At 59.4% G+C, this 57096-nt stretch carries 51 protein-coding genes and 1 pseudogene (2 of these 52 running past the window's edge); 29 read left to right on the forward strand and 23 right to left on the reverse strand.

Translation table 11 applies throughout. From position 1 onward, the window contains the following. The 5 genes from ACI3K0_RS22455 to ACI3K0_RS22475 form a co-directional block, all read right to left on the reverse strand. A protein-coding gene (locus tag ACI3K0_RS22455) for an ABC transporter ATP-binding protein (protein ID WP_286195031.1) crosses the window boundary here: on the reverse strand, positions 1 to 698 show its 5' end (the start). It extends 985 nt beyond the left edge of the window; the window shows 698 of its 1683 coding nt (coding positions 1-698); the start codon lies at positions 696 to 698; its stop codon lies beyond the left edge, outside the window. Beyond that, complete coding sequence (locus ACI3K0_RS22460; protein WP_148146711.1) at positions 695 to 1516, reverse strand: ABC transporter permease; 822 nt, start codon at positions 1514 to 1516, stop codon at positions 695 to 697. The genes ACI3K0_RS22455 and ACI3K0_RS22460 overlap by 4 nt, the downstream gene beginning before the upstream one ends. Beyond that, the gene (locus ACI3K0_RS22465; RefSeq protein WP_148146713.1) at positions 1509 to 2459 is read right to left on the reverse strand and encodes an ABC transporter permease; all 951 of its coding nucleotides are present in this window, start codon (positions 2457 to 2459) and stop codon (positions 1509 to 1511) included. Before ACI3K0_RS22465 ends, ACI3K0_RS22460 begins: the two co-directional genes overlap by 8 nt. A gap of 5 nt (positions 2460 to 2464) precedes the next feature. After that, the gene (locus ACI3K0_RS22470) at positions 2465 to 4015 is read right to left on the reverse strand and encodes an ABC transporter substrate-binding protein (protein WP_206828569.1); all 1551 of its coding nucleotides are present in this window, start codon (positions 4013 to 4015) and stop codon (positions 2465 to 2467) included. 81 nt (positions 4016 to 4096) lie between these two features. Next, positions 4097 to 5266 (reverse strand): Xaa-Pro peptidase family protein, encoded by a 1170-nt coding sequence (locus ACI3K0_RS22475; protein ID WP_286195033.1) that lies wholly within the window; start codon positions 5264 to 5266, stop codon positions 4097 to 4099. A 242-nt stretch (positions 5267 to 5508) separates the two neighbouring features. Between ACI3K0_RS22475 and ACI3K0_RS22480 the strand changes: the two genes are divergently transcribed. Genes ACI3K0_RS22480 through ACI3K0_RS22500 form a run of 5 tightly spaced genes read left to right on the forward strand, consistent with a single transcriptional unit; the run spans position 5509 to position 10158 of the window. Beyond that, the gene (locus tag ACI3K0_RS22480) at positions 5509 to 6168 is read left to right on the forward strand and encodes a GntR family transcriptional regulator (protein ID WP_206828571.1); all 660 of its coding nucleotides are present in this window, start codon (positions 5509 to 5511) and stop codon (positions 6166 to 6168) included. After that, positions 6165 to 7478, forward strand: a complete 1314-nt coding sequence (locus tag ACI3K0_RS22485; protein ID WP_404946284.1) for a hydantoinase/carbamoylase family amidase — start codon at positions 6165 to 6167, stop codon at positions 7476 to 7478. The genes ACI3K0_RS22480 and ACI3K0_RS22485 overlap by 4 nt, the downstream gene beginning before the upstream one ends. Positions 7479 to 7480: 2 nt before the next feature. Then, positions 7481 to 8434 carry an NAD(P)-dependent oxidoreductase gene (locus ACI3K0_RS22490; RefSeq protein WP_404946285.1) on the forward strand — a complete coding sequence of 318 codons (954 nt, stop codon included), beginning with the start codon at positions 7481 to 7483 and terminating at the stop codon, positions 8432 to 8434. 21 nt (positions 8435 to 8455) lie between these two features. Continuing rightward, complete coding sequence (pxpB, locus tag ACI3K0_RS22495) at positions 8456 to 9217, forward strand: 5-oxoprolinase subunit PxpB (protein ID WP_206828574.1); 762 nt, start codon at positions 8456 to 8458, stop codon at positions 9215 to 9217. Continuing rightward, on the forward strand, positions 9214 to 10158 hold the full coding sequence (locus tag ACI3K0_RS22500; protein ID WP_404946286.1) for a biotin-dependent carboxyltransferase family protein: 945 nt from the start codon (positions 9214 to 9216) through the stop codon (positions 10156 to 10158). The genes pxpB and ACI3K0_RS22500 overlap by 4 nt, the downstream gene beginning before the upstream one ends. A 144-nt stretch (positions 10159 to 10302) precedes the next feature. Here the strand turns inward: ACI3K0_RS22500 and ACI3K0_RS22505 are convergent, their stop codons facing one another. Further along, positions 10303 to 11061, reverse strand: coding sequence for a LamB/YcsF family protein (locus tag ACI3K0_RS22505; RefSeq protein WP_206828579.1), 759 nt, complete (start codon positions 11059 to 11061; stop codon positions 10303 to 10305). Between the two features lie 146 nt (positions 11062 to 11207). On the opposite strand from ACI3K0_RS22505, the gene ACI3K0_RS22510 reads away from it, so the two are divergent. Beyond that, on the forward strand, positions 11208 to 11909 hold the full coding sequence (locus ACI3K0_RS22510) for a type 1 glutamine amidotransferase (protein ID WP_148146729.1): 702 nt from the start codon (positions 11208 to 11210) through the stop codon (positions 11907 to 11909). Between the two features lie 32 nt (positions 11910 to 11941). Further along, on the forward strand, positions 11942 to 13072 hold the full coding sequence (locus ACI3K0_RS22515; protein ID WP_404946287.1) for a M24 family metallopeptidase: 1131 nt from the start codon (positions 11942 to 11944) through the stop codon (positions 13070 to 13072). A 108-nt stretch (positions 13073 to 13180) separates the two neighbouring features. Here ACI3K0_RS22515 and ACI3K0_RS22520 read toward each other — a convergent pair whose 3' ends face one another. The 3 genes from ACI3K0_RS22520 to ACI3K0_RS22530 all read right to left on the reverse strand — a co-directional run bounded on the left by ACI3K0_RS22520 (position 13181) and on the right by ACI3K0_RS22530 (position 14227). After that, positions 13181 to 13351, reverse strand: coding sequence for a hypothetical protein (locus tag ACI3K0_RS22520; protein WP_183826587.1), 171 nt, complete (start codon positions 13349 to 13351; stop codon positions 13181 to 13183). 65 nt (positions 13352 to 13416) lie between these two features. Beyond that, positions 13417 to 13581 carry a hypothetical protein gene (locus tag ACI3K0_RS22525; RefSeq protein ID WP_183685548.1) on the reverse strand — a complete coding sequence of 55 codons (165 nt, stop codon included), beginning with the start codon at positions 13579 to 13581 and terminating at the stop codon, positions 13417 to 13419. Between the two features lie 445 nt (positions 13582 to 14026). Continuing rightward, entirely contained in the window at positions 14027 to 14227 is a 201-nt protein-coding gene (locus tag ACI3K0_RS22530) for a hypothetical protein (protein ID WP_148146733.1), read from the reverse strand. A gap of 538 nt (positions 14228 to 14765) precedes the next feature. Between ACI3K0_RS22530 and repA the strand changes: the two genes are divergently transcribed. From repA to repC, 3 genes are all read left to right on the forward strand, one after another. Then, complete coding sequence (gene repA / locus ACI3K0_RS22535; protein WP_148146734.1) at positions 14766 to 15962, forward strand: plasmid partitioning protein RepA; 1197 nt, start codon at positions 14766 to 14768, stop codon at positions 15960 to 15962. After that, entirely contained in the window at positions 15962 to 16942 is a 981-nt protein-coding gene (repB, locus tag ACI3K0_RS22540) for a plasmid partitioning protein RepB (protein WP_148146736.1), read from the forward strand. Before repA ends, repB begins: the two co-directional genes overlap by 1 nt. A gap of 159 nt (positions 16943 to 17101) precedes the next feature. After that, positions 17102 to 18319 carry a plasmid replication protein RepC gene (gene repC, locus ACI3K0_RS22545; RefSeq protein WP_404946288.1) on the forward strand — a complete coding sequence of 406 codons (1218 nt, stop codon included), beginning with the start codon at positions 17102 to 17104 and terminating at the stop codon, positions 18317 to 18319. A 205-nt stretch (positions 18320 to 18524) separates the two neighbouring features. Here the strand turns inward: repC and rhaI are convergent, their stop codons facing one another. Next, entirely contained in the window at positions 18525 to 19817 is a 1293-nt protein-coding gene (gene rhaI / locus ACI3K0_RS22550; RefSeq protein WP_404946289.1) for an L-rhamnose catabolism isomerase, read from the reverse strand. Between the two features lie 76 nt (positions 19818 to 19893). Here rhaI and ACI3K0_RS22555 point away from each other — a divergent pair, with 76 nt between their 5' ends. Then, the gene (locus tag ACI3K0_RS22555) at positions 19894 to 20052 is read left to right on the forward strand and encodes a YqaE/Pmp3 family membrane protein (protein WP_148146741.1); all 159 of its coding nucleotides are present in this window, start codon (positions 19894 to 19896) and stop codon (positions 20050 to 20052) included. A 48-nt stretch (positions 20053 to 20100) separates the two neighbouring features. On the opposite strand, the gene ACI3K0_RS22560 is transcribed toward ACI3K0_RS22555, so the two are convergent. Then, positions 20101 to 22197: a bifunctional rhamnulose-1-phosphate aldolase/short-chain dehydrogenase gene (locus tag ACI3K0_RS22560; protein ID WP_206828588.1), complete on the reverse strand. Its 2097-nt coding sequence runs from the start codon at positions 22195 to 22197 to the stop codon at positions 20101 to 20103. A 198-nt stretch (positions 22198 to 22395) separates the two neighbouring features. On the opposite strand from ACI3K0_RS22560, the gene ACI3K0_RS22565 reads away from it, so the two are divergent. The 7 genes from ACI3K0_RS22565 to ACI3K0_RS22595 all read left to right on the forward strand — a co-directional run bounded on the left by ACI3K0_RS22565 (position 22396) and on the right by ACI3K0_RS22595 (position 29610). Beyond that, entirely contained in the window at positions 22396 to 23214 is an 819-nt protein-coding gene (locus ACI3K0_RS22565; RefSeq protein ID WP_404946290.1) for a DeoR/GlpR family DNA-binding transcription regulator, read from the forward strand. Between the two features lie 53 nt (positions 23215 to 23267). After that, on the forward strand, positions 23268 to 24275 hold the full coding sequence (rhaS, locus tag ACI3K0_RS22570) for a rhamnose ABC transporter substrate-binding protein (RefSeq protein ID WP_148146747.1): 1008 nt from the start codon (positions 23268 to 23270) through the stop codon (positions 24273 to 24275). Between the two features lie 105 nt (positions 24276 to 24380). Next, a complete protein-coding gene (locus ACI3K0_RS22575) occupies positions 24381 to 25907 on the forward strand; it encodes a sugar ABC transporter ATP-binding protein (protein WP_404946299.1) in 1527 nt (508 codons plus the stop codon). A gap of 10 nt (positions 25908 to 25917) precedes the next feature. Continuing rightward, positions 25918 to 26907, forward strand: coding sequence for an ABC transporter permease (locus tag ACI3K0_RS22580; protein ID WP_404946291.1), 990 nt, complete (start codon positions 25918 to 25920; stop codon positions 26905 to 26907). A gap of 14 nt (positions 26908 to 26921) precedes the next feature. Then, positions 26922 to 27926, forward strand: a complete 1005-nt coding sequence (locus ACI3K0_RS22585) for an ABC transporter permease (RefSeq protein ID WP_404946300.1) — start codon at positions 26922 to 26924, stop codon at positions 27924 to 27926. Then, complete coding sequence (gene rhaM / locus ACI3K0_RS22590; protein WP_183826560.1) at positions 27923 to 28243, forward strand: L-rhamnose mutarotase; 321 nt, start codon at positions 27923 to 27925, stop codon at positions 28241 to 28243. The genes ACI3K0_RS22585 and rhaM overlap by 4 nt, the downstream gene beginning before the upstream one ends. Then, entirely contained in the window at positions 28240 to 29610 is a 1371-nt protein-coding gene (locus ACI3K0_RS22595) for an FGGY-family carbohydrate kinase (protein ID WP_404946292.1), read from the forward strand. Before rhaM ends, ACI3K0_RS22595 begins: the two co-directional genes overlap by 4 nt. 615 nt (positions 29611 to 30225) lie before the next feature. Here ACI3K0_RS22595 and ACI3K0_RS22600 read toward each other — a convergent pair. Beyond that, positions 30226 to 31191 carry a GlxA family transcriptional regulator gene (locus ACI3K0_RS22600; RefSeq protein ID WP_148146756.1) on the reverse strand — a complete coding sequence of 322 codons (966 nt, stop codon included), beginning with the start codon at positions 31189 to 31191 and terminating at the stop codon, positions 30226 to 30228. A gap of 105 nt (positions 31192 to 31296) precedes the next feature. On the opposite strand from ACI3K0_RS22600, the gene ACI3K0_RS22605 reads away from it, so the two are divergent. Further along, entirely contained in the window at positions 31297 to 32199 is a 903-nt protein-coding gene (locus ACI3K0_RS22605; protein ID WP_206826586.1) for a 3-keto-5-aminohexanoate cleavage protein, read from the forward strand. 178 nt (positions 32200 to 32377) lie between these two features. Further along, positions 32378 to 33859: pseudogene (locus tag ACI3K0_RS22610) on the forward strand (carnitine 3-dehydrogenase); the annotation flags it as partial. A gap of 150 nt (positions 33860 to 34009) precedes the next feature. On the opposite strand, the gene ACI3K0_RS22615 reads toward ACI3K0_RS22610, so the two are convergent. From ACI3K0_RS22615 to ACI3K0_RS22635, 5 genes are all read right to left on the reverse strand, one after another. Further along, a complete protein-coding gene (locus ACI3K0_RS22615) occupies positions 34010 to 36190 on the reverse strand; it encodes a malate synthase G (protein ID WP_148146762.1) in 2181 nt (726 codons plus the stop codon). A 104-nt stretch (positions 36191 to 36294) separates the two neighbouring features. Beyond that, positions 36295 to 37206 (reverse strand): LysR family transcriptional regulator, encoded by a 912-nt coding sequence (locus tag ACI3K0_RS22620; protein ID WP_148146763.1) that lies wholly within the window; start codon positions 37204 to 37206, stop codon positions 36295 to 36297. Between the two features lie 324 nt (positions 37207 to 37530). Continuing rightward, the gene (locus tag ACI3K0_RS22625) at positions 37531 to 38145 is read right to left on the reverse strand and encodes a flavin reductase family protein (protein WP_206826589.1); all 615 of its coding nucleotides are present in this window, start codon (positions 38143 to 38145) and stop codon (positions 37531 to 37533) included. Positions 38146 to 38226: 81 nt separating this feature from the next. Continuing rightward, positions 38227 to 38985, reverse strand: coding sequence for a transporter substrate-binding domain-containing protein (locus ACI3K0_RS22630; protein WP_404946293.1), 759 nt, complete (start codon positions 38983 to 38985; stop codon positions 38227 to 38229). Between the two features lie 354 nt (positions 38986 to 39339). Beyond that, entirely contained in the window at positions 39340 to 40281 is a 942-nt protein-coding gene (locus ACI3K0_RS22635) for a LysR family transcriptional regulator (RefSeq protein WP_148146768.1), read from the reverse strand. Positions 40282 to 40482: 201 nt separating this feature from the next. Between ACI3K0_RS22635 and ACI3K0_RS22640 the strand changes: the two genes are divergently transcribed. Both ACI3K0_RS22640 and ACI3K0_RS22645 read left to right on the forward strand, forming a co-directional pair. Next, positions 40483 to 40629: a hypothetical protein gene (locus tag ACI3K0_RS22640; RefSeq protein WP_206826593.1), complete on the forward strand. Its 147-nt coding sequence runs from the start codon at positions 40483 to 40485 to the stop codon at positions 40627 to 40629. 4 nt (positions 40630 to 40633) lie between these two features. Continuing rightward, positions 40634 to 42049: an amidohydrolase family protein gene (locus ACI3K0_RS22645; protein WP_206826595.1), complete on the forward strand. Its 1416-nt coding sequence runs from the start codon at positions 40634 to 40636 to the stop codon at positions 42047 to 42049. Positions 42050 to 42200: 151 nt separating this feature from the next. On the opposite strand, the gene ACI3K0_RS22650 is transcribed toward ACI3K0_RS22645, so the two are convergent. The 6 genes from ACI3K0_RS22650 to ACI3K0_RS22675 form a co-directional block, all read right to left on the reverse strand. Beyond that, positions 42201 to 44072 carry an ABC transporter ATP-binding protein gene (locus ACI3K0_RS22650; RefSeq protein WP_404946294.1) on the reverse strand — a complete coding sequence of 624 codons (1872 nt, stop codon included), beginning with the start codon at positions 44070 to 44072 and terminating at the stop codon, positions 42201 to 42203. Positions 44073 to 44077: 5 nt separating this feature from the next. Beyond that, positions 44078 to 44941: an ABC transporter permease gene (locus ACI3K0_RS22655; protein WP_148146776.1), complete on the reverse strand. Its 864-nt coding sequence runs from the start codon at positions 44939 to 44941 to the stop codon at positions 44078 to 44080. 13 nt (positions 44942 to 44954) lie between these two features. Beyond that, positions 44955 to 45896, reverse strand: a complete 942-nt coding sequence (locus ACI3K0_RS22660) for an ABC transporter permease (protein ID WP_206826599.1) — start codon at positions 45894 to 45896, stop codon at positions 44955 to 44957. Positions 45897 to 45907: 11 nt separating this feature from the next. Further along, complete coding sequence (locus ACI3K0_RS22665; RefSeq protein ID WP_206826601.1) at positions 45908 to 47245, reverse strand: hydantoinase/carbamoylase family amidase; 1338 nt, start codon at positions 47243 to 47245, stop codon at positions 45908 to 45910. 118 nt (positions 47246 to 47363) lie between these two features. Beyond that, on the reverse strand, positions 47364 to 48941 hold the full coding sequence (locus tag ACI3K0_RS22670) for an ABC transporter substrate-binding protein (RefSeq protein WP_404946295.1): 1578 nt from the start codon (positions 48939 to 48941) through the stop codon (positions 47364 to 47366). Positions 48942 to 49177: 236 nt separating this feature from the next. Then, positions 49178 to 50095 carry a LysR family transcriptional regulator gene (locus ACI3K0_RS22675; protein WP_183685551.1) on the reverse strand — a complete coding sequence of 306 codons (918 nt, stop codon included), beginning with the start codon at positions 50093 to 50095 and terminating at the stop codon, positions 49178 to 49180. A gap of 231 nt (positions 50096 to 50326) precedes the next feature. On the opposite strand from ACI3K0_RS22675, the gene argH reads away from it, so the two are divergent. From argH to speB, 7 genes are all read left to right on the forward strand, one after another. After that, positions 50327 to 51787 carry an argininosuccinate lyase gene (gene argH, locus ACI3K0_RS22680; protein ID WP_148146782.1) on the forward strand — a complete coding sequence of 487 codons (1461 nt, stop codon included), beginning with the start codon at positions 50327 to 50329 and terminating at the stop codon, positions 51785 to 51787. After that, on the forward strand, positions 51784 to 52656 hold the full coding sequence (locus ACI3K0_RS22685; protein ID WP_206826603.1) for an amino acid ABC transporter permease: 873 nt from the start codon (positions 51784 to 51786) through the stop codon (positions 52654 to 52656). The genes argH and ACI3K0_RS22685 overlap by 4 nt, the downstream gene beginning before the upstream one ends. Positions 52657 to 52664: 8 nt before the next feature. After that, a complete protein-coding gene (locus tag ACI3K0_RS22690) occupies positions 52665 to 53435 on the forward strand; it encodes an amino acid ABC transporter ATP-binding protein (protein ID WP_210349062.1) in 771 nt (256 codons plus the stop codon). A gap of 84 nt (positions 53436 to 53519) precedes the next feature. After that, the gene (locus ACI3K0_RS22695) at positions 53520 to 54347 is read left to right on the forward strand and encodes an ABC transporter substrate-binding protein (protein WP_183826503.1); all 828 of its coding nucleotides are present in this window, start codon (positions 53520 to 53522) and stop codon (positions 54345 to 54347) included. Between the two features lie 101 nt (positions 54348 to 54448). After that, a complete protein-coding gene (locus tag ACI3K0_RS22700) occupies positions 54449 to 55840 on the forward strand; it encodes an MmgE/PrpD family protein (RefSeq protein WP_404946296.1) in 1392 nt (463 codons plus the stop codon). An 11-nt stretch (positions 55841 to 55851) separates the two neighbouring features. Beyond that, a complete protein-coding gene (locus tag ACI3K0_RS22705; protein WP_183685552.1) occupies positions 55852 to 56727 on the forward strand; it encodes a polysaccharide deacetylase in 876 nt (291 codons plus the stop codon). Positions 56728 to 56754: 27 nt separating this feature from the next. Continuing rightward, positions 56755 to 57096: the start of an agmatinase gene (gene speB / locus ACI3K0_RS22710; RefSeq protein WP_148146794.1), read on the forward strand. It continues 717 nt past the right edge of the window; only the first 342 of its 1059 coding nucleotides appear in the window; the start codon lies at positions 56755 to 56757; the stop codon falls past the right edge of the window.

The raw sequence follows: 57096 nt of genomic DNA on the forward strand, positions 1-57096 counted from the left end.
GAAACCAGCCCGAGATCGTGCGAGATGTAGAGTGCGGAAACATTCGTCTCGTCGCGCAGCTGGTTGAACAGGTCGAGGATCTGCCGCGCGGTCAGGATATCGAGCGCCGTGGTCGGCTCGTCGAAAATGATCAGTTCCGGCTCGCAGGCAAAGGCGGTGGCGATCACCACACGCTGCTTTTCGCCGCCCGATGCCTCATGCGGAAACCGCTGCAGCATTTCCTTCGGCCGGGTAATGCCGGTGCGGGCCAGCGCCGCTTCGGCTTCAGCCCAGGCCTGCGCTTTGGTCAGGCCGCGATGACGCATCAGCACTTCGGCAATCTGCTCGCCCAGACGAATGGTCGGGTTGAGTGAGGTCGAGGGATCCTGAAACACCATGGACATGCGCCTGCCGCGAATATCGGCCATCTGCCACGGCGTATGGTCCAGCAGTTCCTCGCCAGCAAGGCGAATGGCGCCGCCGGTTTCCACCGCGTTCGGCGGCAGATAGCGCATCACCGACCACGCCATCGACGACTTGCCCGAACCGGACTCGCCGACAAGACCGACCGTCTTTCCCTTCGGGATCGTCAGGTCGATATTCTTCAAGGCGGCGACCAGCCCGTTGGCGGTCTTGTAGGACAGCGAATAGTCGATGATCGAAAGCGCCGGCTTTTCCGCCGCTGCAGTGACGTTCTGGCTCATGGTCTGCACTGTCATCCGTGGCTCCTCTTGGGGTCGAGGGCGTCACGCAGGGCGTCGCCGAAAAGATTGAAACCAAGTGCTGCGATTGCGATCGAAAGACCGGGGATCGCCACGCACCAGGGATTGCGGAACATGAACTGCCGCGCTTCCGCCACCATCAGCCCCCATTCGGTGCTCGGCGGCTGCGCGCCGAGACCGAGGAAACCGAGCGTCGCGCCGATCATGATGGCGAAGGAAACGCGGATCGTCGCCTCGACCACGATCGGGCTCAGCGCATTGGGCAGCACTTCGCAGGTGACGATATAGACGCCGGACTCACCGCGCGCGACCGCCGCCCGCACATAGTCGCGGGTGCGCACGGACAGAACGGCACTGCGGGCGATACGCGCCATGCCCGGTGCAAATGCGATCGAGACCGCCAGCATCGCATGCTCCATGCCGCCGCCGAGAATGGTGACGATCAGCAGCGTGAACAACAGATCCGGCACGGCCAGAAGCCCGTCGAGAATACGCATGATCGTACTGTCGACCCAGCCGCCGGAAACGCCGGCGACAACCCCGATGATCGAGCCGATGCCGACACCGAGCAGGGTGGCACCGACACCGAAGGCGACGGTCGAGGGCGCGCCGGTCAGAACGCGGGAAAGCAGATCGCGGCCGAACTGGTCGGTGCCGAACAGATGCGCCATCGACGGCCCCTGCAGGCGGTTCAGCGGATCGAAGGCCTGCGGGTCATAGGGGGCGATCAGCGGGCCGAAGATCGCAGCGAAAAGGACGATCGAAAGCAGGGCCGTGCCCATGATTGCGGTGGGGGATGAGAAAAAATTACGCATAACGCACCCTCGGGTCGAGCAGGGCAATGACGATGTCCGACAGGAGGTTGGACAGGGCATAGACGGCTGCGAGAAGCAGGGTCACGGCCTGAATGACGGGCAGGTCGCGGTTTTCCAGCGCATAGATCAGCAATCGTCCGAGACCCGGCCAGGCAAAGATTTCCTCCACCACGATGATCCCGCCGAGCAGATAGCCGATATCGAGCGAGATGACGGCGATCGCCGGCGCCAGCGAATTCGGCAGTGCATGGCGGCGGATCACCCGCTTTTCGGTCAAGCCCTTCAGCCTTGCTGCGCGAATATAGTCGGAAGACAGAACTTCCGACATTTCGGACCGCACCTGCCTTGAAATATGCGCCATCAGCACGAGGCCGAGCGTGGCGGCAGGCAGCACGACATGCGCGCCGAAACCGGCGAGATTTTCCCAGGGCGCAACGAAGCCACCGGCGGGAAAAAGCCCGTGCTGCGGTGCTGCGAAGAAGACGAGGAGCAGCGTCGCAGTGACGAATTCCGGCAGCGCCGTGCCGAGATAGCTGAACAGGCCGAGGCCCAGATCCATTCCCGTGCCGCGCTTCAACGCAGCGAGCGCGCCGAGCGGAATGGCGGTGATGGTGACGGCAACCAGCGCCGTCGCCCCCAGCATGGCGGAGTTGACGAAGGCCTCGCCGACGACCTGGGTCACCGGCAAGGAAAGACGCAACGAGGTGCCGAAGTCGCCGTGAAGAATACCGGCGACCCAGCTCAGATATTGAGCATACCAGGGCTGATCGAGATGCAGCTGCTTTTCGAGTGCGGCGACGGCTTCCGGGGTGGCGTATTCCCCCAGAATCATGATCGCTGCATTGCCCGGCAGCATCGTCGTGATGGCGAACACTGCGAAGGTGACGATCGCCAGCACGAGAAAGACGGCCAGCAAGCGGCGGAGAAGATAAGCCCTGGTCATGCGGATCAGGCCTTATTCAGCCAGACATTTTCGGCATAGTAGTAGCGGGACAGAGGCGCGATCGTCCAATCTTCCGCACCCTTGCCGCTGGCGGTCAGGATGTCTTCGAAAATCGGAACGATATAGGGCGTTTCGTCCAGCTGCAGCTGCTGCGCCTTGGCATAAAGCTCCTTGCGCTTGGCCGGATCGACAGTGGCGCGGGCATCCGCGATCAGCTTGTCGAAATCCTTGTTCTTCCAGGCAGTGTCTTCATAGGACGCGTTGGAAGTCAGGAGCAGATTGAAGGTCGCGTCTTCGGTGGCCTGCATGCCCCAATAGCCCATGTAGAACTGACCCTTCATCCACACATTGGCGAGATAGGTGTCATGCGGCATGGTTTCGACTTCGATGTCGAAGCCGGCCGGCAGCGCCATCTGCTTCAGCGCGATTGCCACCTGCGCACGGATCGCCGGGCGGTTGGAAGCAACGAGCTTGATCTTGATGCCGTCGGGATAACCGGCTTCGGCCAGCAGCTTCTTTGCGCCTGCCGGATCATAAGCAATCTCGGGCGTATCGATCGCATAGGGGAATTCCGGCGAAACGAGGTTGTCATAGGCCGGGCGGCCGAGGCCTTCGAGCACGATGTCGACCAACGTCGAACGGTCGACCGACATGGCAAGCGCTTTGCGCACGCGCACGTCATCGAAGGGCTTCTGGTCCTGACGCATGGTGATATTGACGAAGCGGCCCGATGGAATGCGCTGCGCGGTAATGCCGGTTGCATCGGCGATGCGCTGGAAATCCGCCTGCTGGACGACCAGCATGACGTCTACGGCACCAGAGAGGAAGTTGGCGCTCTCGGCGGCAAGATCGGGGAACAGCATCATGTCGATACCGTCGAGATAGGGCTTGCCCTTGATGAAATAGTTCTCGTTCTTGACGAGACGGACCATGCGGGCGCTGTCATAGGTTTCGAGCTTGAACGGACCGGTGCCGTTCGCGGTCGTGTCGAGCTTTTCGCGCGGGCCGGAAAGGGCGGCCTTGGAGACGATTCGGGCATTGGCATGCGCCGTCGAGATCGGCAGGTCGGCAAACGGCGTCTTCAGCGTGAACTTGACGGTCGTCGGATCCACGGCCTCGATCTTCTCGATCATGTTGAGAACGGAACGCGCGGCTGCCGGAATGTCGGGATTGAGGATCGCCTGGAAGGTGGCAACCACATCGTCTGCCGTGCAGGGCGTGCCGTCGTGGAAAACGATGCCCTTACGCAGATAGAAGGTGAAGGTCTTGGCATCTTCACTGCCTTCCCAGCGCTCGGCAAGATCGGCCATCGGCTTGTTGTCCGGGCCCATGCGGGTCAGGCCCGAATAGAGCATGTCGACCACCGGATATTCGGCAGGGCCTGAGCAGTTCAGCACGTTCAGCGTGGCGATACGCGTCGAATGGCTGATCTTCAGCGTGCCGCCGGCCTTCGGCGTATCGGCCGCCAGCGCCTCGGAAAGATCGAGGCCGGGAAGAAGCGCGGTTGCCGCAAGGCCCATCACCATGCTGCGGCGGGAAATCATAAAAGTCGTCATTCTCTTGCCCTCTGAAGTTGTTTTTGACAGAAACCGGTGCGCTGTTTTTTTGTGCTTTTCCCGGCTGTATTCCTCGACCCGTCAGCTGATCACGGTCAGCTCATCGGGTAATCCGGTCAGCACTTCCGGTGCTCCGTCCGTCACCAGCAACGTGTGGCCCACGCCCATCGCCAGACCGGTATCGGCGTCACCGTTCATCACGTGGTAGAAAAGCGTCATCCCCGGCTGGCAGACGGTCGGGTTGCCGGAATAGATCATCGGCGGCACGTCCATGCTGGTCGGCGCGAATGTGCAGCCCACCGAATAACCGGTCGCGCCATAACGGGCGCGCTTGTAGCCGCCCTTGTCGAGACCGTCGGCATAAACATCAAAGATCTCGCCGAGCGTCGTGCCGGGACGCGCGATCTCCGTCATCCTGCGCAGCGTCTCCATGCCGACGTCGTACATCTTGCGATGCGCATCGGAGACTTTTCCGAACAGGATCGTCCATTCGGTCTTCACGTTGTAACGGCGGTAGGCGACGGGATATTCGACGAGGATCTGGTCCTGCTCTTCCAGCCGGCGCGGATCGGAAACGCCGCGACCATAAACGGCGCGCGGGCCGGAATTGAACAGCGGCGCATTCGGCGGCATGTCGGCGCCCTGCCCCAGGATCGAGGTCAGATACGTGGCCTTCAGGTCGCTGTCGAGAATGCCCGGCCGCGCGGCGGCGATCACGGCATTCAGCGAGGTATCCAGAATACGAGCCGCCTTGCGGGTATATTCGATCTCGGCCGGCGACTTGCAGACGCGCAGCCAACGGATCAGGTGACGGTCGTCTTCCAGCTCGCACCAGTTCCCGATCGTCTGTTGCGTGCGGTAGAGGTTCCAGCCGGTCAGCCCGTGGGTATTCAGCTCGATGGCGATCTTCTTGCCCCCGAGGCCAAGCTCCTCAAGGATCACCTTCAGGTCGGCGGCCGGGTTTGCATCCTCGGCATCCCACCAGATGCGGATATCCTCGATGATGCTCGTCTGACGCGCCTGCACCAGATCCGGGCGGCGGGTCAGAAGCACCGGCTTGCGGCCATCGGTAGGGACGACGAGGCACTGGTAATAGACGAAGCCGCCGGTGTCGTAGCCGGTCAGCCAGTACATGCTTTCCTGTGCAAACACGAGCATGGCATCGACGCCGCGCGCCGCAAGTTCCGCCCGAAGCTTGTCCTGTCGCTGCAGATGCTCCGCCTTCGAAAAGGGGAGGTTCGGTTGCGGCATGGCACTCACAGGGTCGTCCTTTCGCAAGATCGTCAAAGCTCGATGTTGCTTCACGATACGGTTTGGTATACCACTCGTCAACCAGCGGAATACAAAAATTGCGTCGCACCGAAAACCGCATGGAAAAAGGGATCGCTGAGGATAGACAGCCTTTGGGCGCAACAGCTGGTGACAACCGCCATAACGTGTGGCACCAGAAAGTCATTTGAAGCCGTCTCCTTAAAGGGAGGGACTGGATATTTATGCTGATTGAAACCGATAAGCGGCTGGCGCTGCAGGCCTACGAGCAGATATTGAACCTGATCCTTTCCGGCGCAGCCCAGCCCGGCGCAATGGTGACCGAACGTCGTCTGGCCGAAACGCTCAACATGTCGCGCACCCCGATCCGCGATGCGCTGCTGATGCTCGAAGGCGAAGGCCTTCTGATCCGCCAGGGAAGCCGCGGCCTTCAGGTGAAGCAGATGCGCATCGAGGACTATATGGATGCGCTGCAGGTCCGCCTGCTGCTCGAACCGGAAGCCGCACGTCTCGCCGCCGGCCATATGCCGGCTTCGGCTCTCGATGAACTGGAAGCCGATCTCAACACGCTTCTCGGCCATCCAGAAGATGGCGAAGGCAAGCCCGATCGCGGCTCCGTGCGTGATGTCGACGACCGCCTGCATGGCGGCATCGGCGATGCCGCTGGCAATCCGCAACTGGCCCATATCATCCGCACGCTGCGCCGCCAGACGCAGATCTTCGACCTGAGAAGCATGCCGGAACGGTTCGACGCGACCTGCCGCGAGCATCTGGCCATCGTTTCAGCCCTGCGCGAAGGACGCGGTGACGATGCCGCACAGCTGATGCGCGATCACCTCGCACATGTAAAAGACAGCATTATCGGGAGACTGACCCGCGCATGACCGTTTTGGCAGAAAAAGCACAGACGGAAACGTCCGTGCTCAGCAACGCCGCCCCTGTGGATATCCCTCTCGCCGAACGGCTGTTCGACGAGCTTCGACGCCGCACCGGCACCAATCGCGGCATCACCCGAACCTCCTACGGTCTCGGCGAACAGATCGCCCATGACATGGTGCGCCGCGAGGCGCGCAAGCTCGGCCTTGAGGTAAAGACCGATCCCGGCTGCAATCTCTACATGACGATGAAGGGCCGCGAGGAAGGTCCGGGCATTTTTATCGGCTCACATCTCGATTCCGTGCCGATGGGCGGCAATTTCGATGGCGCGGCCGGCGTGCTGCTCGGCCTGTCGGTGATTTCCGGCTATGTCCGCGCCGGCATCCGCCCGCCGCGCGATATCACCGTCATGGCGGTCCGCGCCGAAGAGAGCACCTGGTTCGGCGCCTCCTATATCGGCAGCCGCGCCGCACTCGGCCGACTGACGGGGCGCGAACTCGATCAGGTCAAGCGCTCTTCTGACCAGATCTCGCTCGGCGCCGCCATCGATGCCGCCGGCGGCGACACCGAATTCCTGCGTTCGGGCCAGTCTTATCTCGACCCGAAAAACATCGCGATGTTCATCGAGCCGCATATCGAGCAGGGGCCGGTTCTGATCGAGAAGAAGCTGCCGATCGGCATCGTCACCGGCATTCGCGGCTCCTTCCGCTATCGCGAAGCCAAGTGTATCGGCACCTATGCCCATTCTGGCGCTACGCCGCGCGAATATCGCAGCGATGCCGTGCGTGCGGCCTCGGCTCTGGTCGTCGAACTCGACAAGGCCTGGGACAGGCTGCAGGCGGAAGGCGCCGATCTCGTCGTCACCTTCGGCCAGTTTTCAACCGATGCTTCGGAAGCCGCCTTCAGCAAAATCGCCGGCAAGCTCTCATTTGCACTCGATGTCCGCAGCCAGGAGCCGGAAACGCTCGCCAAGATGCAGGCCGTCGTTGCCGATGCGGTTGCCCGCATCGAGGCGGACCATCGGGTCAAATTCGAGCTCGGCCGTTTGACCGACAGCAAAGCGGCGAAGATGGACGACGCTATTGTCGCCTCGCTCGCCGGACTGGCAAAGGAGCATGGTATCGAGGCCGAAATCATGGCCTGCGGTGCGGGCCATGATGCTGCGGTGTTTGCCGATGCCGGCGTGCCGACCGGCATGGTCTTCATCCGCAATGCCAATGGCAGCCATAATCCGGACGAGCAGATGGAGATTGCCGATTTTACCGAGGCGGCACGGCTCGTATCCGCGCTCTGCCTCGACCCGCCATTGAAAGCCTGATCATGTCCGATATTCGTTGCGACTGCCTCATCGTCCAGCCGATCGCCAAAAGCGCTATCCGCATGCTGGAAGAAAAAGGGCTCACCGTTCACATTGCTGCCTCCACCGCCTTTGCAGATCTCGAACCCTATCTTGCCGTCGCAACTGCGGTCATCACCCGCAATCATGGCCTCTCGGCACGCGAAATCGAAGCCGCACCCAATCTGAAGGTCGTCGGCGTTCACGGCACCGGCACCGACAAGGTGCATAAGGCGTCGCTTGCCGCACGCGGCATACCGCTGCACAACACGCCCGGCGCCAATGCCCAGTCGGTCGCCGAACTGGTGATCGGGCTGGCGCTTGCCTGCTCGCGCTCGCTGATTGCCGCCGACAACGCCTCGCGCACCGGCGACACGCTGTTCCGCCAGCATCACCGCACCTATGAGCTCTCCGGCCGCCGCGTCGGCCTGTTCGGTTACGGCCATATCGCCAAGCTGGTCGCTAAGCTGGGCCAGGCCTTCGGCATGGACGTCGCCACCGTATCGCGCTACACGCCGGCCGAAGAATTGCAGCGCGACGGCATCACGCTTCTGCCCGATCTCGACAGCCTCTGCGAATGGGCCGATGTCGTCTCGCTGCACGGTATACCCGAGGAAAAGCCGCTTATCGACGCCCGCCGCCTGGCGCTGATCGGCAAAACCGGCATCCTGATCAATACCGCCCGCGGCGCGCTGATCGACGAGGACGCTCTCGCAACGGCGCTGAAAGACGGCATCATTGCGGGGGCAGGCCTCGATGTGCTTGTGATCGAGCCGATTACCGCCGACAATCCCCTCCTCGATTGCCCCAATCTCGTGCTGACACCGCATATCGGCGGCTCGACCGACGAGGCCCTCGAAAAGACCGGTTTTCAGGTCGCCAGCAAGGTTCTGGCCGAACTCGCCGCTCTCGAACGAATCCCGGCCACCGGCACCTGACCGCGACAGGATAGACAAGACATGCATTTCAGGCCCCGATCCGGCCCAAAATCCACATCCGAGAGCACTTATCCGCGCATCCTTCGCTGCGGCGACCGCGCCGTCGCAATAGAGTTTTCGGATACGGTCAGCGAGGCCGCAAACCTCAAGGTCCTGTCGCTCTATGCATCGCTTGCGATCGCGCCGATCGACGGCATTCTCGAAACCATCCCCACCTATCGCTCGCTGACCGTGATCTACGATCCGAAGCTCGTGCGCGGAGCCTCTCTCGGCGAGGAACTGATGCAACGTGCAACGCATGATATCGCCGCGCCGCAAACCGGCCGGCTGCTGGAATTTCCCGTCCTTTACGGCGGCGAACATCAGGCCGATCTCGACGAACTCGCCGCGCTGAAAAACATGAGCGCAGCCGATGTCATCGCGCTTCACGCTTCCGCAGTGTACCGGGTTTACATGATCGGTTTTGCGCCCGGTTTCGCCTATCTCGGCGGCCTGCCGGATATTCTGCATACGCCACGGCTTGCCGTGCCGCGGCAGCGGATTGAGGCCGGCGCAATCGGCATCGGTGGCCGGCAGTCGAGCATCAATTCCGTCCCCGGCCCGAGCGGCTGGCGCTTTCTCGGCCGCACGCCGTTCAAGCTTTTCGACCCCGCCCGCGCAAAACCTTTTCTCCTGAAGGCCGGAGACCGCATCACCTTCCGCAGCATCGATATCGATGAAGCACACGAATTGGATGCACAGGTCGCGGCCGGCACTGCCGAACCGAAGGAGATCGCCGAATGACCGCTCTCCTTACCATCCTGCGCGCCGGCCCCCTGATGTCGGTGCAGGATGACGGCCGTTACGGTTTTCGCGCCCGCGGGGTCTCGACCTCCGGCGCCATGGATCGCGACGCGCATGCGATTGCCAATGCGCTGGTCGGCAACGATGCCGATGCCGCAGCCATCGAATTCGCCCTCACCGGCGGCGCGTTCACGGCAGATCGCAACACCCTCATCGCCGTCACCGGCGGCAGTTGTCAGGTCGAGATTGCCGGTAGACGGATTTCCACCTGGGAAAGCCATCTCCTCAGGTCCGGCGAAACGCTGACCGTCGGCGCCTTACGCGGCGCCGTCTGGGGTTACATCGCCATGTCCGGCGGCATCGCCATTCCAAAGATGCTCGGCAGCCGTTCCACCCATTTGCGAACCGCAGTCGGCGGCCTGAACGGCAAGGCGCTTAGCGCCGGCGATATCCTGCCGCTCGGCGATAGCGAAAAACGTGCCCCCCGCACCCTCGGCACGCCCTACCTGCGCGGACACGGCCCGATCTCCATCATGCCCGGCCCGCAGGACGATTACTTCGACGAGGACGCGTGGAAGACCTTTCTGCGCCAGCCCTATCGTACCACCACGGCGCGCGACCGCATGGCCATGGTTCTCGACGGTCCCGTGCTTCAGGCATTCAAGGGCCACGACATCGTCTCGGATGCGACCGTCGTCGGCTCCATCCAGGTGCCCGGATCGGGCAAGCCGATCGTGCTGACCGCCGACGGCCAGACGACCGGCGGTTACCCGAAAATCGCCACCGTCGCCTCCTTCGATCTCGCGCGTCTGGCGCAACTGCCGGCCGGCCAGCAGTTTCTGTTCCGGGCGATTTCAGCGGACCTAGCGGAAGAACAGACAATCCACGCCGACGACCGCCTTGCCGCCGTGATTGCCGGTCTCAGGACGAGCGAAGGCTGACCACCACCCGACTTCGTCATCCTCGGGCTTGTCCCGAGGATCTAACCACTGTGCCCGAGACTGCGACGTTGCAGCTGGTCGGAACGGCAGCAGATGCTCGGGACAAGCCCGAGCATGACGACGGAGAAGTATTCACCCCCGCCACTACACCGAAGCCCCAATCACCCAACCGGCCTTTTCCAGCGCCCCGCGCAACTGCCTTGCCATAACCACCGCCCCGGGCGTGTCGCCATGCACGCAGACGGACCCGATCGGCACCTCCAGCCGCTTGCCCGAAGTCGAGGTCAGGCAACCTTCCGACACCATCTCGATCACCCGCTTCACCAGCAGTTCGGGATCATGGATCACCGAGCCTGCTTCAGAGCGCGGCGAGAGATTGAATGTGTCCGCATAGGTCCGGTCGGCATAAATCTCGTTGATCGCCGTCAGTCCGAGCGTTTCCGCTGCCCTTGCGGTGGCCGTCCCCGGCATCACCATGAAGGCAAGTTTCGGATCAACGGCCCTGATCGCACGGCCGACGGCAAGCGCCATTTCATCGTCATCGGCACAGACATTGCCGAGCGCCCCATGGGTCTTCACATGTGTCATCGGATGGCCTTCGAGGGCTGCGACCGCAGCCAGCGCCCCGACCTGATAAGCCACCAGCGATTCCACTTCGGAAAGGCTCAGTCCCGGCAAACGTCGACGACCGAAACCGATCAGGTCCATATAGCCGGGATGCGCGCCGATCGCGACGCCACGTTGCTTCGCCAGCCGCACCGTCTTGCGCATGATGTCCGGGTCACCGGCATGGAACCCGCAGGCAATGTTGGCGGTACTGACGATATCGAGCATCGCCGCATCATCGCCCATCGTCCACGGACCAAATCCTTCGCCGAGATCGGAGTTGAGATCGATGCGCATGTCTTCCCCTTTTTAGTCGTCCGGCCGTTTTTAGCTGTTCCTTCAGATGCATAACACGGCACCGGATGATTGCCACGATTTCCCGATTGCGCCGTGCACACCATTGGTATACCACTGGTGTGCTGATTTTGAAAACGGGGAATGACATGGGCAAACGCCTTCTTTATCTCGGCAATGGCCGCAAGTTTCAGTCCATCGCAAAGCTCGACGACCGCTTCGAAGCCTGGGGCCTGAAGGTCGATCGCTACTGGGCTTATGACGGCCAGTTCCCCGAGACGCTGAAGGGTTATGACGGCATTTTTCTCTCCGGCAGCCCGCATGGCGCCTATGAGGACGTGCCCTTCATCCTGCGCGAACATGATCTGATCCGCGAAGCCGCGGAGCTTGAAATCCCCATGCTCGGCATCTGCTTCGGCAGCCAGATCCTTGCTTCAGCGCTGTGTGGCCGCGACCAGGTGTTCCGCCGCACCTCCTGCGAGATCGCCTACAAGGACCTGCCGCTCACCGAGGCCGCCCGCACCGACAAGCTCTGCCGTGATCTGGTCGACAGCGCCTACATGTTCGTCTGGCACAATGACGAGGTGAAGGCCGCCCACCCGGACATGACGATCCTTGCCTATTCCGACGACTGCCCCAACCATATCTGGCGCTACAAGGACAAGGATATCTGGGGCATCCAGGGCCATCCGGAAGTCACCAAGGCGCAGGCCGTCATCTGGTTCGAGGAAAACCGCGAGCGGATGACGCTCGATGGCGCCGATATCGATGACCTCAAGGCACAGGCCCACGAAGCCGCCGAGGCCAAGACCATGCTGACCCGCTTTGCGGAACTGGTCCAGAACGCCTGATTTTCCCAAAACATCCCGATCGAGGAAGAATAATGGTTACGCCCGCCTACTGGTTCGAACGCGCCGAATTCCTGTCCCGCCTCTCCCGCGTCCAGGCGGAGCTGAAGAAAAAGCAGCTCGATGGCCTCGTCGCCTTCCTGCCGGAGACCGTAACCTGGCTCACCGGTTATTTCACCCGCGCCTATGGCACGCTGCAGTTTGCCATCATCCCGGCAGAAGGCGAGCCGACCCTGTTCTGCCGTGACGTCGAGGAATATTATCTCGACAGCACCTGCGTTTTCTCCGACCGGGTGATGTGGACAGACAGCGACGACCGCATGGCCGTTGCCGCCTCCGCCATAGAAAGTCGCATCGGCAAAACCGCCAAGCTCGGCATCGAGCTTTCCGCCTGGCCGCTCTCGGCCGGCCGTTACGAATATCTGAAATCCGCTCTTCCCGGCATCGTCTGGCAGGACGAGAGCGCCATGACGCCACAGATGCGCCTCATCAAGTCGCCCGCCGAAATCGCCTATCAGCGCCGTGCGGCAAGGGCCGCCGAAGCCGGCATGCGGGCAGCGATAGACAGCGCCGCCGTCGGTGTCACCGAGCGCGAAATGGCAGCCGAAATCTGCGCCGCGATGATCCGCGCCGGTTCCGACCTGCCAGGCCCGGGCGTCATGTCCTCGGGCGAACGCGCCTTCCACCTGCATGGCGGTTATTCCGACCGGGTGCTGGAAGCCGGTGACATTGTCCAGATCGAGACTACGCCGAACGTAAAACACTACCACGCCCGCTTCATGCGCCCGATCCGCGTCGGGCCGGTGCAGGATGATGATTACAAAGTCGTCGAGCAGCTGATCGCCATTCAGGATGCAGCAATCCGCGAAGTGAAGCCGGGCGTTTCGGTGCGTGTGCCGGATGCGATCTATCGGGACGGCGTGCTCTCGGCGGGCCTGCGCGAGACTTACACCAACAAGACCTTCTATTCCGTCGGCCTGCTCCTGCAGCCCAACGGCGGCGAGCCGCTGGAATCGGCGGAAAACAGCACCTGGGTCTTCGAACCCGGCCAGACTTTCCATACTTACGTGCTCGCCCGCGGTTTCGGCATGTCGGAAACGATCACGATCACCGAAACCGGCTATGAAAAGCTGACCAACTTCCCGCGCCAGCTCTTCGTCAAGTAAGCCGACCTAAAGCAATTCCAGCAAAAGTGGGAACCGGTTTTGCGTCCGGAATTGCGTTAAAACAAAGAGATAGAGCTGTTTCGCCTTTCGAAGAAAGGCGGAAGTGCTCTACCCCGGAACACCCTGTGGCGGTGTTCCGGCAAGGCTGTAATAGGCATAGATCGCCGCAAAGGCGGCGATCACCACGAGAATAGTAATAACCCGCTTCAGCCACGGCGGCGTCTGGCGCGGCGGCTTCGGCTGTTTCGGCCGCTGGAACTTGATGACATTGTCGCTCATAAGATCGTTCTAGCCGAGCCTTTGGCGAAAGCCAATCGGCAACGGAGGCGCAGCACCGATCACCCTCAATAGAAAGTTGCGATCCGTTTTCCGTCCATCTCGCGCACCTTGAAACCGGTCTCGCAGGTCTCGGTCGGGACGTCCTCGCGGATGATCTCTTCCGGCCCTCCCTGCCTGAAAAGCCGGCCCGCCGAAGCGGAAGAACTGATGCGATTTAACGAACCTACCATAAGGCCCCTCACCTAACGGCGCACCGTGCTTTCCCGTCTCATTTCCCGTGACCTCTTCTCCGGCGAAGATATCGAGGCACTGACGCAGGCCGTCTCCATCCCGCTTCTCTCGCTAAATCTCGGCAGATGAACAGCCAACGCCGCGGTTAATCGAATGAAGCTCCGGTCGGAGGGTATAAAGGTCGCCTTTTCAACGACAAAACCATTCATCGAAGGCTGAGAGCCCAATCGCTACCGGCGCGGCCCGCCTGGGGATCATTGACTAACTGCGTGTCGAGAGCCTGAACCGGATTGCCAGTCGGAGATGACCGACGCACTACGTGTCCCAATAATCGATGCGATCTAAACATAGATTCTGCCGAATATTTCGACCCCGCTGCGGGAAACGGCTGCAAAAAAAGGCGGCTCGAAAGCCACCCTTTCTAATTCTGAATGTCCGGCGCTATCAAGCAGCCTTGGCATCGCCTTCAAACTGACCGCACCAGTCGTTAGCGGAAACCACCGGCCAGAAGCCGCGGGCATCGGCCGCCGGCTGCGTGACCGGCGGGTTGACGCGACAGAGACCAGCATCTGCCGGAGCCGAACCGGCGTTTACGACGTGATCTTCATAAAACGAACAGGCTTTGCAGGAAGTATCTTTCGACATGGGTAGCTCTCCTTCTTCAAATGTTGGGCTCAAAACCTGAGACCCAAACTCATAAATATTAGAATGATTCTAAAATAAGGGATAAAGCTTGGCAACCACTAAAAGGGTCGTTGCCGTCAATTTCGCCTGCGGCATTTGATCGCCCGGTCAGTGATTGCGCGAAAACCTGAGACTGAAGTGCGCTTCCCCCGCACTGTCCAATCCGATTTTCCCGCCTCCGCTGCCGCGTGCATGCCCGCAAGCCGGCCGGCAGGACTCACTTTGATTCTCTTGATACTGATTCTCACTTTCCGGCGACAAAACCGGCCGCTTACTCGCCAGCCCTACGGCTGCCGGCTAAGGTGTTCGACACCGGCCCTCATTCATAGTAAACAATAAAATATATATTTTTCAGATAGTTAGATAAGTTTTTGCAGAATCCGATTCCGTTGGATTAAGGGTTCGGTTTACTAGAAATTCCTTGTAAGCCTTCGAAAAAGGCGGATACTGGCGGCAGTTTCCCTGAAACTTGAGTTTTATCGCCAGAACGGTTCCCTGCATGAACGCGCATTCTAAATTGCCGTCTTTCGAGTTTGACGAAAAGATCCTGCTCCAAGGTGCAGAGATCTCGCGTCGCCTCGACCAGTTGCGGCTGGAAAAATTTCCTCCGAATGCAAGAAAGACGTTGCGCCTGTTCTCCATGGCCGAAGTCGCGCATTATCTCGGCGTCAGCCCCAACAATCTGAAGCGACTGCATCTCGAAGGCAAGGGACCGACCCCGAAGACGTCGACCGGCGGCCGCCGTTTCTATACCGGCGAGCAGATGCGCGAGCTGCGCTTTTTCCTCGACAAGACCGGCAAATCCGACGCCAAGAAATACGTCCCGCATCGAAAGGATGGCGACAAGCTGCAGGTGATCGCCGTCGTCAACTTCAAGGGCGGTTCTGGCAAGACGACGACGACGGCCCATCTTGCCCAGCATCTCGCGCTGACCGGCCATCGTGTGCTTGCCATCGATCTCGACCCACAGGCCTCGCTTTCCGCACTTCACGGTTTTCAGCCGGAACTGGACCGCAATTCTTCGCTTTATGACGCTATCCGTTATGACGACGAGAAGAAGCCGATTGCCGAGATCATTCAGCAGACCAATTTTCCGGACCTGGACATCATTCCGGCCAATCTGGAACTGCAGGAATACGAATACGATACTCCGCTGGCGATGCAGACGTCGAGCGAGGGCAAGCGTTTCTTCACCCGGCTCGGCAAGGCGCTGCAGCAGGTCGAGGACCGTTATGACGTGGTGATCGTCGACTGCCCGCCGCAGCTCGGTTACCTGACGCTGACTGCACTGACAGCCGCCACCTCGGTATTGATCACCGTCCACCCGCAGATGCTCGACTTGATGTCGATGAGCCAGTTCCTGCTGATGCTCGGCAATATCATCAAGACGATCAAACGCGCCGGCGCCAATGTCGAGATGGACTGGCTGCGATATCTGATTACCAGATATGAGCCGACCGATATTCCGCAGGCCCAGATGCTGGGTTTCATGCAATCGATGCTGGCTGAGGAGATTTTGAAAAATCCGATGGTGAAGTCGACGGCGATCTCCGATGCCGGTCTGACCAAGCAGACGCTCTATGAAGTCGAGCGCGCGAATTTCACCCGTGAAACCTATGACCGCGCCATCGACTGCATGGACAGCGTCAATTTCGAGATTCAGGGGCTGATCCACCGGGCCTGGGGGAGGATGTGATGGCGCGCAAAAACCCGTTTGCCAATGTGATGAATGAGGACCGGCCGGATAACGGCGTGGCGCTCGATTACGCCGTCAAGGGCGCGTCGCGTACGATCATGTCGACGATCGACGAGCTGGCCGAACGTGCCGACAAGATGCTGGAAGGCGAAACCGTCGTTGAGCTTTCGCCAGAGACGATCGAGGAATCCTTTATCCGCGACAGGCTGGAAGAGGATCCGCAGGCATTCGAGGATCTGGTCGCTGCCATTCGCGAACACGGGCAGACCAGCCCTATCCTCGTGCGCCCTCACCCACATAATGATGGCCGCTACATGGTGGTTTTCGGCCACCGGAGGCTGAAGGCGGCCACCGCGCTCGGCCGCAACGTTCGTGCGGTGGTCAAGCCGATCTCCGACCGTGAACATGTGATTGCCCAGGGGCAGGAAAATTCTGCTCGTGCCGATCTGTCCTTCATCGAAAAGGCAACCTTTGCTCGTCGGCTTTCAGAGTTACACTACGACAATGACAGCACGATTGTGATGACCGCCTTATCTGTGGACAAGGCGACGCTCTCCAAGATGATGTCGGTCGCCAACATGCCCCGTGACATTCTCGACGCGATCGGTGGGGCCAAGCTGCCGGGTCGCGACCGCTGGTATGAACTCAAGCTGCTTCTCGAACGTCCGGCCAATCTCGCGAAACTGCGCGAAGTTCTCGCTGCGACCGATCTTGAGGGTTTGAACGGAGACGCCCGTTTTGTCTTTGTCGTCGATGCCCTGACCCGCAAGAAAGCCTCGGGTTATGCACGGCCGCCGAAGAAGTCGAAATGGGTTCCCAAGGATGAAGGCGTTGCAAGGGCGGTCTCGGCCGAAATCCGCAACGACGGGAAAAGTTACACATTGGCATTGAAGGCCAAAGACGCCGTGGGTTTCGGTGAATTCATCGCCGACAGCCTGGACGATCTTTATGCCGAATATCGCCGGCTCATGAAGGAATAGGACCGACCAAAAGAAAAAAGCCCCCAAAACGTTTCCGTCGTGGAAGCTTCTCTCTGATTAAGCACCTGCAGAATCGCATTTCCACGAATCACAGTCAAGAGTTTTTGGCATCGTTTTGGTGAGCTGCTTTCTTTTGCCTGAAGAAAGGTGAAGGGAAAGATGCGAACTGGACTTGTGACGACGCCTTTCGGGCGGCGGCCGATGACGCTCGCCTTGGTAAAAGGCCAGCTGCAATCGTCCGACGACCGGATGAAGCGTCCTGTCGAAAAATGGAAAGTGTTCCGCGATATCTCCGAAGCGCGTCAGTTGCTCGGTCTGCATGACCGTGCGCTTGCGGTTCTCGATGCGTTGCTAACCTTCCATCCGAAGAACGAATTTGCGGCAGGCGACAGGCTTGTCGTCTTTCCATCGAATGCGCAGCTTTCTGTTCGTGCTCATGGCATTGCCGGCACGACCCTGCGGCGTCATCTTGCGGCCCTGATCGAAGCCGGTCTCATCCATCGTCGCGACAGCCCGAACGGCAAGCGCTACGCTCATCGCGGACATGGCGGCCAGATAGAAGACGCTTACGGTTTCGACCTCGAGCCACTGATGCTGCGTGCTGCCGAGCTTGCCGGACTTGCACAACAGGTCGCTGCCGAAAAGATCCGCTTCAAGCGCGCCAAGGAAGCCCTCACCCTTTGCCGTCGTGACATCCGCAAGCTTCTCACCGCCGCCGTGGAAGAAGGTGCGGAGGGTGACTGGTGCATGCTGGAAGAGATCTACGAAGCCATGATTTCCCGTCTGCCGCGTTCCCCCAATCGGGAAACGGTCGAAACCGTACTCCGCGAAATGGACGGGCTGCGTGCGGAAATCGTCAATCGTCTGGAAACGCAGGTAAAAACCGAAAAAACAGATACCAATGACATCCAAAATGGATGCCACATACAGAATTCAGATTCCGAATCCATCTATGAACTTGAACGTGGCTCTGAGAAGGAGCTTGAAGGAAAAACCGAGCCAACCAAGCTCAGGCAGAACGAGACGCCAAAAACGTTTCCGCTGAGCATGGTGCTGCGGGCCTGCCCGCAGATGCTGGATTATGCGAGAGGCGGTCAGATCGGCAATTGGCGTGATTTCATCGCAACCGCCGTTCTGGTTCGCTCCATGCTGGGTGTCAGCCCGTCAGCATATCAGCAAGCCTCCGAAACACTCGGGCAGGAAAATGCGGCCGTGGCACTGGCCTGCATTCTTGAGCGTGCCGGACATATTAATTCCGCTGGTGGTTATCTGAGAGACCTGTCGGCAAGGGCGGGGCGTGCCGAGTTCTCGCTGGGGCCGATGCTGATGGCGTTGATAAGGGCCAATGCGAGTGAGGGCCTCAAGCGAACGGGATAGCTTTCAAAACCCGTCGTTGACGGCAGTCAAAATCCCTATTTTCTTCAAATATTTCCGTTAGATACGCGGAAGTGAAGGACTTTCTTTGACGATAAAGATCTCTATCGAGACGAATGCGCCTGTAATAAGTGTCGCGGTGGAGAAGAGACAATAAGAAAAGGGCCGCTCCTACTTTGTAGGAACGGCCCCAACCGGGTTTCGAATATCAGACGATGCCGCCGCTACCACCCACGACGGCCGGGCGCTCGCCTGCAACCTTCTTCCGATAACCGCTCTTGCGATAGGCGGCGATCGGATCGATTGCGCCACCGGCACGGCGACGGGCTTCGGCAAGGATCGGCTCGACATCGGTGCGGTAGGCGCGCTTCAGCGTATCGGTTGCCATCAGGGCATCGTTGTCCTGCTGGTATCCGTCCAGCGCCTTGCGATCGACGAGCAGGGCCTGGGCATAGGCACGGCGGATTTCGTTCGCGCTTGATATCAGGCTCTCGATTGGATCGGTGACGTTATGCGACTGGTCGATCATGTGGGCCGGATGGAAACCCTTGACCCCACGGTTTTCGGCATCGACCAGTTCGTTGAAGACGAGGAACAGGCGATAGGGGTCGATCGAACCCGCATCGAGATCGTCATCGCCATATTTGGAATCGTTGAAGTGGAAGCCTCCGAGTTTCTTGAACTGGATAAGGCGAGCAACGATCATTTCGATATTGGTATTGGGCGCATGGTGGCCGAGGTCGACGAGGCAGAAAGCCTTGTCACCGAGCGTCTGGGCGATCAGCAGATTGCTGCCCCAGTCCTGCACGACCGTGGAATAGAAGGCCGGTTCGTACATCTTGTGTTCGGAAAACAGCCGCCAGTCGTCCGGCAGTGCCTTGTAGATATCGGCCATCGACGCGAGATAGCGTTCGAACTGGCGGGTGAAATTAGCCTGGCCCGGGAAGTTGGAACCGTCGCCGATCCAGACGGTCAAAGCCTTGGAGCCGATGGCGTTACCGATCTCGATACATTCGATATTGTGCTCGACAGCCTGGGCGCGGGTGGCGGCATCGGTGTGGCTGAGCGAGCCGTATTTATAGGAATGCGCCTGGCCGGGTGCATCAGAGAAGGTGTTGGAATTCATCGCATCGAAGCCGAGGCCGAGCGAATTTCCCTTTGCCTTCAGGTCTTTCGGATCGGTCTTGTCCCAGGGAATATGCAGCGAGACGGTCGGCGTCGCGCGGGTCAGCTCATTGATGACGGAGCAATCTTCCAGCTTGTCGAAGATGCCGCGCGGTTCGCCCTGCCCCGGAAAGCGGGCAAAGCGCGTGCCGCCGGTACCGACACCCCAGGAGGGAACGGCAACGAAGAATTCCGAGACCTTGTTGGTGATCGCTTCGATATCTACACCGCGGCGGGACAGGTTTTCTCCAAGCGCGGCATAGTCGGAGGCGAGCGCTACCTCATTGTTTTTGTTGTGTTCGCCGATCACATCGGCGGAAATCATCTGATCCGTCATTTTTCCTCCTCCGCCAGGCGAACGAACCGGCGCTGGCTGCGTTATCGTGTGCAATTATTTCAAAGACGAGGATTTCATGGACGTCATTCGCATCCTTCTCGCCATCATCCTGCCGCCTGTGGGCGTGTTCCTACAGGTCGGCATCGGCCTGCATTTCTGGCTGAATATTCTGCTGACACTTTGCGGCTATGTGCCCGGGATCATTCACGCGATCTGGGTCATTCTGCGCAAGTAGCCGCGACCTGCCACCGGGATCAAATTCCACGGTAGCAGGCAGATGTGCTTAGCGGGTAAAACTCTGGGCGTTACCGGCATCGACATTGATGATGTTGCCGGTCGATTTGGCCGAGAGGTCCGAGGCGAGGAAGTAGATCGCCTCCGCAATGTCTTCCGGGAAGACGTTGAGCTTGAGCATCGAACGCTTGCGGTAGTGTTCCTCCAGCTCGGTCACGTCGATCTTGGAAGACGTCGCCCGCTGTTCGCGCCACTCGCCACTCCAGATTTTCGAGCCGCGCAGAACGGCATCCGGGTTGACAGTGTTGACGCGGATACCGGCATCGGCTCCTTCCAGAGCGAGGCAACGGGCGAGATGGATTTCCGCAGCCTTGGCCGTGCAATAGGCCGAAGCGTTAGGCGAAGAGGCCAAACCGTTCTTCGAGGCAACAAAGACGACGTTGCCGCCGATCTTCTGGCGACGGAACAGGCGGAAGGCCTCGCGGGATACCAGAAAATAGCCTGTCGCCAGAATGTCGATATTCTTGTTCCAAATCGCAAGCGTAGTGTCTTCCACCGGTGCCGAAGAGGCGATGCCGGCATTGGAGACGAGGATGTCCACGCCGCCGAATTCGACGGAGGCTTCGACAAAGGCCTTTGCCACAGCATTTTCATCGGTCACATCCAGCTTGACGCCACGTACGGCGTCGGCACCGAAGCGCTTGGCGAAATCCGCTTCCGTTTCCGTGAGCGCATTCTGATCGATATCCGCCAGAACCACGCAGGCACCCTCGCCGATCAGGCGGGTTGCGGTGGCGCGGCCGATGCCGCCGGCACCGCCGGTGACGAATGCCACCTGTCCTGCCAGGCTTTTCGGCTTCGGCATGCGCTGCAGCTTCGCCTCTTCCAGCAGCCAGTATTCGATATCGAAGGCTTCCTGTTCCGGCAGGCCCTGATATTCGGAAACGGTCGAAGCGCCACGCATGACATTGATTGCGTTGACATAAAACTCGCCGGCGATGCGGGCGGTCGCCTTGTCCTTGGCAAAGGAGAGCATGCCGACGCCCGGAACCAGGAAGATGACCGGGTTGGGGTCACGCATCTTTGGCGAGTTGTCGTGTTTACAAGTCTCGTAGTAGCGGGTGTAATCGGCGCGGTAATCTTCCAGCGCCTTGTCGAGGCCGGCAACCACGGCATCCGCATCCGGCTTTGCCGGATCGAAATCGACGATCAGCGGGCGGATTTTGGTGCGCAGAAAGTGGTCCGGGCAGGAGGTGCCGAGTGCGCCCAGCGGTGCGAGGTGCTTCGAATTGACGAATTCGAGCACGGCATCCTGATCGTCGAAATGACCGAGCTTGCGTTCAGCCTTGCCGATCCGGCCACGGATTTCCGGCATCAGCCTGGCTGCAATGGCGCGGCGTTCTTCAGCGCCGAGGCTCTTTGTGACGGCACCGCCGAAGATCGTCTTGCCTTCGGTCTCCCTGGCAAACCACTCGATCGCCTTGTTGATGATGTCGAGCGTCAGCAGGTAGCAATCCTTGGCGTCGTCTGCCCAGGTGAACAGGCCATGGCTTTCCAGAACCACACCCTTGGCGGTCGGGTTGGCTTTCACGAAGGCTTCTAGATCCAGCCCGAGCTGGAAACCGGGGCGGCGCCAGGGCAGCCAGCCGATATCGCTGCCGAAGATTTTTTGGGTGAGTTCCTTCGAATTCTTCGAAGCGGCGATCGCGATGATCGCATCCGGGTGCATGTGGTCGACATGCGTAAACGGCACGAAACCGTGCAGCGGCGTATCGATGGATGCGGCGCGCGGATTGAGGTTGAAAGTGCAATGGGGCAGGAAGCCGACCATGCGGTCTTCATCTTCGACACCCTTGTAGATGCCTTTGAGTGCGTCCAGCTTGTCCATATAGAGAGTGGAGAAGCCATCAAGCTTGATGGTGCCGACATCGCCGCCGGAACCCTTGACCCACATGACCTTGACCTGACTTCCGGTCAACGGATCGGTTTCCATGACCTTGGCGGACGTGTTGCCGCCGCCGTAATTGGTGATGCGTTTATCGCTGCCCAGAAGATTGGAGCGATAAAGCAGCTTGCCCGGCTCATCGAGTTTGGCAGCGTAAGCATCATCCCAGCGGTTATCGAGAAGGCGGATTTGGCCCGACATGTCGTCCTCCCTGACGGTATTTTGTGACGACGCTGGTCCTCCTGCGCCGTTTGTGCGACAGGATATCGCGCGATGTTTGGTCGCTTGTCAATCGTAATTGATCAAGTTCGATCATGTTGCGTTGCGGTAGAATCAATCTTGATCGTTTATGATTGACAACTTTAGGAAACTGATAATAGTTGGCCTCAGGAGGAGACCATGCACGAACGCGAACGACATCGCATAATCTTGAGCGCGATCCAGGAAAAGCCTGTGATCACGGTGCAGGATATTGCCGATCTGACGGATGCGTCCGAGGCGACGATCCGCCGGGATATCGCGTCTTTGCACGTGCAGGGCAAACTTCGCCGGGTGCGGGGCGGAGCGGAGGCGGTGCATCCGCCGCAGATCGGCCAGCTGGCCGCCCGCTCATTCCGTGTGTCGGAATCGGTCAACATCGATAAGAAACGCTCAATTGCGCGTCAGGCCGTGGATCTGTGCGACGAGGGTGAATCGATCATCATCAATGGCGGAACGACGACGTTCCAGATGGTGCATTACATGGCCGCGCGCCGCATGCAGGTGATGACGAATTCCTTTGCGATCGCGGAACATCTGGTCAAGCATTCCAAGAACAACGTGACGGTGCCGGGCGGTACGATCTATCGAGAACAAAGCCTGATCCTGTCGCCTTTCGACAATGACGCAATCCGCAATTTCTACGCTCGCCGCATGTTTATCGGGGCGCAAGGGATTGGCCCTCTCGGGATCATGGAGCCGGATGCACTGGTGATCCAGAGCGAGCAGAAATTGATGAGCCAGGCCGAAGAACTGGTGGTTATGGTCGATTCATCGAAATTCCAGCGGCGGTCGAGCATGATCCTGTGTCCGCTGGAGCGTGTGACGACGATCATTACCGATGACGGCGTCTCGGAGGATGCCAAACGCATGGTGGAGGATGCCGGCGTGACACTGATTATCGCCGGTATGGTAGGTGCTGCACATAAGGGTGAGGAAGATACCCCGTCCGTCGCATAAGGCGCCGGCGGGAGGAAATGGACATAGGTTCAATCTTTGGGAGGAGAATTGGCATGAAACTTTCGAAACAACTGGCGAAGAAGCTGGCATTGGGCGCGGCACTGGCCCTGGCCATGATGTCATCGGCGGCGAATGCTGCCGACATGAAGATCGCGCTTGTGGTTAAATCGCTCGGCAACGGCTTCTTTGAAGCCGCCAACAAGGGCGCACAGGAGGCGGCAAAGGAACTCGGCGGCGTCGAGATCATCTATACCGGCCCGACTTCGACGACGGCGGAAGGTCAGATCGAAGTAATCAACTCGCTGATCGCTCAAGGCGTCGATGCGATCGCCATTTCCGCCAACGACCCGGATGCTGTCGTCCCGGCGCTAAAAAAGGCGGCCCAGCGCGGCATCAAGGTGATCTCCTGGGATAGCGGTGTTGCACCGGAAGGCCGTATCCTGCAGCTCAATCCGTCTTCGAGCGAGCTGATCGGCAAGATGTGCCTGCAACTTGCAGCCAGCCATCTCGAAGGCGGCAAGGGCGATTTCGCCATTTTGTCTGCCACCACCACCTCGACCAACCAGAATATCTGGATCGGCGAGATGAAGAAGCAGCTGAAGGATTTCCCCGGTCTCAACCTTGCCACCACGGTTTATGGCGATGACCTTGCCGACAAGTCCTATCGCGAAGCGCAGGGTCTTTTGACCTCGCAGCCGAACGTCAAGGTTATCGTCGCACCGACCACGGTCGGCGTGCTGGCGGCATCCCAGGCGGTCAAGGATGCCGGCAAGATCGGCCAGGTCTATGTGACCGGTCTTGGTCTTCCATCCGAAATGGCGGGCGCCATCAAGTCCGGTGCGACCAAGGAATTCGCCATCTGGAACCCGATCGATCTCGGCTACAGCGCCACCCAGATCTCCTATCATCTGGTGAAGGGTGACGCCGACGGCAAGCCGGGTTCGGAAATCCCTGCCGGCCGCATGGGCAAGATCAAGATCGGTGACAACGGCGAGGCCGCGATGGCCGATCCGTTCATCTACGATGCCAAGAATATCGACGAGTTCTCTAAGATCTTCTGATCCCTCCCGGGACTTCAAGGTCCGGCGCCGCCAGCTTTTTGGCGCCGGACCAGCGATGACTTCCAATTGGCAGATATGATGATGACCGCAGTTGAACGGACGGGCATGGAGATGGCGCCTATTCAGGATTCGAGATCCGCGGACCGGACGACGATCCTGGAAATGCGTGGAATTTCCCAGATTTTTCCCGGTGTTAAGGCGCTGGATGGCGTCAATATCTCGCTTCATCCGGGTGAAGTGACTGCCCTGATCGGCGAGAACGGCGCGGGGAAGTCGACGCTGGTGAAGATCCTTACCGGGATCTATGTGCCGAGCGAAGGCGAGATCCTGATCGATGGGCAGCCGGTCAGCTTCTCAAGCGCGCAGGATGCCGTCGATGCAGGTGTCACCGCCATCCATCAGGAGACAGTGCTGTTCGACGAATTGTCGGTGGCGGAGAACATTTTTCTTGGGCATGCGCCGCGCACCCGTTTCGGTCTGATCGACTGGAAGGTGATGAATGCGCGCGCTGCCGAATTGCTTCACGCGCTGGAAAGCGAGATCGACCCGACTATACGGCTAAAAGATCTTTCGATTGCGCAACGGCATCTGGTGGCGATTGCCCGGGCGCTGTCGGTCGAGGCACGCATCGTCATCATGGACGAGCCGACCGCTGCCCTTTCCCGCAAGGAGATTGACGATCTGTTTCGCATTGTCGAGGGCTTGAAGAAACAGGGCAAGGCGATCCTGTTCATCAGCCACAAGTTCGACGAGGTTTACGAGATCGCGGAGAATTTCGCGGTGTTTCGCGATGGCCAGGCTGTGGGTCACGGGCGACTTTCCGAGACACCGCAGGATACGATCGTGCGGATGATGGTGGGCCGCGATGTCTCCAACATCTTTCCCAAGGTCGAGGTGGCGATCGGTAAGACCGTGCTTTCGGTCGAGAATTACTGCCACCCGACGGAATATCGCGACATCTCTTTCGATTTGAAGCGCGGCGAAATTCTCGGTGTTTATGGCTTGGTCGGTGCCGGTCGTTCGGAAATATGCCAGTCGCTGTTCGGCGTGACGCGGCCGTCTTCCGGTCAATTGGTGCTAGAGGGCGAGACGATTTCCATTCGCTCGCCGCGCGATGCGATTGCCGCCGGTATTGTTTATGTGCCGGAAGAGCGCGGTCGCCACGGACTGGCGCTGCCCATGCCGATCTTTCAGAACATGTCGCTGCCCTCGCTGGCGCGCACCTCGCGATCCGGTTTCCTTAAGGCCGCCAATGAACTGGCGCTGGCGCGCAAATATGCCGAACGGCTGGATCTGCGTGCCGCAGCCCTTTCCGTACCTGTTGGTACGCTTTCGGGTGGCAACCAGCAGAAGGTGGTGATCGGCAAATGGCTGGCGACGCTGCCGAAGGTGATCATTCTCGACGAACCGACCAAGGGGATCGATATCGGCTCCAAGGCGGCGGTGCATGGTTTTATCAGCGAACTGGCCGCCGAAGGCCTGTCGATCATCATGGTCTCTTCCGAACTGCCTGAAATTCTTGGCGTGTCGGATCGGGTGCTGGTGATGCGCGAAGGTTTGTCGGCCGGGATTTTCGAGCGCTCGCAGTTGAGCGCCGAGACGCTGGTGCGCGCCGCCACCGGAAATGCCTGAGGACGCAGAGATGAAAAAACTTCTAAAACACCGCGAGCTGCTTCTGGTCGGCATTATCGCCATCATGGTGGCGAGTTTTGCCACTCGTGCCCCCGGTTTTGCAACGCCCGGAAATCTCGCCAATATCTTCAACGACACATCGATCCTGATCATTCTGGCGCTCGGCCAGATGACGGTGATCCTGACCAAGTCGATCGACCTTTCGGTTGCTGCCAATCTCGCCTTTACCGGCATGGCGGTGGCGATGTTGGATGCTGCCTATCCCGGCATGCCGATGGCGCTGCTGGTTATTCTGGCTGTGGGTATCGGTGCGGCTCTGGGCGCCATCAACGGCATGCTTGTCTGGTGGCTGCGGATCCCGCCGATCGTCGTGACGCTCGGTACGCTGACCATCTATCGCGGCATGGCCTTCGTGCTGTCGGGTGGGGCATGGGTGAATTCGCACCAGATGACGCCCGGTTTCCTCAACTTCCCTCGCCTGCCGGTTCTGGGAATGCCGCTCCTGTCATGGATGGCAATCGCCATCGTGCTGATGATGTGGGTCGTGCTGACGCGAACGCAGTTCGGCCGCGCTACCTATGCTTCCGGCGGCAACCCGACGGCTGCGGTCTATGCGGGTATCGATATCGGCCGGACACGGTTTTTCGCTTTCACCCTTTCGGGCGCGCTGGCTGGATTGGCTGGATATCTCTGGGTGTCGCGTTATGCGGTGGCCTATGTGGATGTCGCGGCCGGTTTCGAACTCGATACGGTGGCGGCCTGCGTCATCGGCGGTATCTCGATTGCCGGCGGGATCGGTTCGGTTGCCGGTGCCGTGCTTGGGGCGCTGTTCCTCGGCGTGATCAAGAACGCCCTGCCCGTCATTGGCATCTCGCCCTTCGCGCAGATGGCGATTTCCGGCATCGTCATCGTCGCCGCCGTTGTTTTCAATGCCCGCGCCGAACGCAAGGCCGGGCGCATTATCCTGCGCGACCGTGGCGCCAAGGAGGTTTCCGTATGAGCGACACCCGCGACATGAGTGCTGAAACCAGAACCCGTTCCGCCATTCCCGATCGGCTCGGCACGCCGGTGAGCCGCCTGCTCGGCAGCTGGGAAGTGCTGCTGTTCGGCGTGGCAATCGCGATCTTCATCGCCAATTCCTTCGCCTCTCCTTACTTCCTCAACGCCTGGAACCTTTCCGACGCGACCTTCAATTTCACCGAAAAGGCGATGATCGCCTTTGCCATGGCGATGCTGATCATTGTCGGTGAGATCGATCTTTCGGTTGCTGCGATCATTGCGCTCGCCTCCACCGCCATGGGGGCGGCGGCCCAGATTGGGATCGGTGCGCCGGGGCTGGTTGCGGTCGGCATCAGCGTCGGGCTTGTCTGCGGCGCGATCAACGGCACGCTGGTCTCGGTGCTGAAACTGCCCTCGATCGTCGTCACCATCGGCACGATGAGCCTGTTTCGCGGGATTTCCTACATCACGCTCGGTGACCAGGCCTATGGCAAATATCCGGCCGACTTTGCCTACTTCGGGCAGGGTTATGTCTTCTGGGTCTTCTCGTTCGAATTCGTGCTGTTCATCGTGCTCGCCATCATTTTCGGCATCGTGCTGCACGCCACCAATTTCGGCCGGCAGGTTTTCGTGATAGGCAATAACGAATTTGCGGCACGTTTTTCCGGCATTTCGGTCGAGCGGATCAAGTTCAAGCTGTTTCTGCTGACCGGCCTGATGTCCGGAATTGCCGCCGTCTGCCTCACCTCGCGGCTCGGCTCCACCCGCCCCTCGATCGCTCAAGGCTGGGAACTGGAGATCGTCACCATGGTCGTGCTCGGCGGTGTTTCCATTCTCGGCGGCGCCGGCACAATTGCCGGCGTCGTCATCGCGGCCTTCGTCATGGGCCTCGTCACCTTCGGGCTCGGTCTTCTCAACGTGCCGGGCATCGTCATGTCGATCTTTGTCGGCCTTCTTCTGATCATCACCATCGCGCTGCCCATCGTGGTCCGTCGCATCAGGTTCATGAGTACAAAATGATTTTAGAGAAATACGCATTCAAGATGAAACTGAACCCCGGCATGGAGGCCGAATATCGCAAGCGCCATGACGAGATCTGGCCGGAACTGAGCGCGCTTCTGCGCGAGGCGGGTGTGCGGGATTATTCCATCCATCTCGACCGCGAGACAAACACGCTGTTCGGCGTGCTTTCGCGGCCGGTCGACCATTCAATGGCGAGCCTGCCGGAGCATCCGGTGATGAAGCGCTGGTGGGCGCATATGGCGGATATCATGGAAAGCAATCCGGACAATTCGCCGGTTCAGAGCGATCTGGTCACGGTGTTTCATCTGCAATGAGCGCATTCGAAAGGATCGCCGTCCTCGATATCGGCAAGACGAATGCAAAGGTGGTGATTTTCGATGCCGCAAGCGGCGCGGAAATGGAGATGCGGCGCATGCCAAACCGGGTTCTATCAGGCCCGCCCTACCCTCATTACGATGTCGAGGCGCTCTGGGCTTTTCTGCTTGAGACGCTGGCCGATTTCGCCAAGGCGCCGGGCTTCGATGCCATTTCGATCACGACACACGGCGCTGCGGCTGCGTTGATCGATGCGGATGGGCAATTGGCCTTGCCGGCTCTCGATTACGAGCATCAGTATCCCGAAGATATCCAGCGGGCTTACGACGAGATCCGCCCGGGTTTTGCCGAGACCTTTTCGCCGCGTCTGTCCGGTGGACTTAATCTGGGTGCCCAGATCCATTATCAGAAGTCGGCCTTTCCCGAGGCGTTTTCGCGCGTCCGGGCGATCCTGACCTACCCGCAATATTGGGCCTACAGGCTGACCGGTGCCGCTGCCAACGAGGTGACGTCGCTCGGTTGCCATACGGATCTCTGGAGGCCCCATGAGGGACGTTATTCCTCGCTCGTCAATGTGTTGGATATTCGTGACCTGATGGCTCCGGTGCATTCGGCCTTTGATCAGGTCGGTATGGTCCGCGCTGATATTGTTTCGGGAATTTCCCTGCCCGAACCTGTACCGGTGTTTTGCGGCATTCACGATTCCAACGCTTCCCTTTTGCCGTACCTTACGGAAAGGGACGCCCCATTCGCTGTGGTTTCGACGGGTACCTGGGTCATCAATTTCGCCGTGGCCGGCGATGTGGACCGGCTGGATATGATGCGCGACGCATTGGCGAATGTCGACGCATACGGACGTGTCGTCCCCTCGGCCCGTTTCATGGGTGGCCGGGAGTTCGAAATTCTGACAGGCGAACTGGGCATTCTGGATCAGGATCGGGCAAGGGCCGCATTGCCTGGCGTTATCGGGAAACGCCTGATGCTGTTGCCGAATGTCGTTGCGGGATCAGGGCCGTTCCCGGGGCGCGAGCGAAAATGGGTGAATGGGCAGAGCGCGTCTGCTGATGAGCGATGGGCTGCGGCCTGTCTCTATTTTGCGCTGATGACGGAGACCTGCCTTGATCTGGCAGGCGGCAGGGGGCCTATCCTCGTCGAAGGACCGTTTGCTCTCAACGCGCTCTATCTCAGTCTATTGTCCAGCCTGACGGGCAGGGGAGTATTTGCCGTTCCGGGTTCGACCGGCACGAGCCAGGGGGCGGCTCTGTTGGCGGGCATCAAGCCGGCTGACCGCCGTGGCGTTCCGGCCGTTGCAATCGATGGCGCCGGCCTTTCTGGTTACAGGGCGGATTGGCTCGCCAGCGTTTGAGTCTTGCTCCGGCCGGATTAGGCGCGGAGAGCCCAGTTGCCGGACGAGGCTGTTGACAGCTGTCAACCGCGATCCGCTTTATTGCTGTGCGGGTTTAGGTCAGGTGAGAGGACGGGTTGCCTGTCGGTGCTGGTTCCGATGTGTCACCGTCTTTCGCAGGATGGCGCGTCTCGTCCCCGGCAATAGGGGAGGGGCATCTTTCCGAGTTGCGCCGAAGCTGCGCTGATTGATACGTCAGGGGAGGGCTGTTGACAGCTGTCAACGTCTTCCGACGGCGCCGGAAAACAAGGCTTTTAATAACCGGGATCGCGTATTTTCAGACGATGCTCTTAAGCCTATAATACGAATCAGCGGGACCTGCCTGCGTCGAGCCTACAGCCAGATATGGTTAACTATCCACTAGCGAAACGAAACGTTTGATTAGGTTTCGTATCGCGTCGCTGACGTCTATTTTTCAAGATGTTAACCTGTCCGGATTTTCCGTAGAACGATGTGATCTCGACACCATCTGTCCCATATCCAGGCTATGCCCAAGGGTTTCACGATCCGTTAACGGCCAGGCTGCTGCGGCTTCATCTTTCGTGCTCGAGACACGTTTGGCCGTAGGATCCGCTCTCAGTGTCCGATCGCAGGTTTCAGTCGGCGGCGTGTCTCGCTGGGGCTTTCGGCGTAACTGGCGCGGTAGCTGCGCGAAAACGCAGAAGCGGAATTGAAGCCGGTTTCGGCGGCAATATCGGCAAAGCTCGCTCTGGTCTCGATCACCTTTCGACGAGCGGCGTTGAGGCGGAGTGCGAGATAGTGGGCATGAGGCGCGACACCCATCGTCTGGTGAAAGAGATCCTGAAGGTGGCGGATGCTGACGCCAGATCGTCTGGCAAGTTTTGACAGAGAGAGCGGTGCCTCGACCGTCTTCTCCATGAGCTTCACTGCAGCCTGTACGCGCGGGTCGATTTTTCCCGTGCTGCTGATGAGCGGATGATCGGGACGGTCTTTTTCGCTGCGCTCCTGTTCGTAAATGAACAGCCTCGATATTTCGAGTGCCAGTGAATAGCCGTTGGTACGGCGGATCAGTTCCAGCATGAGGTCGAGCGTCGGGAGAGGCCCACCGGTGGTGATACGCTTGGCGTCGATGACGAACCGCTCGCGGACCATGATGACCTGCGGGTAGGCGCGGGAGAAATCGTCGAAATCCTCCCAATGGCTGGTAGCCGAAAAACCGTTGAGCAGACCGGCTTCGGCGAGGATGAAAGCGCCGCTCTCTATGCCGGCGATCGATGTCCGGTGGCGGGCGGTGCGCGACAGGAGAAATTTCAGCTCGCGGGTTGCCGCGCTTTTCCAGTTGTAACTGGCCAGAACAAAAAGCGGATCGGTTTCGCGGCCAGGGCGGAATGCGCCTGATACAGGGGCGGGGATGCCGGACGTTGTCTCGACCGGCCGGCCGTCAGGAGAGTAGATCGTCCAGCGGTAGAGATTTCGCCCGGCGATACGGTTTGCGGCGCGTAAGGGCTCGATGACCGAGGATAGCAGAATGAGGTTGGTTTCAGGCAGAAGGAGAATGTCGATATGCTGGTTATCATCCATGCGCTTCCCTTTGCAGCATTCCGAAAATGTATAGAGCAGCGCCGATAGTGGAAAGCATTTTCCTTTTCCCTCGCTCGTAATGGCGGCAGCGAAAAGGAGGGAACAATGCCGCTCGAGATGAACCGCGAGGTCTTCATTACCTGTGCCGTGACCGGTGCCGGCGATACGACCGGAAAATCCGGTCACGTTCCGATTACCCCGAAAGAGATTGCGGACTCGGCTATCGATGCCGCCAGGGCAGGGGCGGCGGTGGTTCACTGTCACGTTCGAAACCCCGAGACCGGGGCAGCGGCGCGCAACCTTGAACTCTACAGGGAAGTCACCAATCGCATTCGGTCTGCTGATGTGGATGTCGTGTTGAACCTGACGGCTGGCATGGGTGGCGATCTGGTCTTCGGCAATGTCGAGGCGCCATTCCCTTATAATCCCGATGGCACCGATATGGCGGGTGCGACCGAGCGTGTTGCGCATGTGGCCGACTGCCTGCCGGAAATCTGCACGCTCGATTGCGGCACAATGAACTTTTCACTCGGCGATTACGTGATGACCAACACGCCCTCGATGCTGCGCGAAATGGCGCGGCAGATGACGGCGCTCGGCGTGCGTCCCGAGATCGAAGCTTTTGATACCGGTCACCTGTGGTTCGCCAAGCAACTTGTGGAGGAGGGGCTGATCGAGGACCCGGTGCTGATCCAGCTCTGCATGGGCATTCCCTGGGGTGCGCCGGACGATCTCAACACATTCATGGCAATGGTCAACAACGTGCCGAAGAGCTGGACGTTTTCGGCCTTCTCGATCGGCCGCAATGCGCTCGCCTATCCGGCGGCCGCGGTTCTGGCTGGCGGCAATGTCCGGGTCGGGCTTGAGGACAATCTCTACGCCGGCAAGGGGCAGCTCGCGACCAATGCGCAACTGGTGGAGAAGGCCGTCGGGGTGATCGAGGGCATGGGGGCGAAGATCATCGGGCCGGATGCGGTGCGCGAGAAGCTGAAGCTGGTGAAGCGGTAGAGGTCGGGGTGTGCCCCTCATCCGCCTGCCGGCACCTTCTCCCCGCGCGCGGGGAGAAGGACAGATGTCGCAACGTCTCCGTTCCTCTCGAAAGTTGAGCAGGGCACGTCCCCTCTCCCCGCTTGCGGGGAGAGGGTGAGGGGCAGTGGTTAGGCCGGACGAAACAAGGGAAGAATTCATGACGAGCATCCAGAAGGCCGCCTGTATCGGCGGGGGCGTGATCGGCGGGGCATGGGCGGCCCGCTTCCTGCTCGGCGGGATAGACGTGTCGATGTACGATCCGCATCCGGAAGCCAAACGTATCGTCGGCGAGGTACTGGCGAATGCCGAGCGCGCCTATGCCATGCTGACCATGGCGCCGCTGCCGCCGAAGGGAAGGCTGACCTTTTGTGGGAGCGTGGAAGAGGCCGTCGCAGGGGCTGACTGGATTCAGGAAAGCGTACCCGAGCGCGTCGACCTAAAGCGAAACGTGCTCACCGAGATCGACAGATATGCCGATCCGGAAGCACTGATCGGTTCGTCGACCTCGGGCATCATGCCGACCGAACTGCAACGTGACATGCAGCATCCCGAGCGGATGTTCGTCGCCCATCCCTATAACCCCGTCTATCTTCTGCCGCTGGCCGAACTGGTCGGTGGGGAGAAGACATCGCCCGAGACGCTGGAGCGCGCCAGAGACAGGCTGGCGCCGATCGGGATGAAGGGCGTCATCCTGAAAAAGGAGATAGAGGCGTTTGTCGGCGACCGGCTGCTGGAAGCCATATGGCGCGAGGGGCTGTGGCTGATCCATGACGACATCTGCGATACCGAGACGCTTGATGACGTGATCCGCTATTCCTTCGGCATGCGCTGGGCTCAGATGGGCCTGTTCGAAACCTATCGGATTGCCGGCGGCGAGGCGGGCATGCGCCATTTTCTCGCGCAGTTCGGCCCCTGCCTTTCATGGCCCTGGACGAAGCTGACGGATGTGGTCGATCTCGATGATGCGCTGGTCGACAAGATCGCGGCGCAATCGGACGCGCAGTCCGGTGCCCGTGGCATACGCGAGCTTGAGCGTATCCGCGACGAGAACCTGGTCGGCATCATGCAGGCTCTCAAGGCAGGAGATGGCGGAAAGGGCTGGGGTTCCGGGAAGGTGCTGGCCGATTTCGAAAAGCTTCTCTGGGCAAGGGGTGGCGGCAGGAAGGATGCGCCGGACATTTCGCAGCCGTTGCGGCTGGTCGATACAAGGGTAAGCGCTGCATGGGTGGATTATAACGGTCACATGACTGAACACCGTTATCTGCAGGTTTTCGGCGACACGTCCGATGCGCTTTTGCGGCTGATCGGTGTCGACTTCGCCTATGTCGAAGCGGGACACAGCTATTATACGGTCGAGACCCATATCCGGCATCTCGGCGAGGCAAAGCTCGGGCAGATGCTTTATGCAACGCTGCAGGTGCTCGGCTTCGATGAAAAACGCATCCGGTATTTTACCACCATTCATGATGCGCAGAGCGGCGAGGTTCTTGCGACCGCCGAACAACTGATGCTGCATGTGAGTGCCAAGGCCGGCAAGTCTTCCGCCGCACCGCCGGAAATTCTGGCCAGACTTGCGCCCATAGCAGACGCTCATGCCAGGCTGCCGGTGCCGCAAGGGGTAGGGCGGTCCGTGGGGCAGACGGTCATGCAGGGTGCGGTTACGTCCAGCAAGCGATCCTTTCCAGATCAGGGAAACGGCCTGATCCGGTAAGGACGCCACAATTGCGAAACCGAAAAAGCCGCCGAGGACATTCCCGGCGGCTTTTTGCTCATTGGAGGTGGCTCTGGATCAACCGGCCTTTGCCTTCAGCTCCAGCCTGCGACGGTGAAGGACCGGCTCGGTGTAGCCGTTCGGCTGCTCGCGCCCTTTCAGAACCAGATCGAGTGCCGCCTTAAACGCGATAGAGCCGTCGAAGTCTTTTGCCATCGGACTATAGAGCGGATCGCCGGCGTTCTGGCCATCGACCACCTTTGCCATGCGCTTCATCGTCTCGACGATCTGGCCTTCGGTCACGACCTTGTGGTGCAGCCAGTTGGCCATGTGCTGGGCCGAGATGCGCAGGGTCGCGCGGTCCTCCATCAGGCCGATATTATTGATGTCCGGCACCTTGGAGCAGCCGACGCCCTGGTCGATCCAGCGCACGACATAACCGAGAATACCTTGTGCATTGTTGTCAAGTTCGCGGCTGATTTCCTCCGGCGTCCAGTTGGGGCGCGGCGCCACCGGCACGGAAAGGATGTCGGAAAGCTTGGCTCGGGTACGGCTCTTCAGGCTCTTCTGAACTGCTGCCACATCCACCGTGTGATAGTGGGTAGCATGCAGCGTTGCCGCCGTCGGTGACGGAACCCAGGCGGTATTGGCGCCCGCCTTCGGGTGGCCGATCTTCTGCTCAAGCATCGCCGCCATGAGGTCGGGCATCGCCCACATTCCCTTGCCGATCTGGGCATGGCCGGAAAGACCGCATTCGAGCCCGATATCGACATTCCAGTTCTCATAGGCCGCGATCCATGCAGCCTGTTTCATGTCACCCTTGCGGATCATGGGGCCGGCTTCCATCGAGGTATGGATTTCGTCGCCAGTGCGGTCGAGGAAGCCAGTGTTGATGAAGACGACACGATCCTTCGCAGCCCGGATCGCTTCCTTGAGGTTGACCGTCGTGCGACGCTCCTCGTCCATGATGCCCATCTTGATGGCATTCCTGGGCAGGCCGAGCGCCTCTTCCACGCGCGAAAAAATTTCGGCGGCGAAGGCTACTTCTTCCGGCCCGTGCATCTTTGGTTTCACCACATACATCGAGCCAAGCCGTGAATTCTTCCGGCGGCCCTTGGGGCTGCCAGTCCGGCCAATATCGTGGATGGCGATCAATGCGGTGACCATTGCATCCATGATGCCTTCCGGCACTTCAGCGCCGTCGCGATCGAGGATGGCCGGGTTGGTCATCAGATGGCCGACATTACGAACCAGCATCAGCGATCGGCATTTGAGCTCGAAACTCGAGCCGTCCGGTGCCGTATAGTCGAGATCAGGATTGAGCTTGCGGGTGAATGTCTTGCCCCCTTTGGACACCTCTTCCGTCAGATCACCCTTCATCAGGCCGAGCCAGTTGCGGTAGACGACGACCTTGTCTTCGGCATCGACGGCTGCGACCGAATCCTCGCAGTCCATGATCGTGGTAATCGCCGATTCAACCCAGACATCCGAGATATGGGCCGGATCTTGCCTGCCGATTGCGGTCGTCGCATCGACCAGGATCTCGACATGGAGATTGTTCTTCTTCAGGAGGATCTGCGTCGGCGCCGCAGCTTTACCCAGATAGCCGGCAAACTGAGCCGGATCGGTGAGCCCCGTCACCTGTCCATCGGTGAGCGTCACGAACAGGGCCGAGGCATCGATCTTGAATGACGCAACATCGTTCCAGCTCGCGCCGGAGAGCGGCGCGGAGCGATCAAGAAAATCGCGCACCCAGGCAATGACTTTCGCACCGCGGATCGGATTGTATCCCTTGCCCTTATCGGCGCCCTCGTTTTCCGGGATCGCATCGGTACCGTAAAGCGCATCATAGAGCGAACCCCAGCGAGCATTGGCAGCATTCAGGGCGTAGCGGGCATTCATCACCGGCACGACCAACTGAGGGCCGGCGATAGTGGCGATTTCCGGATCGACGTTTTCTGTCGAAACCTGGAAATCGGGGCCTTCGGGCAGAAGGTAGCCGATCTCACGCAGAAAGGCCTCGTAGACAGACATATCGCTCGGCGCACCGTTCTTCCGGTACCAGTCGTCGATCTTGGCCTGGAAGGCATCGCGCTTGGCGAGAAGGGTGCGGTTTTTCGGAGCCAGCTCGTGGACGATCGCCGAGAACTGCTCGAAAAAGCGATCGGTATCGACGCCCGTATCGGGAAGAGCTTCCTCCACCAAGAAGCGATAGAGTTGCTCGTCAATCTGAAGACCGGCGATTTCCTTGCGTGCCATACGGTTTCTCCCCTAAAACGTTTCTATTCTGCGAAAGATGGCGGCGAATGATTGGTAATTACAACAGACATCAATGAAAATGACTTGTTCCCAAAAGGATAAAATCATTTTTTTGAACCTGTCGTTTCCCAATAAGGTTCTGATCCGTAGATCCGCTGAAGATGTTCCGAAAATGCGCGAACCTTTGGCGGAATGAACTGACGGCTGGGGTAGACGGCCGAGACCGTTGTGTTTTGCGGCCCTTCATAACCTGGAAGCACCTGCACCAGTCTGCCTGTCGAAAGCTCCGTGCCGATATCCCACGTGGAGCGCAACGCTATGCCAAGTCCGGAAATCACCGCTTCACGGATAACTTCGCTGGAATTCGTCTTCAGTTTGCCCTCGGGCCGATAGGTGAGAGATCCTTCCGGCCCCTCCAGTCGCCAAGGCTCTCCGTTGTGCGCCGGCAGGCATGTGTGATTTGCAAGCTCCCGCATTGTTTTTGGAACGCCGAACCTCTCGAGATACTCTGGAGAGGCGCAGAGTATCCGTCGGGTTGCTGCCAGTTTTCGCGCGACCAGTCCGGAATCCTTGAGGGCGGAGATACGGATGGCGAGATCATACCCTTCACTGATGATATCCGTGAAGGCGTCAGACAACACGAGCTCTACAGAAACATTCGGATAAAGCTCCATAAAGCCTCTGAGATGCGGTGCTACATGCATGCGCCCGAAAGAAGTGGGAGCACTTACCCTCAACTCGCCTGCGATTTCTGCGGAACGTCCCGAAACGAAATTCTCGGCTTCCTGCACGCTTGCCAGAATTTCGATAACACGCTCGTAAAATGCTTGCCCCGTCTCGGTGACCGCGATCTGTCGGGTCGTTCTCTGGAGTAGTCGCACCCCCAGTGAAGTCTCGAGCCGCTTGATCGCCTTGGAGACGACGGCAGGAGAAAGGCCGAGAATGCGGCCGCTCTCCGACATGCTGCGCGTCGACGCGACCTTGGCGAAAATCTGGAGATCGCCCAAGTCCTTCATCGGTATTTTCTCCCCGCCAGAATAAATAGCTTTCATTAATTCCCATAGCGGACCTGAGAGGACTGCACCAGATTTCGATTTCTTCGTGCAGGAACCCTGCCGAATTCTGGAGGTCTTGGTGGTGTTGGCTGTCAAGCGTCTTGAGGATAGCGCTCCATCCGCAACGCTGACCGCACTTCCCGGTGTGCCGAGCGGCATCTTTGCCAGTTCCACGCCTATGTTTGGCGTGTGTGCCTACAAGATTTCGGCGTTCGAGAGCGGACACAACCGGATGAAATCCTACATGGTTTCAACCAGGGGTGTCCCCCGGTTGGAACGTAGATTTCACAGGGTGGGCGGCTTGATATCGAAACAGTCTCTCGTTGTTGAATAGGCGCTACCTCCCATCCTTCCAACGGCGTCGAGTGCTATTGGGTCTATGTGGAACCGCTCGTTGACGATGTCGCTTCGCAGTCGTGCGGCGACGATCTCGCCGAGAATAATCTCTCGCGATTTGCCCAGGTCGATGAAGCTATGCAGCCTGCATTCCAGCGCCGCGGGAGATTCAGCGATTGCCGGAGACGCGACCTTGATGCCCGTACGAAGGGTCAATCCCGCCATTTCGGCTTCGTTGACATGTTCGTCAAATGGGAAAGCAGTGGTGTTCATTGCATCGGCGAGCGAATGGGAGACTATGTTCACCGTAAAAACGCCGACATCGCGAATGTTGCGAGCGGTGTCCTTTGAACGGCCATCGGCTCGGTATTCGATGCCCAGGCCGATGATCGGCGGATCGGAACTGAGGCAACCGAAAAAGCTGTAGGGGGCTGCATTGGGCCGGCCGCCGGCGTCGACAGTCGTTACCCAGGCGATTGGCCTGGGTACGATCGTGCCGATCATGATCTTGTATTTGTCACGCGGCTCTATTTCCGAAAAATCGATGGTAATCGTGTCTGTCATTGACCTGCTTGAATTCCTGAAAGAGATACCTTCGGCCATGATGACGGCCGAAGGGAAAGAAGGCTTGCCTTTCGGCGGCTATTACTGGCCTGCGTCGATTTTCACCTCGGCCATCGCTTGTCTTTCCAGGCCGTACTTCTTGAGCAGGGACATATAGGTACCGTCCTTGATGAGGGAGGTGACCGCTCCTGCCACCGCGTCCCGCATGGCCGGATCTTTCTTGCTAACGGCAAGACCGAAAAGCGTCTCGATCAGCGGGTCGCCTACGAGAACATAGGTGTCAGGCTCGTCTCGCATCAGGTGGCTTACATATTCCGGGCCAAGCACGGCGGCATCGAGACGGCCCTGCTTGAGATCCAGGCGCGCCGCAGTGGCGCCTTGCGTGCCGTTCACGGTCATTGCAGCCTTGCCGGTGCCGACGCAATTCTTTTCATTCCATGCTTTTGTAGCAGGGAAATAATTCGTTGAGCTGGGCGCTCCTACGGTCAATCCGCAGAGGTCGGCACTGGTCTTCAACTTTTGCGCATTGGCAACGGTCGTGAAGGGCTGTGCCCCGGTGCGCAGATAATCCACGAATGTCATTTTCTCGCGGCGGCTCGGAAGATCGCTGATCGCAGTTCCCACCAGATCGACGCGCCCAACTTCCAAGGCGGTGGCCAACTGTTCGAAACTCAGTTCTTCCCATTTGACCTCAATACCCATTTTTTGGGCCATTGCGGTGACCAGGTCGACATTGAAGCCAAGTCGTTCATTGGTCTTTGGGTTCCGATAGGCCATCGGCGGATAGGTCGATTCGATCGCGACAATTATGCTGCCTTTTTCCTTCAGTGCCGGCGGCACGACAAGATCGGAGGCATTCGAGGTGTATGGAGCAAGCAGTGTCGCGGCGAGAAAAACGGCCGGGGCGAATATTGATTTTGCACTTTTCATATCTGTTCCCATTTTTTCTTTGTCACAGAGTATCCGGCCGCTAGCGGTGCCGGACTGGTATGCGCGGAAAGAATGCGAATGAGAATTTTTTCAGCCCAACGAATTAATTTCGTAGAATCTAGTCGCATTTGGACTAGATCGGGCTGACGTGATGAAAACCGGGCGGTTGGCAAGAATGTCTATTCGCGCGCCGAATAATCCTGCCCGATTTATTATAGTCAGGGCCAAAAGTACTCAGGGAGTGCGACCACGTGAATAGAAGGCTCAAGCCTTTGTATTCCGTGTGGTGTGTTGTTCCATCGCGACCTTAACGCTTCGAAGAAAGGCTCTTGCCACACGCGATAACGGCCTTTTCCCTGATTGCACGGCCGACGCACTGACCTCGCAGGACGTGCTGAGCGGGCGCACCACGATCGCATCCTGTTGTACACAGAGCGGCGATAAAGGATCGACGATCGCAACCCCTACCCCATTGCTGGCCAATATGCAGGCCGCGTGGCAATAGCGAACCTCGATCGAGAATTGATACGGCACGTTGGCCTTGTCGAAAATTGAGCGAACAAGATTTCCCATGCGCGTGTGGCGGTCGAGCGCAATGAACGTGTGCTGTGCCAAATCCTCCGGCATGATGATGGTTTTATCCGCAAGTGGATGTCCGAGCGGCATGACGCAAACCATGCTGCCGGAGTAGAGCCGTTCGGTGTCAAGCATCGGCTGGTGCTCGCCCAGCGCCATGACAAAGCCCAGCTCTGCAATGCCGGCGTCGACGCTGTCCAGCACATGCTCCAATCGCCGTACATCGAAGGAGACCTTCACATTGGGCATATCGCGTCGGAACGCCGACAGCGCCTTGGGGATGATGCTGTAACCCATGGGCGGGGTCGCAATGATCCGCACATGGCCGGCCTTGTGTTCCCGAAAGTCCTGCACCCGCAATTCAAGCGCGGCGTGCAGCGAGAAGATCGGCTCGGAGTCTTCATACAGCGAACGCGCTTCCATGGTCGGAAACAGGCGGTTGTTAATCCGCTCGAACAGGGGAAAGCCGAGTTGCGTTTCCAGATGCTTGATTGCATTGCTGACCGCCGGCTGAGAGAGCCCTAGCTCACGCCCCGCGCCTATCGTCGTTTCGTTGCGAATGACCGCCCGAAGCAGTTCCAGTTGACGCAGGTTCATATAATTTCGCTCGATATATCCATGCTGTTCCATTCAATATGCAAATAGTATGCCGCATGGGAACTCATTCCCCTATAATCACCTCGAATAGCAGGACGGTTTTTATAATAGCCGTCTCGACTGCCGCCATGAGCACCTCTCGGCTAAGCTATGGCAATCAGGTGCTCCGGATTTTGTGATCCTGCAAATCCAGCGCCAAGTGCTTTGTCGGCTTCCTTTCCTCGAATAAAAGTCATGCAGATACTGATCATCAATCCGAACTCGTCGCTCGAAGCAACGGAGGCCATCGATGAAAGCATCGCGGCGATGCGCCTTGCGGGCGCGCCGCAACTGCGTGTCGAGAGGCCTGAGGACGGCGCGTTTTCACGATTAATGGAGTAAGGACATGCCGCAAGTGCCGCAGAAGGCAACCGGAACCACAGCCGTTTATGGCAGCTACGTCCTCGTTCGCGAGGAAGGCTTGCCGGTTGTCAAACGCGACCAGTGGGTGGTGATCGAAGGAGACCGGATCGCTGCCGTTTCCGCATCCCGGCCGGCGAGTGCCGATCATGTGCTCGACCGTCCCGGACGGTTCATTCTTCCGGGATTGTTGAACCTGCACAATCACTGCTTCTCTGAAGCTGTCGCCCGTACCCATGCGGAGGATGGTGGCGGTCGCAAGAATAGCCAGAGCGTCGTCTACAGCGTGCTTCTGCCTCTGACGAAAAGCGGCATCGACATCCTGACGCCCGAGGAACGCATGGCGATCGGCCGCCTTGGCATCCTGCAGCTTCTCAAGGGTGGTGCGACGACGGTGATGGAACCGTTCCGCAACGGGATACCCGAAATGTTCGATGCGGCGCTCGAAATGGGACTGCGTTTCTATGGTGCTCCCTATCTGTTTTCCAGCGCCAACCCCAAGGCGGATGCAAAGGGTGTCGTGCAATATGATGTCGCCGATGCGTCAGGAAGCGATTCCGAGCGAGATCTCGCGACATGGAGCGATATCCACGGCAAATGGCATGGACTGGACGGCGGGCGTATCCAGGTCACGATGAGCCCGCATGCCACGGATACCTGCGATCCCGACTTGTTGAGGGCAGCGCATGCACGTGCCCGCGAACTCGGTGTCCAGGTGACAACTCATCTTGCCCAGAGCGTGCGGGAAGTCGAAGTGATTGGCCAGCGATACAACGGGCGCACCCCTGCGGAATATCTCGACTGGTTGGGGCTGCTTGGACCGGATTTGCTTGCGGCTCACTGCATCGCATGCTCCGACAGCGATCTCGACCTGATGGCGAAACGTGACATGACGGTTCTCAACTGCCCGCGTGTCTTCGCGCGCACGGGCAAGACGGCCGCCTTCTCCCGTTTTGCCGAAAAGGGCATTCGGACGGTGGTCGGAACCGACGGTTACAATATGGACCTGCTCGGAGAGATCAACGCGGCAGCGATGATTTCCAAGGTCGTTTCTGGCGATGCGACCGTCGCATCCTCGCAGACGATGATCGATGCCGTAACGGCGCAGGCCGCGGCCGCCATCAAGCGCCCTGATCTCGGAGAAATCCGCCCCGGCGCCACCGCAGATTTGACGATAGTCGACATGACCCATCCTCATCTGCAGCCGCTGTTCGATCCCATGAAGGCGCTTGTCGCGCTCGCCAACAGGGCCAATATCGACAGTGTCATCGTCGATGGCCGGGTTCTGGTCGAGAATGGCGGCTACACGCTGGGTGATGAGGCAGTAATCACCGCGGCAGGAAGTGCCGCTATCGCCCGCATATGGGATATGCCGGAAGCTAGGGCGGCTTTCGGGGCCTGATCAGCAGGCAGATGATCGGGAGGCAAGCCTGATCATCTGCGAATTCATCTGGCAAATACGACAGGTTCGCCGGTTAGTAGCGAGGAACGGAAAAGGGAGGCAGTGCCTCCCTTTTCCGTTCCTCGCTTGTGATCTGCCGATATGAACCTCTTCAGGCTTCGGTTTCCCATTCCTTCCCCCAGACCTGAACCTTGTGATCCGCTGAAATCTCGCGGAATTCGCGCTTTTGCGGAACATAGTCGATCGAGCGAATGGGGCTTTTCAATTCCAATGGCGCAGCGGCGCTTGGCCCCCGGCGTAAAGTGGGATCGGGGATCGGGACGGCTGAAAGCAGGCGCTTGGTATAGGGATGCTGCGGGTTCTCGAAAATTGCGGTCCGCGAGCCGATCTCTACGATTTCGCCCAGATACATGACTGCCACCCGATGGGCGATGCGTTCCACCACCGACATGTCGTGACTGATGAAGAGGAAGGAGACGCCGAGAGACGCCTGCAATTCCATCATCAGGTTGACGACCTGTGCCTTCACGGAAACGTCCAGCGCCGAGACGGATTCATCGGCGACGATCAGCTTCGGGTCCAGCATAAGCGCACGCGCTATGCAGATGCGCTGACGCTGGCCGCCGGAGAACTGGTGTGGAAACCGGTCGATCGCATCCGGCCCCAGGCCGACACGGCGCAGAATTTCCGCGACCTTCTCCATGGCCTCAGCGCGTGTGCCAAGGCCGTGTTCGAGGAAAGGCTCGGCAATCGAAGAACCAATCCGCGCGCGGGGATTAAGGCTGGAGAATGGATCCTGAAAGATCATCTGGATGCTGCGACGCATCCGACGCTGATCGGGGCCACGAACCGACTTGGCATCGAAACCGTCGACGGTGATGGAGCCCGAGACCGGCTCGGTCAGCCTCATGATCGAGCGCCCGGTCGTCGACTTGCCGCAACCGGATTCTCCGACCAGCGCCAGCGTTTCGCCTTCGGCGATCGAAAAGGAAACATTCTCGACCGCATGAACCCGCCCTGAGATGCGGTTGAGCAGGCCTGAACGGATGTCGAACCGCGTCACCAGGTTCTGCACGTCAAGGACCATCGGCCGGTAACGAGCCGGTGCCGCTGCCGGTTTCTCCGGTTCCTGAATTGCGCCGGTTTCCATATCCACTTTGGGGAAAGGAACCGGTAGTTCGGTGCCGCGCATGGAGCCGAGCCGAGGCACGGAAGCCAGCAATGCCCTTGTGTAAGGATGGGCGGGCTGCTGGAATATCGCTTCGGTACGCTCGGTTTCCACCTGATCGCCTCGGAACATCACCACCGTGCGGTCGGCGATCTCGGCGACGACGCCCATATCGTGGGTAATGAAAAGCACGGACATGCCGCCATCGGCCTGCAATTCCCGAATGAGGTCGAGGATCTGCGCCTGGATGGTGACGTCGAGCGCCGTCGTCGGCTCGTCAGCAATGAGCAGTTTCGGGCGGCAGGCGAGCGCCATCGCGATCATAACGCGTTGCCGCATCCCGCCGGAAAGGTTGTGCGGATACTCCGCCAGCCGCCGTTCGGCGGCCGGAATGCGGACACGGTCGAGTAGCCTGCGTGCCTCGGCGAGCGCCTCGGCATTGGAAAGATCGCGATGCCATTTTAACGCTTCCGCCAGCTGGAAGCCGATGGTCAGCACCGGATTGAGGCTGGTCATCGGCTCCTGGAAGACCATTGCCGCCTCATCACCGCGCAGGGCCTGCATGGCCTGCGGCGGCAGATCGAGCACATTGCGGCCGTTGAGCAATATCTGGCCGTCGATCCGGCTTGTCGCCTTGGGCAGGAGCCGCATGATTGCAAGAGCCGTAACGCTCTTGCCTGACCCGGACTCGCCGACCACGGCGACAGTCTCGTTGGCGCCGACATCGAAGGAAATATTGCGGACGACAGATTTCCAGTAATCGGCAGAACCGAAGGAAACGGTGAGGTCGCGCACGGAAAGGACTGCATCGGAAGTCGTTTCAGGTGCCGGATGAAGAGTGTCTGACATGATCATGGCGCTCACCGGGACGTCGTTCTTTGGGCATTGCGGGGATCCAGCATGTCACGCAGACCATCGCCGAGGAGATTGATGGCGAGGACCGTGATCGACAGGAAGACTGCCGGGTAAAAGATGATGAAGGGCTTCACCAGCCAGAGGGCACGCCCCTCCGCCATGATATTGCCCCAGGACGGAATGACGGGAGGCACGCCCGCTCCGATGAAGGACAGGATCGATTCCGAAATCATCGCGCTGGCGCAGACATAGGTCGCCTGGACGATCAGAGGCGCAAGCGTGTTGGGAAGGATGTGCTTGAAAATGATCGTTGGCAGGCGCGTGCCTCCGGCGACGGCGGCTTCGACATAGGGCTGCTCACGCAAGCTGAGCACCGTGCCGCGCACCAGGCGCGCCGTTCGCGGGATTTCCGCAATGGTGATGGCGATGATGACGTTGGTCACCGATCCTTTGCTGATCGACATCAGCGCCACGGCAAGCAGGATCGCCGGAATGGACATGAGGCCGTCCATAAACCGCATCACGACGGCGTCGATCGCCTTGACGAAACCCGACATCAGGCCGATGGCAAGACCGCCAATGGTCGACAGAACCGCCACCGCAAAGCCTACGATCAACGAGACCTGGGCACCGTAGAGAACGCGCGTATAGAGGTCGCGACCGAGCATGTCTGTGCCGAACCAGTGGCTGGCCGAGGCAAGCTGGGCGCGGCGTGCAGCGTCGATGTAGGACGGATCGGTGTTCGACAGCAGCGGTGTGAGAAATGCGATCAGAAGGATGATGCCGAGCAGGATGGCTCCGGCAATGACAGTGGGATAACGCGTCGTTTCCTTGAGGAAGCCGCTTGCGGATGTGTTGATGGCAGACATCGTTTCGCTCCCTTCAATAGCGGATGCGTGGATCGACGAAGGTGTAGGCGATGTCGATCAGCAGGTTGACGAGAACGTAGGAAATGGAAAACAGCAGGACGATCGCCTGGATCACCGGGTAGTCGCGCCGCATGATCGATTCCATCGTCAGGCGTCCGAGGCCCGGAATGGCAAACACGCTTTCCGTCACGACGGCGCCGCCGATAAGAAGCGCGACCCCGATGCCGATGACGGTGATGATGGGAACCGAGGCGTTCTTCAGCGCATGGACGAACAGGATGGCGCGACGACCGACGCCCTTTGCTTCGGCGGTGCGGATGTAATCCTGCTGCAGCACTTCCAGCACGGCCGTTCGGGTGATGCGGGTAATCAGTGCGATATAGGCTGAACTCAGCGTCAGACACGGCAGTACGAGATGCTGGAACCAGCGCGAAACACCTTGGCCGATCGGCGCATAACCCTGAACCGGCAACCAGCCGAGCTTCAGGGAAAAACTCCAGACCAGCGCATAACCGACGACGAAGACGGGAACGGAAAAACCGAGGACGGCAAAAACGGTGATGAAGTGATCGACCTTGGTGCCGGCGCGCCATGCGGCGATGACGCCGAGCGGTACGGCGATGCAGACCGCCAGGATGAGGGTCGGCAGCATCAGGGACAATGTCGGTTCGATCCGCTGCCCGATCATTTGCGACACAGGCATATTGGTCAAAAGGGATGTGCCGAGATCGAACTGCATGATCGATGCGATCCAGCTGCCGAACCTGAGGAGGAATGGATCGTTCAGACCGAGATTGGCGCGAATGCGCGCAATGTCCTCAGCCGTCGCGTGTTCGCCGGCGATCACCGCCGCAGGGTCGCCAGGCGTTAGATAAAGAAGTGAGAAGACGATGAAGGCGACGATCAGCATCACCGGGATGGTCGCCAGGATGCGTCTCAGAATATAGGCATACATGGACTTTCCCCTTATGCGCTGTTTTCGGCGAGGGTATTCACTCGCGTAGCTGTTTTTTTCAGAGGGGAATCGACATGGTCGGCGACCCACAAGGCAAGCAGGGCGCATGCCTTCATGAAATCGTCGATCTCCATGGCTTCGTCCGGATTGTGACTGCCGTTTTCATTGCGAACGAAAAGCATGGTCGAGGCGACACCGGCTTCCGCAAAGGCTGCCGCGTCATGCGAGGCCGGGCTGCCGATCTGGGTCAGGTCGAGGCCGGCGGCCGTGGCCGTGGTCTGCATTTCCGAGATGATCTTCTGCGACATGACACCGACAGCCGCACTGGCGCGCTTGCCGAGTTCGAAATGCACGCCACGTTCGCGTTCGATACGAGCGACCTGTTCAAGGAAAAAAGCCTCGAGACGGGCAAGCACAGAGGGATCGTAGGCACGGACATCGAGGCTGAACGCGAAAGCGCCCGGCACGCTGGTCATGCCATGGATGGCCGAGTCCGTGTGGAAACGCCCGAATGTCATCGCCAGCGGCACGCCGGCTGCCTCCTCCTCGCGCCATTTTGCATCCATTGCCATGGCAAGGTCGGCTGCCGCCATCGCCGCATCTCGGCGAAAACGTCGGGGCGTGCCGACATGGTCCTGGCGGCCGATGATAGTTGCTTCCGGATAGCGGAAATTGCCCGGAATGCCGCTGCAGATCGCAAGCGGCACCTGCATCTCGGCAAGGCTGGGGGCCTGCTCGATATGGACCTCCAGAAACGCCCGTATGGAAGAGGCATCAAGGGATTTTTCCCGGCGGGCGATTGCTTGCGGATCGCCGCCGCATTCGGCGATATGTTCGGCCAGTGTCCGGTTTGTATCGATCCGGCGGGCTTCTAGCCCGCCATCCGGCAAGCTACCCAATGCCGACCGGCTGCCGATATAGGAAACGCCGAACCAGACGCTTTCTTCCGCCCTGACGCCCATGGCGATGACATCGCAAGCGGGCTTGATGCCCAAGTCCTTCAGGGCGGCGATTACCGTCAGTCCGGCGACAACCCCTGCAGCGCCATCAAAATTGCCGCCATGCGGGACGCTGTCGAGATGCGAGCCCATGATGATTGAGCCTGCCTGCGGGTTACTGCCTTGCCAGGTGACAAATGTGTTGAGGGCAGCGTCCCGCGTAACGGTCAGGGATAGTGCCTTTGCGTGGTCGGCGATGAGTGAATGTGCGAAATTCTCGCCGGCACCGTATGTGTCGCGAAGGATGCCGGGCTTGCCCGGGCTACCGGCCGCAAGTGACGCGAAAAGATGTTCGACATCGCCACGGCGTGCTTCGACGGCGGAGAGAATCTGCTGAATGCTAGGGGGCATGGAATTGAGGCTTCTGCTGGTGTGATGGCCGGCCCGCCCGAAGGCGAGAAGCCGGCTCCGGCTTGGTGGGGCCAGCCCGTTCGAAACGAGACGGGCGGCCCCAGGGATCGAATTGGGGTCAGACGCGGCGGACGTTCCAGAAGACGGACGTGCCCTTCATGATACCCTCGATATCGGCGCGGTGCAGAGCGGGCTGCTTGTACTGGCCGATCGGATAATAGGGCACTTCCTCGAAAGACAGCTTCTGGATATCGTCTGCGATGCGGACCTGTTCGCCAGCGTCCGCAGTCTCGATCCACTGTGTGCGAAGGGCTTCCATCTTGTCGCTTTTGTACCAACCGGGAAAGACGCCATCGCCGCGAAGCGTGCTGTGGCCGAGCGGGTTCAACCAGTCGATGCCCTGCCAGTTGCCGACGAATGCGTTCCAGCCGCCTTCTTCTGCCGTGCCCTTGTTGACGCGCCGCTTAAGGACCGATCCGAAGTCGATCGCCACATATTCGACGTTCATGCCGGCCTTGCGCATCACATCGGCTGCGATATCGCCAAGCGGCTTCTGAGCGAGTGAATCGGCAGGAACGAGCAGTACGACCTTTTCTCCATTGTAGCCTGCGGCCTTGAGCTCGGCCTTGACCTTTTCATAGTTGCGCGGACCGGTGAACACGTCGAGGCCGCTCTTGCTGGCCATCGGGGTATTCGGGGTGAAATAACCGAGCGGCGAATAACGGAAGCGTGGATCCGAGCCGGCGACCGCCGTCATGAACGCTTCCTGATCGATGGCCCCGAGCAGGGCCTTGCGGATGGCCGGATTGTTGAAAGGCGGTTGCAGATGATTGACGCGCATCTGGCAGGTGAAGCCTAGGTCGTCGAGGATCTGGGTTCGCAGGTTGGAATCGGCCTCGACAAGCGGCATGAAATCATGCGGCATCGCTTCCTGCCAGTCCTGCTCGCCGGCCTGGACAGCGGTCGTTCCGGTCGCCGCGTCCGGCATCGTGGTCCATTCGACGCGATCGAAATTGACGATCTTGGGTCCGGCGGTCCAGTCCGGTGTGCCGCTTTCACGCGGCTTGTACTTGTCGAACCGTTCATAGACATTACGCGAGCCCGGTACACGCTCGCTGGCGACATAGCGGAAAGGGCCGCTGCCGATCATTTCCGGGATCTGCTTGAAGGGATCCGTATTGGCAAGCCTTTCCGGCATCATGAAGCAGGCCGGCGAGGCCACTTTTCCAAGCGCCAGAGGAAGATAGGGGAATGGACGCTTCAGGCGGAAGCGGATGGTCTTGTCGTCCGGTGCCGAAAGCTCGTCCGTCACCTGCATCAGCGAGCTGCCATAGGTGTCGCGTGCTGCCCAGCGGCGGATACTTGCAACGCAATCGCGCGCCAGAACCTTCTCGCCATCATGCCAGAACAGCCCGTCGCGCAGCGTCAGCGTCCAGAGCTTTCCGTTGTCCTCGACCGTGTGACCCTCAACCATCTGCGGCGACACTTCGAGGTTCTTGCTCATTCCATAGAGCGTGTCGAAAACCATGTATCCGTGGGTACGGCTCACCTGAGCGGTCGTGGCGACGGGATCAAGAAAGGCAAGATCGATGACGGGAATGAAGCGCAAGGTCGATTGCGACGCCGCACTAATGGAGGGGCTCCCGATAATCGTCGCGGCCGCAGCGGCCTGAAGGAAAGTTCGGCGTCTAAGCATGTGTTCCAGCCTCTTTAACGACGCAAGCCAACTCGCGCGCAGAGCATGGCTCTGCACGAGTGATCAGGTCGCGCCTTTGTTGTTATGACTTGGAAAGAATGCCGCAGGGGGGCAGCACAAAGCAATGGACGCTGGTATGAAATATCGAGGCGTTCTATTCATCTTCTGAATAGCCCGGTAGATCAGAATCTCATCGATATTCTGGACGTAGTCCGCCTCCGGCTGGTGCCGGGTACCTAATCTCTTGCGAGAGCGCCTTCCCTGTTAATCCATTGCGTGAAAAGCCGCATGGACTGGCTTGTGGGAAGACTGCGCGGACGCGCGAACCAATAGCCGTAATCGCTGCGGTAGCCGATACCTGCGGGGTTCACGAGACGGCCGGAGACAAGTTCCTCAGCGATCAGCCCCTGCGGAATCAGCGCCATGCCCTGGCCAGCGAGAGCGGCACGTATCACCATTGTATAATAACCAAACCGCATCGTATGGCGTGCTTCGAGAGTTGGACTACCGTGAAAGGCCGCCAGAAATGGCCAGTGAAATGGTGTCTGGGGATGTTCAAGCATTACACCTTTCGAAGCAGCTTCGACCGATGCCGGCTCGCCTATTTTTTCCCAATAAGAGGGCGCACTGACAAGACGGATATCGTGACCAAACAGATAGTCTCCCTCCTCCTCATCAGACGGCTTTACAACGAAACGAACCATACCATCGGGAACTTCGGTCTGGGTCTTGGAGACGAAGGTCGTGAACTGAACCTCGATTTCCGGATGAGCCTCGGTAAACTGAGCGAAGCGCGGCAGGAGCCAGCGATCCCCGAAGATCGGCGGCACCTGAAGGCGAAGCACGCGAGGCCCGGGTTTCAGACGTGAAACTTTCAGGGCTGCGTCTTCCATCGCCTTGATGGCAGTGCGTGCATGCTCGATATAAATGCTTCCCAGCTCCGTCGAGATCATGCCGTTCGGCGTGCGAATGAAGGCGGGGCCGCCAATGGCTTCTTCAAGATTTATCAACTGCTTGCTGACTGCACTCTGTGACAGCGACATGGGCTCGGCTGCGGCGCTGGTAGACCCTCTTTCAGCCACGGCCAGCAGCACTTGCAGTCCCGTCATGGAAGGGAATTGTTTACGACCTGCCACTTCGACCTCATGCAGCATTTGGCGCTCCGTTGCACGCACATGTCGGACAAAACGGAATGCGGAAAGAGAAGGGATATGGGGCGCATCTCATGTGAACCCGCATCACCTTACCATAGCTGTTTTCAGAATAGGCACTATACCATCCACTGGCTAGTCGCTTTCTTCATAGGGCAACCAATTATCTTCGCTTGCCTCTTTATAGGCCCAGTGAGACCGTTGCCTAAATTTTTGACAAATAAGGGAACACTGATGTCTGAACCGACACAGCTTTGGGGTGGGCGTTTCAAGTCCGGCCCGTCCGAAGCACTTGCCAATCTCTCTCGCGCACATCCCTCGTATTTCCGTCTCTATCGCGAAGATCTGGCCGGTTCCCGCGCGCATGCTTCCGAACTCAAGCGCGCTGGCGTATTGGACGAGACTGAATTCACCACGATTCGTGCCGCACTCGATCAGATCGAGCTCGACATTGCCGAAAAACGCGAAGAGCCGATCCCGTCGGACGAGGACATTCACACCTTCATCGAGCGCCTGCTGATGCAGCGTCTCGGCGCCCTCGGCGGCAAGTTGCGTGCCGGACGTTCGCGCAACGACCAGACCGCCAACAACACCCGCCTCTATCTGCGTCGCATGGCCCGCGAAATCTCGCGAGGCATCATCGATGTCGAGAAGTCGCTCGCCGCACAGGCTGCAAAGCATACCGAAACCGTAATGCCCGGCTTTACTCACCTGCAGCCGGCACAGCCTATCGTGCTCGGCCATCATCTTATGGCGCATGCGCAGAGCCTGTTGCGCGATATCGAGCGTTTCGAGGATTTCGATCGCCGCTTCGATCGTTCTCCGCTCGGTGCAGCCGCTCTTGCAGGTTCAGGCATCGTCAACCGGCCGGATCTGGCTGCCATCGAGCTCGGTTATTCCGCTGCCTGCGAAAACTCGATCGACGCCGTCGCAGCGCGTGACCATGTTGCAGAATTCCTGTTCATCTGCTCGCTGGTCGGCGTCAGCCTGTCGCGTCTGGCGGAAGAAATCTGCATCTGGGCATCCAAACAATTCAGCTGGGTCAAGTTGCATGACAGCTATTCAACCGGCTCGTCGATCATGCCGCAGAAGAAGAACCCGGATATCGCCGAGTTGACGCGTGGCATGAGCGGCACGCTGATCGGCAACGTCGCGGGCTTCCTGGCGACGATGAAGGCCATGCCGCTTGCCTATAACCGCGACCTCGCCGAAGACAAGCGCGTCCTGTTCGAGAGCCTCGACGTTCTCGAACTCATCCTGCCGGCTTTTGCGGGCATGGTTGAAACGCTGGAATTCGACGTGGCCAAGCTGCGTGAGGAAGCGCCTAAGGGTTTCACGCTGGCAACCGAAGTTGCCGACTGGCTGGTCTCGCAGGGCGTACCGTTTGCCCAGGCTCACGAAATCACCGGTGCTGTCGTCCGTTACTGTGAGGAACACGGCCACGATCTGGCCGGCCTGACGGAAGCCGATCTGCCGAATATCGATGATCGCCTGAACTCTGGCGTTCTAAACGCCATCACGATCGAAGGTGCGCTTGCAAGCCGTACCGGTTATGGTTCCACCTCGCCGGCAAGCGTGCGCGATCAGATTGCGCGCTTCAATGCCGCATTGGAGGCCAAGGCCGCTTTCGCTGCCGCCGAACTGCTTCAGGCGGGCGCAGCAGCCGTACCGCAGCAGACGCGAGGCGCGCGATGAGCACAGTAGACGTAACATCTTCGACGACTGACCAGAAATACGAAATCGCCCATCTGAAACTGGTGCCGAAACGCCATATCGGGCGGATGATCGCAGCAGCCATCGTGCTGCTGATCCTCGCGGCGATCGTGCGCGCCTTCAGCGTCGGCCAGATCGAATGGAGTTATGTTCGCGACTTCCTCTTCGCCCCGGCCATTTTGGACGGATTGAAGAGTACGCTGATCATGACCGTTGCAGCAATGGCGCTGGGCATCGTCCTCGGCGTCGTCATTGCGATCATGCGTGTATCCGGCAATCCGGTGCTTTCCTCGATCGCGATCGGTTACGTCTGGATCTTCCGTGGAGCGCCTGCGCTGCTGCAGCTGATGATCTGGTTCAACCTGGCGCTGATCTTTCCGACGATGGGCATCCCCGGTTTATTCGAGTTCCGCACCGTCGATATCATGACGCCGTTTGTCGCCGCCATGCTCGGTCTGGGCATCTCGCAGGGTGCCTACACGTCGGAAGTCGTGCGAAGTGGTCTTCTGTCGGTTGACAGCGGCCAATATGAGGCCGCCCGCGCGATCGGTATGACGCAGTTCAAGATGCTTCGTCGTATCGTGCTGCCGCAGGCCATGCGTGTCATGGTGCCGCCGATCGGAAACGAGGTGATCGGCATGGTCAAGCTGACTTCGCTTGCCAGCGTCATCCAGTATTCGGAGATCCTCCACAACGCCCAGATCATCTACTTCGCCAATACCCGCGTGCTCGAACTGCTTTTGGTCGCGTGCTTCTGGTACCTCGTCGTCGTCACTCTTCTGTCGATCGGCCAGTACTATATCGAGCGCTATTTCGGCCGCGGCAGCAAGTCCATCACGGCGTCGATGTGAGGTGTGAGATGACCAAGGATATTATTGTAAAGGCCGTCGACGTTACCAAGCTCTACGGCCCGTTCACCGCCCTCGACAAGGTCAATCTGGAGATCGCCAAGGGCGAAGTCTGCTGCATCATAGGCCCGTCGGGATCGGGAAAAAGCACGTTCCTCCGCTGCATCAACCAGCTCGAGAAAATGAACTCGGGTGCGATCTGGGTGAATGACGAACTGGTGGGTTATCGCCGTGAAGGCAACAACCTTCACGAGATCAACGATGCGGACATGGCGCGCCAGCGCCGGCGGGTCGGCATGGTCTTTCAGAGGTTCAATCTTTTCCCGCACATGACTGCGCTGGAAAACGTGATGGAAGGCCCCGTTCAGGTTCTAAAGGAGCCTGTGGCGGAAGTTCGCAAGCGCGCCGAGGATATTCTCGTTCGCGTCGGGTTGAGCGACAAGATTGGTCATTATCCGTCGCAGCTTTCCGGTGGCCAGCAGCAGCGCGTGGCAATCGCCCGTGCGATGTGCATGCGCCCCGATCTGATCCTGTTCGACGAGCCGACGTCTGCACTCGACCCGGAACTCGTTTCAGAAGTGCTGGACGTGATGAAGGATCTCGCCGCGAGTGGCATGACGATGATCGTGGTGACCCACGAACTCGGCTTCGCCCGAAATGTCGCCAACACCGTGGCCTTCATGGAGGCGGGCAAGATGGTTGAGATCGGCCCGGCATCGGAAGTCCTGACCTTACCGAAAAGCCCGCGCACTGCGGAATTCATCAGGGCTGTGCATAGCTGAGACAATCGGGCAGGCAGGAATTTTCCTGCCTGCAAATCAGAAAACAAACATCAATCCAATCCAGGTTCAATAAGGGGAACTTACATGAAGACTGCATTCATTGCCCTCGCGGCAGTTCTGGCATCGACGGCCGCACATGCCGAGGGGCTGCCGGACCGCGTCAAGACAGCCGGCAAGGTTGTCGTTGCCAACCAGCCGAACTACCCGCCGATGGAATACAAGGATCCGGCCACCAACACGCTGATGGGTGTTGACATCGATCTCGGCCTGGCGCTGGCAAAGCAGCTCGGCACCACCGTCGAATGGGCCGATATCGGCTTCGAGCAGATGGTCTCCTCGCTGGAAACCGGTCGCGTAGACCTTATCCATAGCGGCATGAGTGACTTGCCGAAGCGTCGCGAGACGCTCGACTTCGTCGATTACATGAAGTCCGGTGCACAATTCTACACCTCGGCTTCACGCAAGGAAGAGTTCAAGACACCTGCCGACTTCTGCGGCAAGACGATCGGCATGAGCCGTCGTACCTCCTTCCCGGATGAAACGGCGAAGTGGAGCGCCGCCAACTGCGAAGCAAAGGGACTGGCAGCCATCAAGGTCGTCGGCACTGAAGGTTCGGCGGATGCGCGCGCCCAGCTGAAGCAGGGCCGCCTTGACGGCGCAGTCCAGGGGTCTGAAACCCTTCCATACCTGACCAACCTGGAGAAGAACACCTATGCCATCGTCGGCGAGCCCTTCACGGCTGTCTACCAGGGTATTGCCTTCTCCAAGAAGGATCCGGCCCTGCGCGATGCCTATGCAGCGGCCCTCAAGGCTCTGATGGCATCCGGCGAATACAAGGCCATCTATGCCAAGCACGGTCTCGAAGGCACGATGCTCGACGGCATCTACATCAACGGCGAAGCCGTCAAGTAACGCCCATATCAGGATGTCCGGACGCGAAATCTCGCGTCCGGACGCTTCTGCGGCATCTGCCTTGAAGATGGCCGCTTCGTCGAGCATCTCCAGAGCATCCCATGAACCGTTCTCTCGCCGACTCGCCGGTCGACAGGCTGGCCCGCTTCGTTTCCTCTCTCGACTATGACGCCCTGCCGGCGAATGTCGTTGCCAAAGCCAAGATCCATGTTGCCGATACGCTGGGCGCCGCCCTGGCTGGCGCGCGCTCCAACGAGTTCGCCATTTCGGTAAAGTCACTTCGACCCGCCGGTCCCGTCCCGTTGTGGGGAACCGGTCTTGCTGCCTCGACCCGTGACGCTGCAATTCTCAACGGCTGTGCCGCGCATGCTTTCGAGCTGGACGATTCCGGCGGCTGCGACCATTCCGGCGCCGTGGTGCTGCCGGCCCTGTTCTCGGCGTTGCACGAGATAGGTCGACCAATGGACGGCCAGCGGATGATCACCGCTGTGGTCGCAGGCTATGATGTCGGGCGACGCGTCCTGGAGGCGACGGGCGGTTATGATGCCCATAATAGTCACGGGTGGCACTCGACCGGCACCTGCGGCACTATTGGGGCGGCGGCCGCATGCGCCAACCTGCTCGGTCTCGATGCAGCCGCGACACGGGATGCCATCACTCTGGCCACGAGTTTTTCCTCCGGCCTTTGGGCCTTCATTCATGACGGCTCGCAGGCGAAGAAGCTTCACGCCGGCCGCGCTGCCGAAGGCGGCCTGCTCGCGGCCTTGCTGGCCTCAAACGGCTTTGCCGGCCCATCCCGCGTTTTCGATGATGTATGGGGTGGTTTTTTCAAATCCTATAACAAGTCCGCCTGCCAGCCCGAATTGCTTGCCGAAGGCTTGGGCGAAGTCTGGAAGGTCAATCGAGCTGTGCTGAAGCCTTATGCATCCTGCCGCGGTGCGCATTCGGCCGTTGATGCACTTGAAGACCTCCTGTCGGAAACCGGGCAAAACGCCTCCGATATTCAGCATATCGACCTTCGCATGAGCGCCATGCTCAAAGACATGTGCGGCGCCAAGGTGGGCGCTGCGATGGCCCCGACACAGATGAGCCTTCCCTATGCGCTGGCGGCGCGCTGCACATTCGGCACGGCCGGTCTGCAGGCTTATACCGAAGAGCATCGTCACCATCCTGATGTCCATGCGATGATGGACCGGATTGATGTTGCGGTCGATGAGGCCATGGATCCGATGGCCGAGCCGGTCGTGACGCTTCGGTTCAAGGATGGCATGGTGGTCGATCGCATGGTTCCCCGCGCGACCGGTTCCGCCGAGCGGCCAATGCAGGCAGCTGTCGTCGAAGCCAAGTTCCGCGAACTTGTGGCGATGAGCCTGCCATCCGATCAAGTCGAAGTCTTGTGGAAAACCTTGGGCTCGCTCGAACAAATCGAAGACTGCTCTGAAATCGAAGCGCTGATGGCAGGCAATGCCGACAGCATCCCCACCTTCCGTTGAAAGCTCAAGAGATGACATTCGATCTTTCCCCACGCCCGCTGAACCCCGCTCCAGCGACACCGAAGATGATCTGGCCGAATGGTGCAAAGAGCGCCTTGTTCATCGGCTTCGACGTTGATGCCGAGACCGCTTGGATCGGCAACAATCCCTCCAATGTCGACCGGATGGTCACGACATCGCATGGCGGTTACGACGCGCGCGTGGGCATCGCCAAGATACTCGAACTGATGGCGGAACTGGACCTGAAGGGCACGTTCTTCACGCCCGGCTGGACGGCACTCGCCCACCCAGCGCAATGCGAGGCGATGGTCGCTGGCGGCCACGAAATCGGCCATCACGGTTACCTTCACAAGCTTCCGGACCGGACCAAGCTCGATGAGGCCTTTGAAGAGATCGACCGCGGTTTTGACGCGCTAAAATCGGCTCTCGGCATCCGCCCGGTCGGCTACCGCGCGCCATCCGGCGAAAACTTTCCCGAACTGCTCGCTTATCTGAAGAAGGCCGGAATTCGCTATTCCAGCTCTTTCCGCGACGACATTCTCCCCTATCGCCACGCCGGCACAGATGGTGCGGTCGGGCCTGTTGAAATCCCCGTCAATTTCGCGTTCGACGACTGGAATTTCGGTATGTCGAGCCGCACCAGCTCGCGTCCGCTCTTCGGCCGCGATCCCGTGCTCCAGCTGTGGAAAGACGAATTCGAGGCGACCCATGCCTGGGGTGGCGTTACCACGCTCGTGCTTCATCCGCAGGTCTCGGGCCGGCCGATGCGTTGGCATATCCTGCGCGATTTCCTCAAGCACGTCATCGACAAGGGCGACGTCTGGATTGCCACTGGAGCTGAGATCACCGATCATTACGAGACGCTCGAGGCGGCTTCGGCCCGATAAACAGTTAGCATAGCGAAGGATTTGACCATGGCTCTCGATGAAGAAGCGCTCAAGCGTCTGCGCGAACGATATGGCGAAGGCCATGGCGGAAGCATCCACGACCCGGAATTTCGCGCGGTCGCCGACCGCATTTTCTCGGCTTCCGGAACACGGGCAGCGCCGTTCAGCGGCATCCCGACCTTGCTCGACGCGACTTACCGGCAGATCGATCCGGCAAAGCCGGATCTCTCCGATCTCGATGTAGCGCTGATCGGCGTTCCGATGGATCTTGGCGTCACCAATCGACCTGGCTCTCGTTTCGGGCCGCGCGCCTTGCGATCGATCGAGCGTGTCGGACCTTATAACCACGTGCTGAAAACCGCACCACTT

Source organism: Rhizobium sp. ZW T2_16, assembly GCF_044987325.1.
In the GTDB taxonomy this organism is placed as follows: Bacteria; Pseudomonadota; Alphaproteobacteria; order Rhizobiales; family Rhizobiaceae; genus Neorhizobium; species Neorhizobium cellulosilyticum.

What these genes read in the sequence shown, in the direction of transcription:
- ACI3K0_RS22530 (WP_148146733.1), bottom strand. Translation starts at nt 14,227, where the DNA reads ATGTCGAAAGATACTTCCTGCAAAGCCTGTTCGTTTTATGAAGATCAC.
- ACI3K0_RS22615 (WP_148146762.1), bottom strand. Translation starts at nt 36,190, where the DNA reads ATGGCACGCAAGGAAATCGCCGGTCTTCAGATTGACGAGCAACTCTAT.
- ACI3K0_RS22625 (WP_206826589.1), bottom strand. Translation starts at nt 38,145, where the DNA reads ATGACAGACACGATTACCATCGATTTTTCGGAAATAGAGCCGCGTGAC.
- ACI3K0_RS22510 (WP_148146729.1), top strand. Translation starts at nt 11,208, where the DNA reads ATGGGCAAACGCCTTCTTTATCTCGGCAATGGCCGCAAGTTTCAGTCC.
- pxpB (WP_206828574.1), top strand. Translation starts at nt 8,456, where the DNA reads ATGCATTTCAGGCCCCGATCCGGCCCAAAATCCACATCCGAGAGCACT.
- ACI3K0_RS22575 (WP_404946299.1), top strand. Translation starts at nt 24,381, where the DNA reads ATGGAGATGGCGCCTATTCAGGATTCGAGATCCGCGGACCGGACGACG.
- ACI3K0_RS22670 (WP_404946295.1), bottom strand. Translation starts at nt 48,941, where the DNA reads ATGCTTAGACGCCGAACTTTCCTTCAGGCCGCTGCGGCCGCGACGATT.
- ACI3K0_RS22580 (WP_404946291.1), top strand. Translation starts at nt 25,918, where the DNA reads ATGAAAAAACTTCTAAAACACCGCGAGCTGCTTCTGGTCGGCATTATC.
- ACI3K0_RS22520 (WP_183826587.1), bottom strand. Translation starts at nt 13,351, where the DNA reads ATGAGCGACAATGTCATCAAGTTCCAGCGGCCGAAACAGCCGAAGCCG.
- ACI3K0_RS22675 (WP_183685551.1), bottom strand. Translation starts at nt 50,095, where the DNA reads ATGCTGCATGAGGTCGAAGTGGCAGGTCGTAAACAATTCCCTTCCATG.
- repB (WP_148146736.1), top strand. Translation starts at nt 15,962, where the DNA reads ATGGCGCGCAAAAACCCGTTTGCCAATGTGATGAATGAGGACCGGCCG.
- rhaM (WP_183826560.1), top strand. Translation starts at nt 27,923, where the DNA reads ATGATTTTAGAGAAATACGCATTCAAGATGAAACTGAACCCCGGCATG.
- ACI3K0_RS22695 (WP_183826503.1), top strand. Translation starts at nt 53,520, where the DNA reads ATGAAGACTGCATTCATTGCCCTCGCGGCAGTTCTGGCATCGACGGCC.
- ACI3K0_RS22485 (WP_404946284.1), top strand. Translation starts at nt 6,165, where the DNA reads ATGACCGTTTTGGCAGAAAAAGCACAGACGGAAACGTCCGTGCTCAGC.
- ACI3K0_RS22505 (WP_206828579.1), bottom strand. Translation starts at nt 11,061, where the DNA reads ATGCGCATCGATCTCAACTCCGATCTCGGCGAAGGATTTGGTCCGTGG.
- ACI3K0_RS22700 (WP_404946296.1), top strand. Translation starts at nt 54,449, where the DNA reads ATGAACCGTTCTCTCGCCGACTCGCCGGTCGACAGGCTGGCCCGCTTC.
- ACI3K0_RS22690 (WP_210349062.1), top strand. Translation starts at nt 52,665, where the DNA reads ATGACCAAGGATATTATTGTAAAGGCCGTCGACGTTACCAAGCTCTAC.
- repC (WP_404946288.1), top strand. Translation starts at nt 17,102, where the DNA reads ATGCGAACTGGACTTGTGACGACGCCTTTCGGGCGGCGGCCGATGACG.
- ACI3K0_RS22585 (WP_404946300.1), top strand. Translation starts at nt 26,922, where the DNA reads ATGAGTGCTGAAACCAGAACCCGTTCCGCCATTCCCGATCGGCTCGGC.
- ACI3K0_RS22600 (WP_148146756.1), bottom strand. Translation starts at nt 31,191, where the DNA reads ATGGATGATAACCAGCATATCGACATTCTCCTTCTGCCTGAAACCAAC.
- ACI3K0_RS22685 (WP_206826603.1), top strand. Translation starts at nt 51,784, where the DNA reads ATGAGCACAGTAGACGTAACATCTTCGACGACTGACCAGAAATACGAA.
- ACI3K0_RS22465 (WP_148146713.1), bottom strand. Translation starts at nt 2,459, where the DNA reads ATGACCAGGGCTTATCTTCTCCGCCGCTTGCTGGCCGTCTTTCTCGTG.
- ACI3K0_RS22650 (WP_404946294.1), bottom strand. Translation starts at nt 44,072, where the DNA reads ATGATCATGTCAGACACTCTTCATCCGGCACCTGAAACGACTTCCGAT.
- ACI3K0_RS22640 (WP_206826593.1), top strand. Translation starts at nt 40,483, where the DNA reads ATGCAGATACTGATCATCAATCCGAACTCGTCGCTCGAAGCAACGGAG.
- ACI3K0_RS22475 (WP_286195033.1), bottom strand. Translation starts at nt 5,266, where the DNA reads ATGCCGCAACCGAACCTCCCCTTTTCGAAGGCGGAGCATCTGCAGCGA.
- ACI3K0_RS22565 (WP_404946290.1), top strand. Translation starts at nt 22,396, where the DNA reads ATGCACGAACGCGAACGACATCGCATAATCTTGAGCGCGATCCAGGAA.
- ACI3K0_RS22490 (WP_404946285.1), top strand. Translation starts at nt 7,481, where the DNA reads ATGTCCGATATTCGTTGCGACTGCCTCATCGTCCAGCCGATCGCCAAA.
- ACI3K0_RS22525 (WP_183685548.1), bottom strand. Translation starts at nt 13,581, where the DNA reads ATGGTAGGTTCGTTAAATCGCATCAGTTCTTCCGCTTCGGCGGGCCGG.
- ACI3K0_RS22460 (WP_148146711.1), bottom strand. Translation starts at nt 1,516, where the DNA reads ATGCGTAATTTTTTCTCATCCCCCACCGCAATCATGGGCACGGCCCTG.
- ACI3K0_RS22665 (WP_206826601.1), bottom strand. Translation starts at nt 47,245, where the DNA reads ATGCCCCCTAGCATTCAGCAGATTCTCTCCGCCGTCGAAGCACGCCGT.
- ACI3K0_RS22595 (WP_404946292.1), top strand. Translation starts at nt 28,240, where the DNA reads ATGAGCGCATTCGAAAGGATCGCCGTCCTCGATATCGGCAAGACGAAT.
- ACI3K0_RS22515 (WP_404946287.1), top strand. Translation starts at nt 11,942, where the DNA reads ATGGTTACGCCCGCCTACTGGTTCGAACGCGCCGAATTCCTGTCCCGC.
- ACI3K0_RS22500 (WP_404946286.1), top strand. Translation starts at nt 9,214, where the DNA reads ATGACCGCTCTCCTTACCATCCTGCGCGCCGGCCCCCTGATGTCGGTG.
- rhaS (WP_148146747.1), top strand. Translation starts at nt 23,268, where the DNA reads ATGAAACTTTCGAAACAACTGGCGAAGAAGCTGGCATTGGGCGCGGCA.
- ACI3K0_RS22480 (WP_206828571.1), top strand. Translation starts at nt 5,509, where the DNA reads ATGCTGATTGAAACCGATAAGCGGCTGGCGCTGCAGGCCTACGAGCAG.
- ACI3K0_RS22705 (WP_183685552.1), top strand. Translation starts at nt 55,852, where the DNA reads ATGACATTCGATCTTTCCCCACGCCCGCTGAACCCCGCTCCAGCGACA.
- ACI3K0_RS22635 (WP_148146768.1), bottom strand. Translation starts at nt 40,281, where the DNA reads ATGGAACAGCATGGATATATCGAGCGAAATTATATGAACCTGCGTCAA.
- ACI3K0_RS22645 (WP_206826595.1), top strand. Translation starts at nt 40,634, where the DNA reads ATGCCGCAAGTGCCGCAGAAGGCAACCGGAACCACAGCCGTTTATGGC.
- ACI3K0_RS22620 (WP_148146763.1), bottom strand. Translation starts at nt 37,206, where the DNA reads ATGAAGGACTTGGGCGATCTCCAGATTTTCGCCAAGGTCGCGTCGACG.
- rhaI (WP_404946289.1), bottom strand. Translation starts at nt 19,817, where the DNA reads ATGACGGATCAGATGATTTCCGCCGATGTGATCGGCGAACACAACAAA.
- argH (WP_148146782.1), top strand. Translation starts at nt 50,327, where the DNA reads ATGTCTGAACCGACACAGCTTTGGGGTGGGCGTTTCAAGTCCGGCCCG.
- repA (WP_148146734.1), top strand. Translation starts at nt 14,766, where the DNA reads ATGAACGCGCATTCTAAATTGCCGTCTTTCGAGTTTGACGAAAAGATC.
- ACI3K0_RS22605 (WP_206826586.1), top strand. Translation starts at nt 31,297, where the DNA reads ATGCCGCTCGAGATGAACCGCGAGGTCTTCATTACCTGTGCCGTGACC.
- ACI3K0_RS22470 (WP_206828569.1), bottom strand. Translation starts at nt 4,015, where the DNA reads ATGACGACTTTTATGATTTCCCGCCGCAGCATGGTGATGGGCCTTGCG.
- ACI3K0_RS22660 (WP_206826599.1), bottom strand. Translation starts at nt 45,896, where the DNA reads ATGTATGCCTATATTCTGAGACGCATCCTGGCGACCATCCCGGTGATG.
- ACI3K0_RS22560 (WP_206828588.1), bottom strand. Translation starts at nt 22,197, where the DNA reads ATGTCGGGCCAAATCCGCCTTCTCGATAACCGCTGGGATGATGCTTAC.
- ACI3K0_RS22655 (WP_148146776.1), bottom strand. Translation starts at nt 44,941, where the DNA reads ATGTCTGCCATCAACACATCCGCAAGCGGCTTCCTCAAGGAAACGACG.
- ACI3K0_RS22555 (WP_148146741.1), top strand. Translation starts at nt 19,894, where the DNA reads ATGGACGTCATTCGCATCCTTCTCGCCATCATCCTGCCGCCTGTGGGC.